Genomic DNA, 56,429 nt, shown 5'->3' with positions numbered 1-56,429 from the left:
TAGGGGCGCACCTCCGGGGTCTTGAAGTCGATCGCGTTGGAGTTGAGGTAGATCAGGCCCGAGGCCACGTCCTGCTGGATGATCTCCTTGACCCGGGGGTACATCTGGATCATCAGCTGGCGGTAGACCATCCCGTAGTCGAGCTTGGGCAGCGCCATGCCACCCGGGCCCCGGTCGGGGTTGGCCGCCATCGCGTCCGCGAGCGCCCGGAAGGTGTTGCGGTAGCCGATGACCTCACCGACCCGGGTCTGCACACCGCGGAAGTCCTTGGTGCCGGTGGCCTCGAGCGCCTTGAGCAGCAGCCCGGCGATGAACTCCAGCTTGGTGGCCAGCCGGATGCAGCCGTGGAAGGTGAACCGGTGGAAGAAGCCGGTCTGCATGGCGAAGCCGTTGATCTTGTCGGTGTCGCCGTAGACGAAGATGTTCTCCCACGGCACCAACACCTTGTCGAAGACGAAGATGGTGTCGTTCTCGTCCATCCGGCTCGAGAGCGGGTAGTCGAAGGGGCTGCCGAGCGTGTCTGCCTGCATGCCGTACGACGGCCGGCAGATCAGCTTCACACCGGGTGCGTCCATCGGGACCGTGCACACCAGGGCGTACTCCTTCTTCTTGATCGGGAGCCCGTAGTGCGCGATGAAGTTGTAGTTGGTGATCGCCGAGCCGGTCGCGACGACCTTGGCGCCGGAGACGATGACGCCGGCGTCGGTCTCCTTCTCCACCTTCATGAAGACGTCGCCGACCTCGTCCGGCGGCAGGTTGCGGTCGACCGGCGGGTTGATGATCGCGTGGTTCCAGTAGAGGACCTTCTCCTGGCTCTCCTTGTACCAGCGCTTCGCGTTCTCCTCGTACGGCGCGTAGAACTCGGGGTAGCCGCCGAGGGTGCCGAGGAAGCTGCCCTTGTAGTCGGGGGAACGACCCATCCAGCCCCAGGTCTTGCGTGCCCAGGTCTCGATCGCCTTGCGGTCGGCACCGAGGTCCTCGGAGGTCTTCGGGGTCTTGAAGAACGGGTGCGTCCAGCCGCCGTTGCCGGTGTCGGTCGGCACCCAGACGTCCTTCTTCAGCTGCTCGTCGTGCAGCGAGTCGTAGAGCCGGGCAGTCATCCGGATCGGGTTGCGGAAGGCCGGGTGCTCGGTGACGTCCTTGACCCGCTCGCCGTAGATCCAGATCTCACGATCGTCCTTGAGGCTGTCCATGTAGTCGTTGCCGGTCATCGGCGCCGACGTCGTGGGTGTCTCCGGTGCCGCGGTGGTTTCGGTGCTGTCGTCGATCTGCGTCATGCCGTTGTCTCCTCAGATGGTTGGGACGTGTGTCGATGGGGCTGAGAGCGGGGGTAGGGATGGAGCGTGGATCGAGCCGGGGCCTCTAGGCGTGTGCGGCCTCGGCGAGCGGACTGAAGCTCGCGCTCTCGAACCATCCCGAGGTCGGGCAGTCGATCGAGCCTCCCCAGTGGATGCCGGGTGCCCTGTCCTGCTGCGGGCTGAGGTAGCGGAACTCGCCCCCGAAGAAGAGCAGCGGCTGCTTCTCGGTGAGCTCGACGGCCTCGACCTCGCCGATGACGATGAGGTGGTCACCGCCGTCGTAGGTGCGCCAGGGGCGGCACGAGATCGTCGTGGCTGCCCCGGCGAGGATCGGCGCGGTCGGCCCGTCCGCCCACGCGGGCGGTTCATCGGCCGGGCGGCCGGCGAAGTGCCAGGCGACGTCGAGCTGGTCGGAGGCCAGCACGTTGATCGCGAAGGACTGACCGTCGAGGAACTGGCACGCCTTCGACGTGCGCCCCAGAGTCACCTGAGCGAGCGGCGGGTCCAGCGACACCGCCGTGAACGCGTTCACCGTCGCGCCGTGCGCCTGGCCTTCGTCGCTGTCGCAGGTGACCACGGTGACCCCGGTGGCGAAACCACCGAAGGCGTTGCGGAGCTCTCGCGAATCCATGCCTACCTCCTGTACGCTGTGCGTACGATCTGCACGCCTAGCGTACAACGACTGTGTCCGGCATCACACGAGAAGTCAACGGGTCGGACCACTTCCATTGGTACGCATGCGGTCTCGACTGAGTGGAGAAAGCGACACGATGGACAACGGCTCCGAGAGGGACATCATCCAGAGCATCGAGCGCGGCTTCGCCGTGCTGCTCGCCTTCGACGCCGACCTGCCGACGGCGTCGCTGGCCGAGGTCGCGCAGAAGACCGGGCTCTCCCGTCCCGCCGTCCGGCGGATCCTGCTGACCCTGGAGAAGCTCGGCTACGTGACCGGGGAGTCGGGCCGGTGGCAGCTGACCCCGCGCGTGCTCACCATCGGCCAGCACTACGGCGCCACCCATGGCGTCGTCGAGATCACCCAGGCACACCTGCTCCGGATCGTCGAGCTCACCGGCGAGTCCGCCTCGTTCGCGCAGCTCGACGGCATCAACGTGGTCTTCGCGGCACGGGTCAACGCACGCCGGGTGCTGACCAACGGCATCGACATCGGCACCCGGCTCCCGGCTCATGCCACCTCGGCCGGGCGCGTCCTGGCGGCGTTCGGGCGGGCCGAGGTCGTGGACCGGATCATCGACGAAGGCGGCCTCCCGGCCCTGACCGAGCGCACCGTGACCGACCCCGTCGCCTTCCGCGACGTCCTGCACGAGATCCGCACCCAGGGCTACGCGCTGGTCGACGGCGAGCTCGAGCAGGGCTTCTTGTCGATCGCGGTGCCGGTGCGCGACAGCGGGGGCACCGTGGTGGGTGCGCTCGCCTGCTCGACCTCCCGCGGACGCCACACTCCCGACGACATCGTCCGCGACGCGCTGCCCCACCTGCTGGAGAGCGCCGAGGCCGTCAGCGCCGACCTCCAGGCGATCAGCGTCAGCCCGCGAGTGCTGCCCGGCGGACCTCGCCCGGGCATGTTCTCGCCCTACGGCCCCTCATGACCCATCTGCTCCCCGCTCCCCCGTCGGCCCGGCGATCGCGGGCTCAGGTCGAGGCGATCTCCACGAGCCGAGCCAGGGCCCGGGCGAGCACCGGGTTCGCGTCGCCCTCTCGGGTCGCGGCGACGAGATCGACACCGGGCGTGCCGGCCAGGGGGACATAGACCACGCCCGGGACGTGCAGGACCGAGGTGGGCTCCGGCACCACCGCCACCCCCAGCCCCGCGGCGACGAACGTGACCAGCGTCGAGGTCTCCGCGACCTCGTGCACCACCGTGAGCTCGAGACCCGCCTCGGTGAAGAGATCCTGGATCAGCGAGTTCATCGCCGACCGGCCACCGCCGGCATGGATGATCACGCCCTCCTCGGCGAGGTCGGCGACCCGTAGCCGCTTGCGGGCGGCAAACCTGTGCTCCTGCGGCATCGCGACCAGCAGCCGCTCGCGGCGTACGTCTCGAACGCTCAGGCCGGCTGTGTCCGGGAGACGACGCAGCACGGCGAGGTCGAGCTTCTCCTCGTGCAGCGCCGTGACCTGCTCGGGCGAGAGCATCTCGCCGCGGAAGCCGAACTCCACCTCCGGCAGCTCGCTGCGCAGCGCCTTCGCGAGAGCCGGCAGCAACGAGTACGTCGCCGACCCGACGCACCCCACCATCAACCGGCCGGTGCGTCCGGCCGCGGTGCGCCGCGCGACCTCGCCGGCGTCGTCGACGGCGGCGAGGATCTCCCGCGCACGGTCCAGGTAGACGACTCCGGCCGGCGTGAGGTCGACCCGGCGGGTGGTGCGGGTCAGGAGCGTGACGCCCAGCTCCGCCTCGAGCTGGCGGATCTGCTGCGACAGGGGCGGCTGCGCCATATGCAGCCGCTCCGCCGCGCGGCCGAAGTGGCGCTGCTCGGCGACGGCGACGAAGTAGCGAAGGTGGCGCAGTTCCATAAACCCATACTTACAGAGTTTCAGTCATCGCGAAATAGATACTTCACAGTATCGAATGACAGGTCTAGGTTCGGGTCATGCCCGACATCGTCATCTGCGAACCCGTACGCACCCCGGTGGGTCGCTACGGCGGCGCCCTCTCCTCGCTCTCCGCCGTCGACCTCGCCTCCACGACCCTCACCGAGCTCGTCCGCCGCACCGGTCTGCAGGAGGGCGACGTCGACGACGTGATCCTCGGCAACTGCTATCCCAGCGGCGAGAATCCCGCCATCGGCCGCATCGCCGCGCTCGACGCCGGCCTCGGCACCGGCGTGCCCGGGCTCCAGCTCGACCGCCGCTGCGGGTCGGGTCTGCAGGCTGTTCTGTACGCCGCATCGCAGATCGCCAGCGGTGCAGGCAGCGTCATCGTGGCCGGTGGCGCCGAGTCGATGTCCAACGTCGAGCACTACGCGCTCGGGCTGCGTACCGGCGTCAAGGGTGGCTCCGTGGAGCTGATGGACCGCCTGGTCCGGGCTCGCGAGACCGCCGGCGGCAAGGACCACCCCGTGCCCGGAGGGATGCTGGAGACGGCCGAGAACCTGCGCCGTGAGTACAACATCTCCCGCGAGGAGCAGGACGAGCTCTCGCTCCGCTCTCAGCAGCGCGCCGGCGCCGCGCACGAGGCCGGCAAGTTCGCCGACGAGCTCGTGCCGGTGACCGTCCCGGGGCGCCGCGGCAAGCCCGACGTGGTGGTCGACCGTGACGAGCACCCGCGACCCGAGACCACCCTCGAGCAGCTCGCCGCCCTGCGCCCGGTTCGAGCCAAGCTCGACGAGGCATCGACGGTGACCGCCGGCAACGCCAGCGGCCAGAACGACGGCGCCGCGATGTGCATCGTCACCACGCGCGAGGAGGCCGAGCGCCGGGGCCTGCGGCCGCTGCTGGCCCTGAAGTCGTGGGCTGTGGCCGGTGTCGGACCCGAGGTGATGGGCATCGGGCCGGTGCCCTCCACCGCGGCCGCCCTCGAACGCGCCGGGCTCACCCTCGACGAGATCGACGTGCTGGAGGTCAACGAGGCCTTCGCCGCCCAGGTGCTCGCGTGCCTGCGCGAGTGGAAGATCGACCCGACCGACGAGCGGCTCAACCCCAACGGGTCGGGCATCTCCCTGGGCCATCCGGTGGGCGCCACCGGCGGTCGCATCCTGGCCACGCTGGCCCACGAGATGCGTCGTCGTGAGGCACGCTACGGCCTCGAGACCATGTGCATCGGCGGTGGCCAGGGCCTGGCCGCGATCTTCGAGCGGGTCGACTGATGAGCGCGAAGACACCGGCCGTGGCCGTGCACCACGTCGTCACCGGCCCCGCCGACGCCCCGGTCGTCGTGCTGTCCAACTCGCTCGGCTCCACGATGTCGATGTGGGACGCCCAGGTCGACGCCCTCACCGAGCACTTCCGCGTGGTCCGCTACGACACCCGCGGGCACGGCGGCTCGCCGGTGCCGCAGGGCCCCTACGACATCGACGACCTCGCCGACGACGTCGTGTCGCTGCTCGACTCCCTCGGCGTCGAGAAGGCCCACTTCGTGGGCCTCTCGCTCGGCGGCATGACCGGCATGCGCCTGGCCGCACGCAACCCCGAGCGTGTCGACCGGCTCGTGCTGCTGTGCACCGGCGCCAAGCTCGACCCCTCCAGCGCCTGGCACGACCGGGCTGCGACCGTACGTGAGAACGGCTCGGGCGCGGTTGCCGAGGCCGTCGTCGCCCGGTGGTTCACGCCGGGCTACCTCGCGACCAACGCCGAGGAGAAGGCCGCCGCCGAGGCGGTCGTCGCCTCCACGCCGGCCGAGGGCTACGCCTCCTGCTGCGAGGTCATCGCCACCATGGACCTACGCCCCGACCTGCCCCGCATCTCCGCGCCGACCCTCGCGATCGCCGGCGCCGACGACCCGGCCACTCCCCCGCCTCACCTGGAGGCGATCGCCGACAGCGTGCAGGACGGACGCGTCCTGGTGGTGCCCGAGTCGGCGCACCTCGCCAACGCCGAGCAGCCGCAGACCATCACCTCCGCGATCCTCGACCATCTGAGGGGCTGACCCGGATGAGCAGCGACCTCGCCACCCGCGTACGCCGCCTGGAGGATCTGCACGCGATCCAGCAGCTGCGCGCCCACTACTGCCAGGCGCTCGACGACGGCCGGTGGGACGACCTGGTCGACCTGTTCACCCCCGACGGTGCCTTCGTCGGGCTGTCCACGGCACGTGGTCACGACGAGCTGCGCACCTTCTTCGCCGACCTCCAAGAAGGCCCGCTCTCGGCGTGGTGGCACTTCTCGTCCAACGAGACGATCGACCTCGTGGGCACACCAGCCCACGTCGCGACCGGCGCGACCTGGCTCGACCAGCCCTGCGTCGTCGACGGGCGCGCCCACATCGCCGCCGGCCGCTACCAGGACCAGATGGTCCGCGGCGACGACGGCCGGTGGCGCTTCACCGAGCGCCGCGTGACGTTCTTCTACTGGGTGCCCGGTGACGAGGACTGGGCCCCTGCCCGCTACGGCTGGGCCCCGGCCCGCGCCGCCGCCGACGTACGCACTCTCGAACGGGCCGCACCGCAGCAGCCCTGACCTCATCCCCCGCACCCGGCACGGCGACGTGCCGGTGCCCCGCCGCGCTCCGCGCTTCCCACCCCACCGGGAGAGCCCATGTCCGAGACCACCACGACCCCCACGCCACCCACGCCACCCGCGTCTGCGACCGGCGCGCCTGCGACCGACCGCCGTACGCTCGCCCGGGTCTGCGCAGCGGTGCTCCTCGGCTCGGCCCTGGAGTGGTACGACTACTTCCTCTACGGCGCCGCCGCTGCCCTGGTCTTCGGCCAGGTGTTCTTCCCGAGCGCGTCCGCCTCGACCTCGCTGCTGCTGTCGCTGGCCACCTTCGGCGTCGGCTTCGTCGCCCGCCCAATCGGCGCGATGGTCTTCGGCCACATCGGTGACAGGTACGGCCGGCGCCCGGCTCTCATCGCCACCCTCATGCTGATGGGTCTGGCCACCACCGCCATGGCCCTCATCCCCTCGCACGCGGCCATCGGCATGGCCGCGCCGCTGCTCCTGGTGGTCATGCGACTGCTCCAGGGGATGGGCTCCGGCGCGGAGTACAGCGGCGCGTCGGTCTACGCCGTGGAGTACGCACCGCCCGGACGCCGCGGCCTGTTCGGCTCGTTCTCGGCAGCCGGTGTCTACCTCGGCCTGGTGCTGTCCTCGGGAGCGCTGCTGCTGACCACCTCGTTGACGAGCGAGGCCCAGTTCGCGTCGTGGGGCTGGCGGCTGCCGTTCCTCGCCAGCCTGCTGCTGGTCTTCCTCGGACTCTGGATCCGGCTGCGCCTGGAGGAGACGCCCGCTTTCGAGGAGGTCACCGACGACGCCGAGCCAGCCAAGGCTCCGTTGCTCACCCTGGTCCGCACCCAGTGGCGTAGCTTGCTGCTGGTGATGGGGCTGGTCGCCGCCCCGCTCTCCTTCAGCCACCTCTACCAGGTCTTCGCCCTGTCCTACATGGCCGATGCGGGCTACGACCGGCAGACCGGGTCGGCGGGTCTCCTGATCGCCGGCCTGGTCGTGATGGTCACCGCGCCGCTCGCCGGGATCGCCTCGGACCGCTTCGGGCGCCGTCCGGTGCTGATCGCGGGCGCGCTGTATGCCATCGCGTTCGCCTTCCCGTTCTTCTGGCTGGTCGACACGGGTCTCCCGGCCTTCGCGATGCTGGCGCTGGCACTAGCTCAGGGCGGAAGCGTGGGCATCATGTTCGGGGTGCAGGGCGTGATCCTCTCCGAGCTGTTCACCACGGCCAGCCGCTACAGCGGAGCCGCCGTCAGCCGAGAGTTCGCGGCGATCGTCTTCGGCGGGTTCGCGCCGCTCGTGGCGGTCAGCCTCGCCGCCGCTGGAGGCGGTGCCTCCTGGCCGGTGGGGATCTACGTCGTCGTGCTGGCAAGCATCACACTGGTCGCAGCCGTCCTGGCCCCCGAGACCTCGCGCGGCGACCTCGCCGACTGATCCCATCGAAGACACCATCCGCTCCGACCCAGAAAGCAGCTGAACACCGATGCTCTACCACGTACGCATGGACGTCCGGATCCCGCACGACATGGACCCCGAGGTCAAGGCCGACCTGGTCGCCCGCGAGAAGGCCTACGCACAGGAGGTGCAGCGCTCCGGGCGGTGGCCGCACCTGTGGCGGATCGTCGGCGAGTACGCCAACGTCTCGATCTTCGACGTCGAGTCCAACCAGGCGCTGCACGACCTCCTCTCCGGGCTGCCGCTGTTCCCCTACATGGACATCGCGGTGACGCCGCTGGCCACGCACCCGTCCTCGATCAGCTCCTGAGGCCTGAGGACACACCGCTGCCGGGCGGGCGGCCGGGCGCGTTCTCGTGCGCACGGTCGGCCTCCTCGTGGGCCTCGACCCGCACTCTGAGGTTCTTCATCAGCGGCTGGTCGCTCTGGATCGAGTAGTCGGCCCAGCCCACGAGCACGTTCATCTCCGGCATGTAGCCGGCGGCCGAACCGGCCGGGAGGTCGTAGGCGATGACCCGGTAGTTCTCCAGCGAGCGGACCGTGCCGTCCTTCGAGGTGGCGGTGATGTCGACGAGCTGCCCCTGCTCCAGCCCGCGCTCGCGCATGTCGACCTCGTTCATGAAGACCAGCGTGCGCAGGTTCTTCACGCCGCGATAGCGGTCGCTGTCGGAGTAGATGGTGGTGTTCCACTGGTCGTGCGAGCGCATGGTCTGCAAGATGAGCTCGCCCGGGCCCGGCACCACGTCGGGCAGGTCGACCAGGGAGAACTCCGCGGCCCCGGTCGGGGTCTTGAAGACCCGCTCCCGCGCCGGCTGGGCGATGCGGAAGCCGACCGGCTCCTGGCGTACGCGGCGGTTGAAGTCTTCGAACCCCACCAGCGCCCGGGACATCACGTCTCGGATCCGGTCGTAGTCCTCGACGTAGGACTCCCACGGCGTGGACGACTCCGGCAGCGTCGCCCGCGCCATCCCGGCGAGGATCGCGATCTCCGACCGCAGGTGCGGCGAGGCCGGCTTCTTCCGGCCATGGCTGATGTGCACCATGCTCATCGCGTCCTCGACGCTCACTCCCTGCTCGCTGCCCTTCTGCACGTCCTTCTCGGTGCGGCCCAGGCACGGCAGGATGAGCGCGCGGCGGCCGTGGACGAGGTGGCTGCGGTTGAGCTTGGTGCTGACCTGCACGGTGAGGTCGGTCTTGCGCATGCCCGCCTCGGTGTAGCGGGTGTCGGGCGCGGCGCGGACGAAGTTGCCGCCGAGCGAGACGAACACCTTGATGTCGCCGTTGTTCATCGCCCGGATCGTCTGCACCGTGTCGAGCCCGTGCTCGCGCGGCGAGGTGATGCCGGTGGCGGCGTCCATCGGCGCAAGGAACTCCTCCGTCGGGCGGTGGTCGATGCCGCAGGTGCGGTTGCCCTGCACGTTGCTGTGCCCGCGTACGGGAGAGGGCCCGGTGCCGTCTCGGCCGATGTTGCCCCGCATCAGCAGCAGGTTGACGATCTCGCGCACCGTGGAGACGCCGTGCTCGTGCTGGGTCACCCCCAGGCACCAGCTGATCACCGAGCGGTCTGCCTGCCAGTAGACGCTCGCCGCCTTGGTGATGGCGTGACGGGAGAGACCGGCCTGCGTCTCGAGATCCTCCCAGGGAGTCTCCTCCACGAGCCGCCGGTAGTCGTCGAACCCGCTGGTGTGCTCGGCCAGGAACTGCTCATCGATCACCGTCGCGTCGACGGCAGAGCGCTCGAGCAGCGCCTTGGCCATCCCGCGCATGAGGGCGAGATCGCCACCAGGACGCACCTGCAGGTCGAGCGAGGAGGTCTGGGTCTTGCGGTTGAGCCCCATGTCGAGGAAGTCGTGGGGCACGATGGTCGAGCGCGAGGCCGCCTCGACCATCGGGTTGACGTGGACGATCTGCGCTCCCCGCTTGTGGGCCTCGGCGAGGGAGGTCAGCATGCGCGGAGCGTTGGAGGCCGCGTTGACGCCCATGACGAACAGGGCGTCGGCCTTGCCCCAGTCGTCGAGGTCGGCGGTGCCCTTGCCGGTGCCGAGCGACTGCTTGAGGGCGCGCCCGGACGCCTCGTGGCACATGTTGGAGCAGTCGGGCAGGTTGTTGGTGCCGTACTCGCGCGCCCAGAGCTGGTAGAGGAACGTGGCCTCGTTGCTCAGCCGACCCGAGGTGTAGAACGACGCCTGGTCGGGCGAGTCGAGCGACCGCAGCGTGTCACCGACGAGCGCGAACGCTTCGGCCCAGGAGATCGGAACGTACGTGTCGGACTCCGGGTCGTAGCTCATCGGCTCGGTCAGCCGGCCCTGATCCTCCAGCGCGAAGTCGGTCCACGACTCGAGCTCGCTGACGGTGTGGGCGGCGAAGAAGTCTCGCAGCGTACGTTTGTGGGTCATCTCCCAGGTGACGTGCTTGACCCCGTTCTCGCACAGGTCGAGCTTGAGCCCGTGCTCGTCGTCGGGCCATGCGCAGCCGGGGCAGTCGAAGCCCTTCGGCGGCTGGTTCATCTGCAGCATCGCGATCGTGCCGCGGATGGGCTCACGCTCGCGGATCAGCACCTCGCCGACGGACTTCGCCGCGCCCCAGGCAGCCGCCGGGTGGTGGTAGTCCTGCTGCGACCACTGCTTGTCGTCGCCCTTGCCGTAACCGCCCTGGCCCTGCCCACCGTCGGCGTTGACCGGCGGCTGCGACGGCACGTCGCTGCGGTGCTCCGGAGCGGGCTCGACGCTCTCCCTCGCCTGGTGCGTCGGGTCGTGGGTGGCCTGCTCATGACGTTCCTGATCCATGGTGCGGAGTCCTTTCCGAGCCGAGGCGGGCGCTTGCCACCCATCCTGCCTCCGTTCTCATCGCTGCGCACCCTTCGGAGTGTCGGCGGCCCGGCCGGTTCGAAAAGCCCCCACCGCGCAAGGTCTGATTGCCCTAGGGTCGGGGGAATCCGCGGGCGACGCCACTGCTGGCAGGGCCCGACCTCGTGGCCCCACCCCTAGGAGGATCCGTGAGCGCACAGCGACGACACGGACAGCGCACCATCGCGACCGGCGCCACCGCCGTCGCCGTCACCCTGCTCGCGGCCGGCCTCGCCGGCTGTGGCAGCGGAGGCGGCAGCGCCGCCGATCCCAACGGCACGCTGGTCTTCGGGATCTCCGCCGACCCCGCGCAGATGGTGCCGTGGACCGCGACCTCGACCCAGTCGATCCAGGTGCTGTCCCAGATCTACAGCCCGCTGCTCAACACCGATGCCGAAGGCGTCCCGGAGGCGGGGCTCGCCGAGCTGCCGAAGATCTCCGACGACGGCAGGACCTACACCTTCACCCTCCGAGACGGCGTCACGTTCAGTGACGGCTCGGCGCTCGACTCGGCCGACGTGAAGAGCACCTACGAGCGGATCATGGACCCTGCCTCCAGCGCGAGCTCGGCGTCGTACTTCGCCTCGGTGGCGGAGATCAAGACACCCGACCCGCAGACGGTCGAGGTGATCCTGAAGCAGCCCGACGCCTCCTTCGACTCCGGTCTGACGGCGGTCAACACGGCGATCGTGCCCTCCGACGCCGACCCGAAGGCCCTGGAGACCGAGCCGATCGGCTCCGGGCCCTACCAGTTCAAGAGCCGCACCCCCAACGAGTCGATCACGCTGACGCGCAACGCCGACTACTACGCCGGCAAGCCGGGCTCGGCGAAGGTCGAGTTCCGCGTGATCCCCGACGAGCAGTCGATGGTGTCGTCGCTGAAGACGGGCTCGGTCGACGTGGCGATCTTCGACAACCCGGTGACCGCGAAGTCCGCGACCTCGGGCAAGACCGAGTCCACCACCGTCGACTCGCTCTCCTACCACGTGCTCCAGCTGCGGGCGACCTCACCGACCCTGAAGGACCGCAACGCCCGGCTCGCGATCCAGTGCGCCGTCTCCCGCGAGGACGTCATCGACTCCGCCGCGCTGGGGTCGGGCAAGCCGACCGGCCCGATCACCTCGCCCGAGTTCCGCTCCGACGCCGACGCGCAACCATGCCCCGAGCAGGATCTCGCCAAGGCGAAGGACTACCTGGCCAAGGCGGGCAAGCCCGACGGGTTCGAGCTGAACCTGATGACCTCCCAGGGTCTCTACTCGACCGCGGTCGACGAGGCGCAGAACATCCAGGCCCAGCTCGGCAAGGTCGGCATCAAGGTCAAGGTCGAGGCGCTCGACTCCAACGCCTACGTCGAGCGCTGGCTCGCCTCCGACTTCGACGCGGCGATCGCGATGAACGGCGGCAGCTCCGACCCGAACACGATGTACGGCCGCTACTTCACCAAGGCCGGCAGCTTCAACAAGGTCGCCGGCTACTCCAGCCCCGAGCTCGACAAGCTCTTCGCCGACGGCATCGCCACCACCGACGTCGCCGCCCGCAAGCCGATCTACCAGGAGATCTCCCAGCAGCTGGTCGACCAGGCGGCCTGGGTGTGGCTGTTCACCCCGGAGCTGTACGTCGTGGCAGACAAGGGCGTGGAGGGGTTGGAGAAGCGTACGGACGCCTCGATCTCGACGCTGTGGAAGGCGTCGGTCTCCTGAGCACGACGTCGACGCTCGCCCGGGTCGGCGCCGTCGGGCGCCACCCGGGTGCGCGCCGCGCCGGCGAGGCGGTCGTGACCCTTCTCGGGGTCTCGCTGTTCACCTTCGTGCTGCTGCGCGTGGTGCCCGGCGACCAGATCAGCGCGGCCTACGGCACCGCCGCGGGTGATCTCTCGCCTGCGCAGCTGCGCGCTCTGGAGTCCTACTACGGCATCAACGAGCCGCTCGTCTCCCAGTATCTGGGCTGGCTCGGCGGCGTGCTCACCGGCAACCTCGGGGTCTCGACGACCTCGCACCTCAGCGTGCTGTCGATGACCGCCCAGGCGTTGCCGATCACCATCGAGCTGGCCGTGCTGGCGATCGTGATCGGCGTCGTGCTCGGCGTGCCCGGCGGGATGCTGGCAGCGAGCCGCCCCGGACGGGCCCGTGACCAGGTCAGCCAGCTCACCAGCCTGGTCGCGCTCTCGGTGCCCTCGTTCCTGCTGGCCGCGGCGGTGTCGAGCTGGCTGGTCGACACGATCGGCTGGTATCCCAACGGGGAGGGCTTCCGCACGCTCGGGGAGGACCTCGGCCTCAACCTGCAGCAGATGCTCCTGCCGGCGCTCGTGCTCGGCATCAGCATCGCGCCGCCGATCCTGCAGACCACGCGCGCCGCGATCCTCACCGTCCGATCCGAGGACTACATCCGCACCGCCCGCGCCAAGGGCGTGGCCGGGCGGCGGCTGCAGGTGCGCCACATCCTGCGCAACGCACTGATCCCGGTGCTGACGATGAGTGGGCTCCAGTTCGGCTTCCTGCTCGGCGGGGCGCTGGTGGCCGAGCAGATCTTCGCGATCCCGGGCATCGGCCGCCAGGTGCTGCTCGGGCTGGAGCAGAAGGAGTACGCCGTGGTGCAGTCGACCGTGCTGGTGATCGCGGCGATGTTCGTGCTCGTCAACCTCCTCACCGACGTCCTCTACCGTCTGGTCGACCCGAGGGTGCGTGTCGAATGAGCGATCGGCAGCGAGCGAACATCGAACCTCTCATCGGGCTATGTCCGTATTCTCGCGCTCGCGCTACGGACGTGGCCCGATGAGCTCGGCTGCCGAGATGCATGAGGTGCCCGAAGTGCCCGCGACGCGAGCCTCGGGGCGCTGGCTCAACGCCTTTCGTACGCCGGGCGGGGTCGTCGGCGTGATCCTGATGGCGCTGGTGGGAGCGCTCGCGGTCTACGCCGCGGCCGGTTTCGGACCGGATCCGGCCGCCCAGGACGTCGGGGAGGCTCTGCAGGGGCCGAGCGGGAACCACTGGTTCGGCACCGACCAGTTCGGTCGCGACATCTTCGCCCGGGTCTGCTCCGGTCTGGCCAACTCGCTGCGTGTCGCGGCCGTCTCGGTGAGCGTGGCCGCGGTCGGCGGGGTACTGCTCGGCATCGTGGCCGGCTACTACCAGGGCGTCCTCGACCGGGTGGTCGGGGTGATCACCAACGTGCTGTTCGCGTTCCCGTCGCTGCTGCTCGCGCTGGCCCTGGCGGCCACCCTGCACCGCAGCTGGCTGACCGTGGCGGTCGCGATCGCGGTGGTCTACCTGCCGATCTTCGCCCGGGTGGCCCGCGGGCCCGTGCTGACGCTGCGCAGCGCCGACTACGTGCTCGCCGCGACCGCCATCGGCCGCAGCCGGCTCTCCACCCTCTTCGCGCACGTGCTGCCCAACATCCTCGGCATCCTGGTCGTGCAGGTCACCCTGTCGCTGTCGTGGGCGATCCTGACCGAGGCGGCGCTCAGCTTCCTCGGCTTCGGCACGCCTCCCCCGGCAGCCTCGCTCGGCGGCATGGTCTATGCGGCGCAGACGCTGGTCAGCGTCGCTCCGTGGATGCTCTACGCTCCCGGCGCCGCGCTGATCGTGGCCGTCGTCGGGCTCAATCTGCTCGGCGACGGCCTCCGTGCCGCGCTCGACCCACGAGGAGGAACCCCATGAGCGCAGATGACGCCACGAGCCTCGACGCACTCGCCACCGAGGCATCGAGCACCACACCGGGGCCGGCGATCGACGAGCTCTCGGTCACCGACCTGGTCGCGCTGATGAACGCCCGTGACGCGACGATCGCCGACGCCGTACGCCCCGCGCTCCCGGTCATCTCGGCGGCCGTCACCGCCGCGACCGAGCGGATGCGGGAGGGCGGCCGGCTCGTCTACGTGGGCGCCGGCACCTCGGGCCGGCTCGGGGTGCTCGACGCCTCCGAGGTGCCGCCGACGTTCGGTGTCGAAGACGTGGTCGTCGGAGTGATCGCCGGCGGTCCACGAGCGCTCGTCGACGCGGTCGAGGGCGCCGAGGACGACACCGCTGCCGGTGCCGCCGATCTGGCGGCGCTGGGCGTGGGCCGGCTCGACACCGTCGTCGGGATCGCCTCCAGCGGACGCACGCCCTACGTGCTCGGCGCGCTCGAGCACGCCGCCGGGGTCGGCGCGCTGACCGTCGGGCTCGCCTGCAATCTCGAGACTCCGTTGGGTCGCGCCGCCACCTACGGGATCGAGGTGGCGGTCGGCCCCGAGGTCGTCTCCGGGTCGACCCGGCTCGGCGCGGGCACGGCCACGAAGATGGTGCTCAACATCCTCTCCACGGCCACGATGGTGCAGCTGGGCAAGACCTACGGCTCGCTGATGGTCGACATGAGAGCCAGCAACGACAAGCTGCGACACCGCGCGGTCCGCATGGTCGCCGAGGCCACCGGAGCCGAGCGCACGACCGCGACCGCGGCCCTCGAGGCGGCGGGGTGGCACACCAAGCTGGCGATCGCGACGATCCTCACCGGGCTCTCCCCCGCCGAGGCGGCCGATGCCCTGGAGCGAGCCGGCGGCCGGCTGCGCACCGTCATCGAGGAGCGCGGCTGATGCGCGTGCTCGGCATGATCTCGGGCACCTCCCACGACGGCATCGACGTCGCGGTCGTCGATCTCGAGCCCCGTGGGCAGGCGCTGCACGCCACGATCATGCACCACACCTCGGTGCCCTATCCGAGCGATCTGCGGCGCCGCCTCATCGAGGCGATGCCTCCGGCACCGGTCGGGTTCGACGTCGTCTGCGAGCTCGACACCCGCATCGGGCAGGCTTTCGCGGCGGCAGCGGTCGAGGCCGTCGAGGCCGTCGGTGCGGTCGACGTCGTCTGCACCCACGGCCAGACCGTCTATCACTGGGTCGACGGCGACCGGGCTCTCGGCACCCTCCAGATCGGGCAGCCCGCGTGGATCGCCGAGGCGACCGGCGCGACGGTCGTCTCCGACGTACGCTCCGCCGACATCGCCGCAGGTGGCCAGGGGGCTCCGCTGGTGCCGCTGCTCGACGTGCGCCTGCTGGCGGCTCCGGCCACCGACCGGGTCGCGGCCGCGCTCAACCTCGGCGGCATCGCCAACATGACCGTGTGCGGCCCCGGCGCCGACCCGGTCGCCTGGGACATCGGCCCCGCCAACGCGCTCGTCGACGCGGTCGTCACCGACGCCCCGGGAGCCGCGACCTACGACCGCGACGGCGAGCTGGCCGCATCGGGCACCGTCGTGCCGTCGCTGCTCGACGCGCTGCTGGACTCCCCCTACTTCGCGCAGCCGGCGCCGAAGAGCACGGGCAAGGAGCTGTTCAACCTCGACTACGTGCGCGCCGCGCTCGCCCGCGCGGGCGTGGGGCCCTCGCTCCCCGACCTGGTCGCGACGCTGACCGAGCTCACCGCCATCTCCGTCTCGCAGGCGGTCGCCCGAGCCGGGGTCGAGGTGCTCGTGGCCTCCGGCGGCGGCGTACGCAACCCGGTGCTGATGCGGCGCATCGACGAGCAGCTCCCCGGAGTGCACGTCACCACCAGCGACGACCTCGGCGTGCCCTCCGACCACAAGGAGGCCGTCGCCTTCGCCCTCATCGGCTGGGCCAGCGTGCACGGGCTGGCCGGCAACATGCCCAGCTGCACCGGCGCGGCCGGCCCGCGCGTGCTCGGCACGATCAGCGCCGCGAGCCCGCTCCCCACCCCGCTCGCCGCCTGGCCCGAGAGGCTGGTGTTCGGATGAGCGACCGCGAGCCCCTCCAGGCCTACGCCGACCGTCTGCTGAGCATCGGCAACGACGGCAGCCACCCGGCCGGCGCCGTCCTCGGGCTGCGTACGCCGCACCGCTCCGAGGTCGCGCCGGCCGGCTGGGCAGACCTCCCCTCGGGCGAGCACCCCGGGGTGCCGATGCGGCCCGACCACATGCTCGACCTGGCCTCGGTCACCAAGGTGGTCGCGACCACTGCGATCACGATGCGGCTGGTCGCCTCGGGCGAGGTGCACCTCGACGACCCGGTGCACCGCCACCTGCCGGGCTTCGACCAGCACGGCAAGGACAGGATCACCCTCGAGATGCTGCTGACCCACACGGCCGGCCTGCGGCCGTGGTGGCCGGTCTACACCGCCGGCGTCGGCCGTCGCGACGAGGCGATCCGGGTCGTCGCGGACCTCCCGCTCGCCTACCCGCCGGGCACCGACCGGATCTACTCCGACCTCGGCCTGATCCTGGCCGGGGCGGTGCTCGAGCAGGTCACCACGCTCCGTCTGGACGAGGCGTACGACCAGCTCGTGGCCGCCCCGCTGGGCCTCTCCGCCCGCTTCGGCCCGCTCGCAGCCGACCGTGTCGCCACCAGCGCCGACAGCGACGGCTACGAGCGCGCGATGCTCGCCACCGACCAGCCGCGCCCGGTCGGCATCGACCCCGACCGCTTCACCGGCTGGCGCGACCGCCGGCTGCGAGGCGAGGTGAACGACGGCAACGCCGCGCACGCCCTCGACGGCGTCGCCGGGCACGCCGGGCTGTTCGCCACCGTCGACGACCTGCTGACCTACGGGGCCGCGCTCTGCGAGGGCAGCTTCGTGCCTCGCGAGGTGCTCGACCGCTTCGCCGCGCCGCACCCGGACCATCCCGACCAGGCCGTCGGCGCCTTTCTCGGCCGCGCCGGGGAGGTCACCTACCTGCAGCATCCCGGCTTTACCGGCACCTATCTCGCCATCGCTCCCGCGACCGGCGTCGTCGTCGCCGGGGGCGCGACCCGGTTGCACGGTCCGCTCGGTCCCCTCGGGCCGCTCGACCGCGTCCCCACCCGGCTCCCCGAGGTCGCCACCGGGCTCGAGGTCATCGAGGTGCTGCTCGACGCGGCGGGCCTGAAGGTGGCCCGATGAGCGAGCGTCAGCGAGCGACCAATCGACCCTTCATCGGGCCACCTCCGTATTCTGGCGCTCGCGCTACGGAGGTGGCCCGATGAGCGCCGTCCTGTCCGTGAGCGGTCTCTCGGTCACCTTCGACACCAGCCAGGGTCCGGTACAGGCGCTGCACGAGGTCTCGCTCGACCTCGCCGCCGGTGAGACCGTCGCTGTCGTGGGTGAGTCCGGCTCGGGCAAGTCCACGCTCGCGTCCTGCGTCAACCGGCTGCTCGCCGACAACGGCCGCATCACTGCCGGGACGATCCGGCTCGGCGACCACGACATCACGACGGCGCCGGAGACGGCTATGACCGCGATCCGGGGCCGGCGCATCGGCCTGGTGCCGCAGGACCCGATGACCAACCTCAACCCGGTGATGACGGTCGGTGCCCAGATCGCCGAGGCGCTCGAGGTGCACGGGCTCGCCTCTGGCCGCACCGCCCGCGAGCGGGCCACCGACCTGCTCGGCCAGGCCGGCATCGACCGGCCCGCGGCTCGCTACCCCCAGTATCCCCACGAGTTCTCCGGCGGGATGCGACAGCGCGTGCTCATCGCGATGGCGCTCGCCTGCCGCCCCGAGGTGCTCCTCGCCGACGAGCCCACCTCCGCGCTCGACGTCACCGTGCAGCGGCTCGTGCTCGACCAGATGACCGAGCTCACCACCGAGCTCGGCACCGGCGTGCTCCTCATCACCCACGACCTGGCCCTCGCCGCCGAGCGCGCCGACCGGGTCGTCGTGATGCATCGCGGCCGGGTGGTCGAGAGCGGCACGGCGGCCACGCTCATCGCCGACCCGCGCCACGACTACACCCAGCGGCTGCTCGCCGCCGCACCGGCGATGTCGGAGACCAAGGTCGCCCCGCCCGCCTCCGACGAGACACCCGAGACCCTGCTGGAGGTCACCGGGGCCGTACGCCGCTACCGGCTCCGCGGCCAGCGCGAGCAGCTCCGTGCGGTCGACGGGGTCGACCTGCGCATCCCGAAGGGGCGTACGGTCGCGATCGTCGGCGAGTCCGGGTCCGGCAAGTCCACCGCCGCTCGGCTCGCGCTCCGGCTCGAGCGGGCCGACGGCGGCACGATCCGCTACCGCGGCACCGACGTGTCCGGCCTGCGTGGCAAGGACCTCCTCGGCTACCGGCGCGCGGTGCAGCCCGTCTTCCAGAACCCCTACGCCTCCCTCGACCCGCGCTACACGATCGCCCAGGTCATCGCGGAGCCGCTCCGGGTGCACCGGATCGGCGACGCGGCCAGCCGCCGCAGCGCCGTGACCGAGCTGCTCGACCGGGTGGCCCTGCCCGCGGCGTACGCGACCCGGCGACCGCACGAGCTCTCCGGTGGCCAACGGCAACGGGTCGCCATCGCCCGTGCGCTGGCGCTCGACCCCGAGCTCGTGGTCATGGACGAGGCGGTCAGCGCCCTCGACGTGCTGGTGCAGGAGCAGATCCTCGACCTGATGGTCTCCCTCCAGCGCGACCAGGGCCTGTCCTACCTCTTCATCAGCCACGACCTCGCCGTCGTGCAGCTGGTCGCCCACCACGTCTACGTCATGCAGGCCGGCAAGATCGTCGAGGACGGCGACCCCACCACCGTCTTCCGCTCCGCGCAGCACCCCTACACCCAGCAGCTGGTCGCCGCCGTGCCGCAGCCCCGGCAGACGTCGTAGCCGATCCGGTGCGAGACGACGGCGCCACGACGCCTGGGCGGGGACGCCGCGCGACTCCCGTGACTTCAACCGGCTCGGGCTCGACCACGAGACCCTGCAGGTCGCCTCGCAGACGATCGCGCAACGGCCACCTCAGCCTCGCTAGCTCGCCTCGGAGACCTGACGCAGCGTCGCGACGACCTTGCACCCGGGCCAGTAGGTCGCATGCAGCTGGGCCATCTCCTGCTGCGCGGCGATCGCCTCCTGCTGGCTGTCGTAACGCAGGAGCGCCCAGCCGCCGACGACCTCCTTCGCCTCGGCGTAGGGCCCGTCGACCCGCGTGACCTCTCCGTCCGCGACCACGAAGTTGACCGCGTCCTCGGTGCCGTAGAGACCGCCGCCATCGAGGAAGTGACCCGCTGCTGCCAGCTTGCCGACGTAGTCGTCCATCGCCGTGAACAGCGCCTCCGGCGCCGGGGCGATTCCCTCTTCCATCCTCACAAGACCCATGAAACGGGGCATGGTGTGCTCCTCACATCGGGGCCACCGCTCGTCGGCGGCCGACACAGGTGCGTCGATCCGCATCCTGCCCCTTCGACACAGCCACCGGAAGAAATTCTCAGCGGTTCGGGTCAGAGGTTCGCGGGCTCGGTCTCCGGCTCAGAGGCAGCGGCATCCTTGCTCCGGACATTGCGCACCGCGACGACCACGACGACGGCAGCGATGGCGAAGAGAACGCCGTAAGCGGGCACGGACTCCGCGTCGAAGCTCTGCAGCAGCGTACGTCCGTTGGTGATCAAGATGATGCTGCCGACCAGGCCGCCGAGGAGGGGCAGCGAGAGGTGCTTGACCAGGTAGGCGGCGAGCGGCGCCGCGATCACCCCACCGGCGAGGAGGCCCGCGATCACTCGCCAGTCGAGCGCCTCACCGCCGAGGCCGAGGAGGAACCCGACGCTCGCCGCGACGGTCGTGACGAACTCGGCGGTGGAGACCGATCCGATCACCTTGCGCGGGTGCAGCGTGCCACTCGAGATCAGGGTGGGCGTGGTCACCGGACCCCAGCCCCCGCCGCCGGTGGCGTCGATGAAACCACCGAAGAGACCCAGCGGTGCCAGCAGCCCGAGCCCCGGCCGGCGGCCGGGGATGAAGACCGGCGGCTTACCGAAGACGAAGCGGGCGATGATGTAGAGACCCAGCAGGAGCAGGAGGCCCGCCACCCAGGGTGTGGCGCTCTCGGTGGAGAGCCCGGAAAGCACCGTCGCGCCGGCGAACGCGCCGATGCCGCCCGGGATCGCGATCTTGGCCACGACCTTCCAGTCGACGTTGCCGAGCTTCCAGTGCGAGAAACCCGAGGCGAGCGTGGTGCCGACCTCGGCGAGGTGCACCGACGCCGACGCGACGGCAGGCGCCACCCCGGTCGCCACGAGCAGAGTGCTCGAAGTGACCCCGTAGGCCATGCCGAGCGAGCCGTCGACCGCCTGCGCCGCGAGGCCGACGAGGGCGAAGATGAGGAGCCGCTCCATGCGTACCTCCTACGAATCGGGTATCAACACAGATTAGTTACTTAATTCAGTAGACTATATGTCGCTGCTGCCCGACAAATCTGCGACGGCCGCCCTCCGGACACGACCGGCGATCAGTCGAGCATCTCCCGCGGCAGGCAGACGTCACGGCCGTCACGGAGGGCCACGTCGCCCCGGGGTCGAGGCATGCCCTCGACCTCACCGCGTCGCGGGAACGAGAACCAGGCCCCGACCGCGCCGAGCGCGAGGAGGAAGAGGCAGACCACGGTGAAGGCCACGTTGACGACTCCGACGCCGTCGGCCGGCACGCTCGCGGCGAGCACCGCCTCACCGAGCCCTGACGGCACCAGCGCGGTCAGCAGCGTCAGGGCGATCGCCAGGCTGAGCACGTTGCCGGTGTTCTGCAGCATGAGGCGCGTGGCGTTGACGACACCGAGCGCCCCGTCGGGAGCCCGCTCGAGCAGCACGGTCGCGTTGGTCCCGATGAACAGCCCGGTCGCCAGCCCGACGATCGCGAGCGTCGCCATCACCAGCCAGGGCAGCTCGAGATGGATCGCGAGCACGACCAGGGCGACGCCGCAGGTGCCCACGATCGATCCACCGGACATGATCTGGTGGGGCGACCACCGGCTCGTGAGCCTGCCGAGGGTCAGCGAAGCCGTGATCATCCCGATCGGCATCGGCAGCAGCATCATTCCCGCGGTGCCGGGCGCGACGCCCACGACACCCTGGAAGTAGAGGCTGGCGAGCACGATCAGCGGGAACCTTCCGGCACCCGTGAAGAAGCCGGCGAGAAAGAGCCTGCCCACTCGACGCAGGACCTCCACATCGAGCACCGGAGCCGTTGCGCGCCGCTCGACGAGCAGCAGCAGCGGCACCAGCACCAGCGAACCCAGGATGCAGCCGACCACGAGCGGATGGAGCCAGCCCAGATCCGTCAGCGAGGTGATCCCGAGAGTCAGCAGCACCACCGCTGCCATGATCAGCAGGTTGCCGGGAAGGTCGAGGCCACCGGCACTCCCCTGGGCGCTGGGGCGCGGCAGCAGCAGATGCCCGGCCGCGAGCGCGAGCAGACAGATCGGCACGTTGAACCAGAACACCCACTGCCAGCCGACGTGGTCGACGATCAGGCCGCCGAGCGTCGGCCCGATCAGGTTCGCGGTGGGGAACGACGCGGCGTACAGGCCCATCGCACCGCCCAGCTCCGCGCGCGGGAACGCCTGGTGGATGAGGGTGGCGCCGTTGCCGATGAGCACGGCGCCACCGATCGCGGAGACCACGCGAAGCCCGATCAGCACCTCGACGTTCGGAGCGAAGCCGGCCAGCAGGCTCGCCATCGTGAAGACGACCAGCCCGCCCAGGTAGAGGCTCCGCTGCCCCCACACGTCGCTGAGCCGGCCAAAGAGGAGCAGGCAGGCGGTGTTGGCGACCATGTAGGAGAGCAGCAGCCAGCTCCCCTGTGCCGAGCTCGCGTCGAACTCCCGGGTCAGGGTCGGCAGTGCCACGTTGAGCGAGCTCATGTTGAGCGCCATCACCGCACTGACGAGACAGACCACGACGAGGGTGGAACGCGCCGCGGCGCCCACCTCGGTCGGCTCGACTGACCCGGACTTCCTCATGGCACCTCCCGCGCCGAGCGACCCGGCGCCACCTGGGCCGTGCGCACGGCACGACCTCAACCGAACGGGCGTCCGGGCAAGAAAGATCCGATATGCGGATTGTGACCCTTGACACACCAGTTCGGCGACCCAATGATGAATCTCATCCTAGAGCGTGATTCTAGATTGAGCCACCAACATCTGCGGCCGGCACGGGTCGCGAGGGACGAAACGGGAGGGTCCGACATGAGAGCACCAACCGGGTCCGCGGAGCCGCTGCTGCGCGTCGAGGACCTCCACGTGGAGTTTCGCACCGGCGACGGCACGGTCGAGGCGCTCAACGCCGTCGACCTGTGGATCGATGCGGGCGAGACCGTCGCCGTCGTCGGCGAGTCCGGCTCGGGCAAGAGTGTCACGGCGCTCGCCGTGCTGGGGCTGCTCGGCAACGGCCGGATCAGCGGCGGCACGATCACCTGGGACGGCACGGACATCACCGGCGCCAGCAACCGCGACATGCGCACCGTACGCGGCAACGACATCTCGGCGATCTTCCAGGACCCGATGACCTCTCTCGACCCGCTCTTCACGATCGGGCACCAGCTCGTCGAGGCCTACCGGATCCACCACGACGTCACCAAGCGGGAGGCCCGCGAGCGCGCTGTGGAGCTGCTCGACCTGGTCGGCATCCCCGAGCCCGAGGCGAAGGTCAAGGCCTACCCGCACCAGCTCTCGGGCGGTCAGCGGCAGCGCGTCATGATCGCCAGCGCGCTGGCGTGCGACCCTCGCCTGCTGATCGCCGACGAGCCGACCACGGCCCTCGACGTCACCGTCGAGGCCCAGGTGCTCTCCCTGATCCACGATCTCCAGGAGCGCACCGGTGTCGGGCTGATGCTGATCACCCACGACATGGGCGTGGTCGCCGAGATGGCCGACCGGGTGGTCGTCTTCTACGCGGGTCAGGTCGTCGAGACCGGCACCGCCGACGAGATCCTCGACGACCCGCAGCACCCCTACACCGAGGCGCTGCTCGACGCGATCCCTCGCCGTGACACCCCGCGGGACCGGCCGATGCCGGCCATCCCGGGCGCCGTACCGCCCCTCGACGAGATGCCGAGCGGCTGCCGGTTCTCCACCCGATGCTCGGTGGCCGGGCCCGAGTGCGAGTCACCCCAACCGCTCCGCGAGATCGCCGGGCGCCAGGTGCGCTGCTGGCGGCCCGACGAGGCGCACGGGTCCGACATGGCGATGGCGGAGGTGGCCCGATGATCGTCCCCGACGCAGCACCCCTCGTCGAGGCACGCGACCTCGTCAAGCACTTCGGCGGCGGCAAGGGCCTCTTCACCCCCAACAGCCCGCCCGTACGCGCCGTCGACGGTGTCTCCCTGACCATCAGGCGTGGTGAGACCCTCGGCCTGGTCGGCGAGTCCGGATCGGGAAAGTCGACGCTCGGGCGTCTGATCCTGCGCCTGATCGAGCCGACCAGCGGCTCGGTCACCTTCGACGGAGAAGACATCGCCCAGCTCTCGAAGAGCAGGCTGACCCAGCTCCGCAAGCGGATGCAGCTCGTCTTCCAGGATCCGGTGAGCTCGTTCAACCCCCGGATGACGATCGAGCAGATCCTGACCGAGCCCATGGTGGTGCACGGCATCGGTGAGCGGGAGAGCCGCACGAAGCGCGCCAAGGAGCTGCTCGACCTGGTCGGCCTGCCCTCCTACGCCCTGGAGCGCTACCCGCACCAGTTCTCGGGCGGCCAGGCGCAGCGGATCGGGATCGCGCGATCGCTCGCCACCGACCCCGACCTCATCGTCTGCGACGAGGCGGTCAGCGCCCTCGACGTCTCCGTGCAGGCACAGGTGCTCAACCTGCTCAAGGAGGTCCAGCGCGAGCTCGGGCTCTCCTACCTCTTCATCGCCCACGACCTCAACGTGGTGCGCTACATCTCCGACCGCGTCTGCGTGATGTACCTCGGCAAGCTCGCGGAGGTCGCCCACGCCGACGACATCAGCGAACGGCCGAAGCACCCCTACTCACAGGCGCTGATGGAGTCGATCCCCTCCCCCGACGCCCACCACCAGCTGCGTACGCCGCTGGCCGGTGAGATCCCCAGCCCGCGCCGGCCACCGTCGGGCTGCCGGTTCCACCCACGCTGCGGCCAGAGCATCGACGGCTGCGACCGCGACGAGCCGCAGCTGCTGTCCATCGGCAGCGCGGCGGACGCGCACAGCGTCGCCTGCCACCTCTTCGACCCCACTCCCGCGAGGTGATCGCATGCTTCTCTACGCAGGACGACGCCTGACCTACGGCCTCCTCGTGCTGGCACTCGTCGCGGTCCTGGTCTTCCTCATCGTCCGTCTGATCCCCGGCGACGCGGTGCGGCTCCAGCTGGCCGACGCTCCAGGTGTCACCCAGGCGCAGATCGACCAGCGCACCGCCGAGCTCGGCCTCGACAAACCGATCCTGACCCAGTTCGGCCACTTCGTGGGCGGGCTGGTCCAGGGCGACCTGGGCACCTCCTTCGACGACGAGCGCCCGGTCACCACGAAGATCCTCGAACGGCTGCCGGCCACCCTCGAGCTCGGGCTGCTGGCCATCCTCTTCGGGGCCCTGCTGGGTGTGCCGTTCGGGATGCTCTCGGCGATCCGTCACCACAGCGTCGTCGACAACGTGATGCGCTTCCTCGCGGTGATCGGGATGTCGCTGCCCAACTTCTTCCTGGCGCTGCTCCTGATCACCTTCCTGGCGATCTGGCTGGGCTGGTCGCCACCGCTGGTCTACCAGAGCCCCACCGAGAACCTCGGGCAGAACCTCGTCCACATGATGCTCCCGGCGATCGCCCTGGGCGCCGCGACGATGGCGAGCATCGCCCGGATGCTGCGCTCCTCGCTGCTGGAGGTGCTCGGCTCCAACTTCATCCGCACCATCCGTTCCCGTGGGGCCTCCGAAGGGGTGGTCGTGCTCAAGCACGCCGGCCGCAACTCGCTGATCCCGGTCTTCACCGTGCTCGGCCTGCAGGTCGGCCACATCCTCGGCGGCACCGTGATCCTCGAGCGGATCTTCGCCATCCCGGGGATGGGCTCCCTCATCTTCGAGGCCGTCGGGCAACGCGACTATCCCGTCATCCTCGGCTGCGTCATCTTCTACGGCGCCATCGTCATCCTCGTCAACGTCGCGGTCGACCTGCTCTACGCGGTCATCGACCCGCGGATCCGCTACGAAGGAGCCTCCGCATGAGCATCGCGATCCCCGGGGCGGCAGGGGCCGCCCGTCGCCCCACGACCCGCACCGGCCTGCGCCGCTTCGCCAAGGAGCAACCGCTCGGAGCGATCGCCCTCTTCCTGATCACGCTCTTCGTCGCGGTGGCGGCGCTGGCACCCTGGATCGCCCCCTACGACCCGCTCGCGCAGGACCGCGTCAACTTCCTGACCGCACCGGGGGTCGGCGGCCACATCGCCGGCACCGACGAGCTCGGCCGAGACGTGCTGAGCCGCTCGCTCTACGGTGCCCGCACCTCGCTGCTGATCGCGGTGGCCACGCTGGCTCTCGGCGGGGCGATCGGGCTCGTCATCGGCGTCGTCTCGGGCTATTTCGGCGGCACCTGGGTCGACTCCATCCTGCAGCGCGTCATGGACGCGCTGATGGCGGTGCCCTCGATCGTGCTGCTGCTGTTCGTCGCCGCCCTGCTCGGTCCGAGCGTACGCAACACCGTGATCGCCCTGAGCCTGCTGGTGATCCCGTCGATCAACCGCGTGGCACGCGGCGAGATGCTCCGCATCCGCGAGGAGCCGTACGTCGAGGCCGCCCGCTCCGTCGGGTGCAGCACCCCGCGGATCCTGATCCGCTACGGGCTGCCCAACCTGATGGCACCGCTGTTCGTGATGGGCTCGCTGCTCTTCGCGGTCATCCTGATCGCCGAGTCCGCCCTCAGCTTCCTGGGCATCGGCACCCCGCCGCCCACACCCTCGTGGGGCCGGATGCTGAGCGAGGGCCGCAGCCAGCTCGAGATCGCCCCGTGGATGACCGTCATCCCGGGTCTGATCCTCTCCATGTCCGTCCTGGCGTTCAACCTGCTCGGTGACGCCATGCGTGACTTCCTCGATCCCAAGCAACGTCGCTAGGTCAACTCAATCAAGGAGTCCGTGATGTCACATCCCAACCGTCGCCTCAGACGACCCCGGACACGCGCCGCCGGCGCAGCCGTCGCCGCCGCCTGCCTCGCCCTGACCGCAGCCTGCTCCAGCGCGGGTGAGGCAAGCTCCGAGAAAGGCAAGATCATCGAAGATGCCGGCCCACCTCAGGACGGCGGCATCCTGCACACGGCGGCCACCGCCGACGCTCCTTCGCTGGACATCCAGAAGGAGGCGTCCTACATGACCCACGTCGCGGTCGGAACCGTCTACAGCCGCCTGGTCGCCCCCAAGACCGGGAAGGACATCGCCTACGGTTCGAGCGAGCTCGAGGGCGACCTGGCCGAGAAGTGGTCGAAGTCGGAGGATCTGAAGACCTGGACCTTCAACCTCCGCAAGGGCGTGAAGTTCCACAACAAGCCGCCGGTCAACGGCCGCGAGCTCACCTCGGCCGACGTCAAGTGCACCGTCGACCGGATCAAGACCCTCCCCGGGCACCAGCTCGGCCTGGTCTCCGGCGTGACCAAGCTGGAGACGCCCGACCCCTACACCGTGGTCTTCACGCTCAGGTCGGCGAACACGGCCTTCGACCAGACGATGGCCAACCCGTTCATGGCGATCCTGCCCTGCGAGGGCACCAAGGGCGAGTTCAACCTGGCCGAGGACGCGATCGGCACCGGTCCGTTCATGCTGAAGAGCTGGAAGCGCGACCAGGAGCGCGTGATGGAGAAGAACCCCGACTACTTCGTCGAGGGGCTCCCCCACCTCGACGGCATCCAGACCACCGTGCTCCCCGACGCGCAGGCACAGATCGCCGCCCTGCGCAGCGGCAAGCTCGACATGATCTCCTCGCTCTCCACCGAGAAGCGCCAGGTCGATCAGCTCCTCAGCCAGATCAAGGGCCTCCAGCTGCGTACGGAGAAGGGCATCACCCAGACCCGTGTCTTCATGAACGCCCAGAAGGGCCCGTTCAGCAAGCTGGAGGTGCGCCGCGCGGTCGCGCACGCGATCGACAAGGAGGGGATGATCAAGGCGCTCCGCTCGGGCGGGTCTCTCACCGGCCCGATCAGCCCGACCCTGTTCGGCGCGCTGCCCGAGGACGAGGTCGACGAGCTGCTGGCCTACGACCCGGAGAAGGCCAAGAAGCTCCTGGCCGAGGCCGGCTATCCGAACGGCTTCTCGGCCGAGCTGGTCGCGACCGACGGCTATGGCGAGACCATCCTGCGCGAGGCCCAGTGGGTCCAGGAGGACCTCGCCAAGATCGGCATCAAGCTGACCATCGACCAGCAGGACTACGCGACCTACGTCAGCTCGACCTGGCCGGAGACCAACTACGACATCATGTACGGCCTGCAGACCCCGATGCTGACCGCCGACGAGTATCTGACCTCGGAGTACACCAGCACCGGCACCCGCAACTGGTCGCTGGTCGACGACCCCGAGCTCGACAAGATGGTCGCCGCCCAGCGCGTCATCACCGACGAGGCGGAGCGCGAGAAGGCGCTGCAGGACATCGAGCGCTACGTCATGGAGAAGGTCTCGACACCGCTGCCTCTCTACGCCTACGACACCCAGACGCTCTACTCCGGCACCGTGCACGACTACTACCCGCACCCGGACTACTCCTCGCGCGAGCTCCAGGACGTCTGGATGGAGCAGGAGTGAGCGGCCGCCCTCCCGTCCACAACGAGTACCGCCAGGAGGACTCGTGCCGGATCGACGCGATGTGGGACGTCGGCGAGGCCCCGCCACGCCCGGAAGAGCCGGTGGAGGTCACCGGCGGCGTCCACCTCCTGCTCGCGCCGAACGCCAACCACTGGACGTACGAGGGCACCAACACCTGGATCGTCGTCGCGGACGGTCGGGCCGTGGTCATCGACCCCGGCCCGGCCGACCCCGGCCACCTGGACCGCATCGACGAGGTGGTGCGCGGAGCCGGCGCCCGCCTCGAGACGGTCCTGCTCACCCACCACCACGGCGACCACTCACAGGCCGCCCATGCGGTCGCCGAACGCTGGCAGGCCACCATCAGGCCACGGGTGCAGCAGGGGAAGATCCCGGACGGGACCCGCTTCGACCTCGGCCGCCGCATGCAGATCCGCGCCGTCACCACACCCGGGCACACCTCCGACGGGGTCAGCTTCACCCTCGACGAGCGTCGGGTGATGCTCACCGGCGACACCGTGCTGGCCCGCTTCAACCCCTACATCTCGCACCCCGACGGCACCATCGCCGACATGCTCGGATCGATGAGCCGGATCGCCGACATGGTCGACGACGACTGGGCCCTCCTCCCGGGGCACGGGCCGACGGTGCGCGAGCCCACCACCTACCTGAAGGCACGGGTGGCTGACCGGCAACGCCGGATCGACCAGGTCGAGAGGCTGCTCTCCGACGGTGTGGCTCGCGAGCAGGTGACCGACCACGTCTACGCCAAGGTCGGCGACGAACGTCGTCCGGCCGCTCGGGCCTCGGTCGAGGCCATCCTCCATTACCTCGACACTCGTGCCCTCCGGGCGCGGGAGAAAGGCAGCACCGGATGACGACGACACCTGAGGTGTCCCCCGAGGCGCGGTTCGCGCCACGGGCGACCCCGGAGACCCAGCCGTACTGGGACGCCACCGCCGCCGGCAGGCTCGACCTGCCGAGGTGCAGACCCTGCGACCAGGTCTTCTTCTATCCACGCTCCTCCTGCCCCCGGTGCGGCTCGACCGACCTCGAGTGGGTGACCTGCTCGGGCCGCGGTCTGCTGCACACCTACGTCGTCTCCCACCGACCGGCACCGGGCTTCCCCGTGCCCACCGTGATCGCCGTCGTCGAGCTCGAGGAGGGCCCGCGGATGATGACCAACCTGGTCGATGTCGAGCCCGAAGCGCTCGAGCTCGACATGCCGGTGGAGGTGCGTTTCGAGCAGCGTACGGGCGTCGCCGTGCCTGTCTTCACTCCTACGAAGGCGGATTCATGAGCCGCGACGTCGTCATCATGGGCGCCGCCGAGACCGACATCGGCAAGCTGCCCACCACCTCGACGCTCGAGCTGCATGTGGAGGGAGCCCGGCGCGCGCTCGCCGACGCGAACCTGACCAAGGACCAGGTCGACGGCATCGCCTCGGTCTCGATCCCCGGGCCGATCCAGGTCTCGCACGCCCTCGGGATCACCCCGACCTACGTCGACGGCACCGGTGTCGGCGGTGCCTCCTTCCTCTTCCACGTACGCCACGCGACAGCCGCGATCAAGGCGGGCTACGCCGACGTCGTGCTGGTGACCCACGGTGAGTCAGGTCGGTCCCGGGTGGGCGCGTCGACGCACCCACGCGGCAACGACTCGGTCCTGGCGCAGTTCGAGCTGCCGTACGGCGTCGTCGGACCGCCGACGAGCTTCACCGTGCCGGCCCGCCGGTTCCTCCACGAGACCGACAACACCCTCGAGCAGCTCGCCGAGGTCGCCGTGGCTCAGCGTCGCTGGTCCTCCCGCAACCCCCGGGCGATGTTCCGCGATGAGATCAGCGTCGAGGAGGTGCTCGGCGCCAAGATGATCGCCGACCCGTTCACCCTGCTGATGTGCTGCCTGGTCACCGACGGCGGCGGCGCGCTGGTCATCGCCTCCCGCGAGTTCGCCGAGGCGCACGGCAGCGACAAGCCCCTGGTCCACGTGCTCGGCACGGGCGAGGCGGCCACCTCGCCGCTGATCTCGCAGATGGAGGACATGACCCGTTGCCGGCAGTTCACCCTCTCGAGCCAGGCGGCGTTCAAGGAGTCGGGCACCTCCCATGCCGACATCGACCACCTGATGATCTACGACGCCTTCGCCCACGTGCCTCTCTACGGGCTCGAGGACATGGGCTTCGTCGGGCGCGGCGAGTCCGGCGCGTTCGTCGCGGACGGCCACACCTCCCCCGGTGGCCGTCTGCCGATGAACACCAACGGCGGCGGCATGTCCTACACGCACACCGGCATGTACGGGATGTTCGCGATCCAGGAGTCCGTACGCCAGCTGCGCGGCGAGGCCGCGGCCCAGGTCGACGGCGTCGAGACGAGCCTGGTGCTCGGCAACGGCGGCATGTTCATGAGCGCGGCGACCCTGATCCTCACCAACCAGCGCTGACCCACCACCCGAAGGAGCAGAATCATGGCAATCACCGACCGGCAGGTCGTCATCATCACCGGCGCCGGCCGAGGACTCGGCCGGGCCCACGCCCTCGAGTTCGCCCGCCGCGGCGCGGCGGTCGTGGTCAACGACCTCGGCGCCGGCCTCGACGGCACCGGCAAGGCCGACGACCCCGCCCAGCAGGTCGTCGAGGAGGTGCGCGCGCTGGGCGGCGAGGCGATCGCCAACGGCAGCGACATCAGCGACCCCGAGGGTGCGCAGAAGCTGTTCCAGGACGCGCTCAACGAGTGGGGCAAGGTCGACGTGCTGGTCAACAACGCCGGCATCCTGCGCGACCGGATGCTGGTCAACATGTCGATCGACGAGTGGGACGCCGTGATCAAGGTGCACCTGCGGGGCACGTTCGCCCCGATGAGCGTGGCCGCCCAGCACTGGCGTGAGCTCTCCAAGAAGGGCGAGGACGTCGACGCCCGGATCATCAACACCACCTCCTCCTCGGGCATCTACGGCAACCCGGGCCAGATCAACTATGGCGCCGCCAAGGCCGGCATCGCCTCGATGACCGTCATCGCCGCCCGCGAGCTGCGCCGCTACGGCATCACCGTCAACGCGATCGCCCCCGCCGCGCTGACCCGGATGACCGAGAATCTCAACCCCGACCGTCCCGAGGTGGCCGAGGGCGAGTGGAACCCCGGCGCCCCGGAGAACGTCTCCCCGGTGGTGGTCTGGCTGGCCGGCGCGTCCGCGCGCGAGGTGACCGGCCGCGTCTTCAACGTACGCGGTGGGCACGTGAGCGTGGCCGAGGGCTGGGTCGCCGGCCCGACGGAGGAGAAGGACGGTCCGTGGACCGTCGACGAGCTCGACGTGGTGCTCCCGAGCATGATCGCCGAGGCCCGGGCGAACTCGCTCACCAGCGGAAGGACGCCGGAAGCATGAGCGAGCCTCAGCGAGCGACCATCGGCCTCAGGCCGCCGGTTCCGTATCCTTGCTTCACCTCGACGGAGGCGGCGGCATGAGCCTCGACCGGTCCGTCATCGGCGTACGCTCCGAGCCCACGTCGCGGTCGTGGACCAGCGCCGACACGCTGCTCTACGCCCTCGGCGTGGGTGCCGGTCACGACGACCCGCTCAGCGATCTGCGCTACACCACCGAGCACGGCGACGACACCTGCCAGGAGCAGAAGGTGCTGCCGACCTTCGGGGTGATGGCCACCTGGGGCACCCGGCGCGGCGGCAGGCCGATGGGCGACTTCGACCCGGCGATGCTGGTCCACGCCGAGCAGGAGGTCGTGCTGCACCGACCGCTGAGACCGGACGGCACCGTCTCGGTCACCTCACAGGTCACCGGCATGTACGACAAGGGCAAGGGAGCCTTGGTCACCAGCGAGTCCGAGGCGGTCGACCCGGGCACGGGCGAGGCCGTCGTGACCACCCGCAGCTCGGTGTTCATCCGAGGCGAAGGAGGCTTCGGCGGCGACCCCGGGCCACGCAGCGTCTCCCCCATCCCCGAGCGTGATCCCGACGAGCTGGTGAGCATGCCGACCTGGCCCGGCCAGGCGCTTCTCTACCGCCTCAGCGGCGATCGCAACCCGTTGCACTCGGACCCTCGCTTCTCGGCCAGAGGCGGCTTCGAGCGACCGATCCTGCACGGCCTGTGCACCTACGGTGTCACCGGCCGGGCACTGGTCACCGCCATCGCCGGAGGCGACGGCGACGCGATGTCATCGATGTCCGGGCGGTTCTCCTCACCGGTCCTGCCCGGCGAGGTGCTCCAGGTCGCGATGTGGCACGTCGACGAGGGCACGACCGCCTTCCAGACTCGGAAGGAGGACGGCACCGTGGTGCTCGACCGCGGACTGGCCACGTGGCGCTGAGACTCCGGCTGCCGCGGCGGCGGGCGCGCCCTAGACCGCCTTCTGGGGCGCGTCCGCGGGGATGTCTGCGACGAAGAGCCGTTGGGCCAGCGCGATCGCGTGCTTCGCCACCGCCCGCGCCTGGCGCTTGGTCTCGCACGCGGCCGTCATCCGCGCCGCCTCACCGATGAGCGCGGTCAGGATGGCACCGAGCAGCTGGTCCTCGTCGGTGCCACCGAGCCCGAGGACCTGGAGGTTGCGCCGGATCCACTCGATGTTGCGCCGGCGGCGCATCACCTCGAACCCTGGCGGGCCGTCGCCGGCGTAGAAGACCGGCAGCAGCTCACGGTCTTCCCAGACCGCGTCGAGGTAGGCCAGAGCACCCGCCTCGAACTGGTCCAGGGGCGCCTCGACCCCGCGCTTGCGCGCCTTCGCGACGCTGGCGGCGGCAGCAGCGGCCAGCCGGCCGACGTACTCCTCCCACAGGGCGAGGTAGAGCTGCTCCTTGCCACCGAAGTGGTGATAGACGCTCCCGACGCTGGACTCGGCGCGGGCGACGACGTCGGACACGCTCGCCACCGTGTAGCCCTTCTCGGCGAAGACCTCGCTCGATGCGTCCAGGAGCTGCCTGCGCGTCTCCTCGGTCTTGGCCCAGCGGCGCCCTGCGGAACGCTGCGGATCGACCTCTAGCGACATCGTTGACTCCTCGTCGTCTTGCCCCGGATCTTCTCACAATATGCGCATTTGCTCTTGACGACGAACCGTGACTGCGTGACTCTACTCATAGTTCCATTCTAGAAATTCATTCTAGAAACTCACTCTACAGAAGGAGCGGGCAATGATCGACTTCGCGCTGGGGGAAGAGCATCGAGCGGTCAAGGAGGCGGTGCGCCAGTTCGTCACCAAGGAGGTGATGCCACTGGAGGACCAGGTCCTCCTCAACGAGCGCAACGGCCGGCCCGCGCTCGAGCCCGGACAGCTCAAGGACCTCCAGGCCAAGGCCCGCAGGTACGGCTACTGGGGCATCAACACCCCGGAGGAGTACGGCGGCATGGCCGCGGGCGCCCTGATGTCGGCGATCATCGCCGGCGAGACCGGACGCACCTATGTGCCGTTCGGCTTCGGTGGCGGCGCGGACAACATCCTCTACGGGGCCAACGAGGAGCAGAAGAAAGAATATCTCATACCCACCATCGAGGGTGAGCGCCGCAGCTGCTTCGCCATCACCGAGCCCGGGGCCGGCTCCGACGCCCGCAACATCAAGACCCGCGCCGTCCGCGACGGCGACGACTGGGTGATCAACGGCGAGAAGATCTTCATCACCAACGGCAACGAGGCCGACTTCGTGATGGTCTTCGCGGTCACCGACCCCGCGAAGGGAGCCGACGGCGGCGTCACCTGCTTCCTCGTCGACCGGGCCATGGGCTGGGACTCCAACCCCATCCCCACCATGGGCGAGTGGGGCCCGGCAGCGCTCAGCTTCCAGGACGTACGCGTGCCGCACCGCAACATCCTCGGCGAGGAGGGCAAGGGCTTCGAGCTGGCCATGTCATGGATCGGCAACGGCCGCTTCATGATCCCGGCGCGCGCCATCGGCGCCGCGGAGCGGATGCTCGAGATGGCGATCGAGCACGCCAACAACCGGCACTCGATGGGCCAGCCGATCGCCAACTACCAGTTCATCCAGGGCCACATCGCCGACAGCGCCGTGGAGCTGGAGGCCGCCCGCTGGCTGACCCTCCACGCCGCCTGGCAGGTCGAGAACAAGATGGACGCGCGCCACACCTCGTCGATCGCCAAGCTGTACGGCACCAACATGGCCAACCGCGTCGTCGACCGTGTCCTGCAGATCCACGGCGGGATGGGCTACACCAAGGAGCTCCCGCTCGAGCGCTGGTATCGCGAGCTGCGGCTGCTGCGCATCTTCGAGGGCACCGACGAGATCCAGCGACGCACGATCGCCCGAAACCTCCTCAAGGGCCACGTCAAGGTGGGAGCGTCGGTGGCATGAGCGAGCGCGAGCGAGCGAACATCAGGGATCTCATGGCGCCGCGTCCGTATCCTGGCGCCTGCGCTACGGAGGTGGCGCCATGACGACTCTCGACGCCGACCGGCTGCAGGAGTTCTTCCGCCCGAAGTCGGTCGCCCTCGTCGGGGCGACCGACAAGTCGGGCTGGTCGACGAGCACCTACAACAATCTTCTCCAGCACGGCTTCGCCGGTGACGTTCACCTGGTGAACCCCAAGACGTCGGTCGTCCACGGCGTCGAGACCCACCGCAGCCTCTCCGACATCCCGGGGCCGGTCGACCTGGCGTACGTGATGACGCCGATCGAGGTCGTGCCACGGGTCCTCGAGGAGGGCGCGGCCCGCGGCGTACGCAACTACGTCATCCTCACCGCCGGGTACGGCGAGGTCGGCGGCGAGGGCCTGGTTCGCGAGCAGGAGATCTCCGATATCGCCCGCCGGCACGACCTGACGGTGCTGGGCCCCAACGGCAACGGGTTCATCAACGCGGCCGACTCGGTCACGCCGTACGGGCTGCCGATCCCGCCGCCGCTCATCGGCGGTTCGGTCGGCGTGGTGCTGCAGAGCGGTGCGCTGGCCAGCAACGTGCTCGCCTTCGCCCAGGCCCGCAACATCGGCATCTCGCTGCTCGTCTCGATGGGCAACGAGACCGCGATGGCGGTGACCGACGTGATGAACGCGCTGGTCGACTCCCCCACGACCAAGGTGATCGCGCTCTTCCTGGAGAGCATCCGGCACCCGGAGGAGTTCGCCGAGATCGCCAGGCGCGCGCTGGCGGCGGGCAAGCCGATCGTGGCCCTCAAGATCGGCCGCAGTGTCAAGGCCTCGCGCACGGCGCAGGCACACACCGGAGCCCTGGTCGGCGACGACAAGACGGTCGACGCCGCCTTCCGCCAGCTCGGCGTGATCCGGGTCGGGTCGCTGGAGGACCTGATGGTCACCGCCGGCATGCTCGCCGAGACCGGTCCGCTGCCCGGCAACCGGATCGGCGTCGTCACCCCCTCGGGCGGCGCCTCCGAGATCATCTCCGACCGCGCCGAGGACGAGGGTCTCGAGCTGCCGGAGTTCTCCGAGGCGACCACGGCCGCGCTCCGCGAGGTGCTCCCGCCGTTCGCCACACCCAACAACCCGCTCGACGTCACCGGCTACGTGCTCCTCGATCGCCAGCTGATGTCCAAGTCGCTCGAGGTCGTCGCCGCCGACCCGGGGGTGGACGCGATCATGCTGCTGCAGGACATGCCGCGCGTGACCCCCGACTTCGACCTGGCGGTGGAGAACTACCGGCACACCGGCGAGGTCGTACGCTCCTCGGCGAAGCCGGTGGTGATCGTCGGCAACGTGCTGGTCGACGTCAACGAGACCGGCCGCGCGCTGCGCGAGGCCACGAGCTATCCGCAGATCGCCGGCGGCATCGAGCACGGGATGACGGCGCTGGGTCATGCGGTCCGGTGGTCGCAGACCTACCGGCGCCATCTGGCCGGTCCCGACGCACCGGTCTCGGTGGAGCTGACGCTGCCCGACGGGCTGCCGCCGCGCACCGGGAGCTGGACCGAACGGCACGCCGCCGCGTTCCTGAGCGCCAACGGCATCCCGATGGTGCCCTCCCGGGTCGCCACCTCCCCCGACGAGGCTGCCCGGCTCGCCGAGGAGGTCGGCTTCCCCGTGGTGCTAAAGGCTGCGGCCGACGACCTGGAGCACAAGAGCGACCTCGGCGGTGTGGAGCTCGGCCTCGGCGACGCCGAGTCGGTCCGCAGCGCCGCACAGCGCATCGCCGACGCCCTCGCGAAGGCGGGCCACGACGGCAGCACCACGGTCGTGCAGCCGATGCGGTCGGGCGGCACGGAGCTGCTCGTCGGCGTCGTCCGCGACCCGTCGTGGGGGCTGACGCTGGCGGTGGCCACGGGTGGGGTCTGGGTCGAGATCCTCGGCGACTCCCAGCTGCGTCTGCTCCCGGTCTCGGACGCCGAGGCACGGCGAGCGGTCGAGTCGCTGCGCAGCATCGAGATCCTGCGGGGCGCCCGCGGTCAGGCTCCGGCCGACGTGGATGCTCTGGCCGCCGTGGTCGCCAGGGTGGGCGCCGTCGCCGTCGCGCTCGGCGACGAGCTCGAGTCGCTCGAGGTCAACCCGCTGCTGGTCTCCGGCGACCGGATCGAGGCGCTCGACGCACTCATCACCTGGCGCAGCTGACCCGGCGGCCCGCGCAGGGCTCAGGACGCCGCGTGGTGCAGCAGCAGCTCGGCTGTTGCGACTGCCCGCTCGACGTCTTGGGCCCGGATCGCGTCGAAGAGCGCGTGGTGGTCCTCGGTGAGGTGGTCGTGCCCGGCGTCGGGGAAGCTCAACGCAGACCTCAGCTCGGTCTGGAACCCGTCGTAGAGCTGGGACATCAGCGGGTTGCCGGCAGCAGCGACCACGCTGGAGTGGAACTCGGCGTCGGCATCGACGAAGCCGGCCTCGTCGGCGGCGGCCACCGCCTCGGCCCGACGACGCAGCGAGGCGGTCAGGCGGTCGAGGTCGGCCGGAGTGCGGCGGGCCGCCGCGAGCCCGGCGGCGCGCACCTCGAACGCCATCCGGACCTCGAAGACGTGACGCTGCTCGACCAGGCCGAGCTGGCGCTCGACCAGAGCCGCCACCTCGCTCGGTGCGGCCACGTAGGTGCCGTCACCTCGGCGTACGACCAGCACGCCGGCGTGGGCGAGGGCGCGGACGGCCTCGCGGACCGTGTTGCGACTGACGCCGAGCTGCTCGGCCAACGTCGGCTCCGGCGGGATCTTGTGCCCGACCGGCCACTCGCCGGACTCGAGCATGCCGCGAAGCCCGGCGATCGCCTGTTCCACCAGCGACGCCGGCGCAACGGACTGCAGGGGCATGGCCGTCCTTTCATCCAATCATCCTATGTCTGCAATACTAGCGTGGTGCCCGCCGACGTCCAGACCGACCCGCAGAACCCGACCTCACGACTGGGCGCGCGCCTCCCCCGACCCGCGCTGATGCTGGCAGCCGTGCTGCTGGTGGCTTTCAACCTGCGGGTGGCGGTCACCAGCCTGGGCACCTTGTTCGAGCTCGCCGGCCTCCACCCGGCCACTCAGGCCGTGCTGACCTCGCTCCCGGTGATCTGCTTCGCCGTGGTCGGCGGGCTCGGGAAGACGCTGATCAGCCGGGTCGGCCTCTATCACTGCCAGACCATCGCCGTCGGCATGCTGACCGCCGGCCTCGTGGTCCGCGTGCTCGACGGGCCGGCGATCCTGATCCTGGGCACCGTGCTGGCCTGCTCCGGGATCGCGCTGAGCAACGTGCTCCTCCCCTCGCTGGTGAAGGCCCACTTCCCCTCGCGGGTCGGCACCGTCACCGGCGCGTACAGCGCCATCCTCTCGGCCGGGGCCGCGATCGGGGCGATGACCACCGTCCCCATCGCCGAGACGAGCGGCAGCTGGCGCGCCGGCCTGCTCGTGTGGGCGTCCACGGCGGCGCTCGCGCTGGTCGTCTGGCTGACGGCCAGCCGTGGGATGCGCCGCACGATCGACAGCGGCAGCCATCGCTCCCTGCTGCGGAGCCCGCTCGCCTGGGCGGTGACCGTGGTCTTCGCCCTCCAGTCGGCCTCGGCGTACGTCACGATGAGCTGGCTGCCCAGCATCTATGCGGCCGCGGGGCTGAGCCCGCAGCAGGCCGGGTTCCTGCTCGCCGCCTCGATCCTGGTCGGCGTCCCGGTCTACTTCGCGGCTCCCGTCATCGCGATGCGGATGAGGTCTCAGGGGCTGCTGATCGCCTTCTTCAGCCTGTGCCTGGTCTGCGGCTATCTCGGCCTCTGCCTCGCTCCCGCGGCCGGCGGTCTGGCCTGGGCGGTGCTGATCGGGGTGGGCGGCAGCGTCTTCCCGGTCACCCTCTCGCTGTTCGCTCTGCGCACCTCGAACGCCGCCGACACCGCCTCGCTGTCCGCGATGGGTCAGGGCTTCGGCTACCTGATCGCCGCGCCGATGCCGTTCGCGGTCGGGCTGCTGCAGGAGTGGACCGGCTCGTGGGCGCTCCCCTGCCTGGTCATGGCCACCCTCTGCCTGATCCAGACGATCGTCGGCTTCAGCGCCGGCCGGCAGCGCGTCATCGCGCCGGCTCGCTGACAGCGCGTGCGCGCTCCGCTAGATTCCGTGCCTCAGACCACCGACCTCGAAGGACCCCTGATGAGCACACCCTCTCCACTGGCGCGCACGGCACAGACCCTGGCGCTCACCTTCATGTCCGTGGTGGTGGGTCTGGGCGTCGTCATTGCGCTCACCGTGCCCGAGGCCGACCTGAGCCTGCCGCCGGCGTACGTGATCGGCGGGCAGCTGGTGGCCGGGGTGGCCGTCGCCCTGCTGTGCACCTCGATCGGCTTCCGGGCCGCGCCGATCACGCCCGGCACCCCGTCCGAGAAGGCAACGGTCGAGGGGCTGCAGAAGCACCAGACGTCGATGTTCCTGCGGCTGGCGCTCAGCGAGGTGGTGGCCCTCGTCTCCCTCGCGCTGGCGTTCGCCCTCAGCGAGGGGCAGCTGATGACCTACGTGATCGGCGGCGCCGTCTCGCTGGCCCTGATGGGCTTCTTCGCCTACCCCTCGGCCCGCAACGTACGCCGCATCGAGGCCGCGCTCGACAGCTCCGGCGCCCGGTCGGGGCTCTCGGCTGCCTTCGGTCTCGGCAACGGACCGGCGGGCACACACCAGACTCTCTAGTGGTGCCCGCCGGCCGCTGGGTCGTGCTCGAGCTGCTCAGACGTCGAGGTCGACACCCTCGGCGGCGAGCGCCTCGCGGTAGGCGGTGACGTTGCGCATCTTCACGTTCTCGTAGCCCCGGACCATGTCCGGGAGCTCCGCGAGGCGGACCGCGCGGGCGTACGTCTCCTCGGTGAGGTCCGCGGCCAGGCCGGTGACCAGCGCCGAGTAGTGCGCTGCGAGGGCGCGCTCGGTGCGGCGTACGTGCGCGTGGCCGAAGGGGTCGAGCAACGTGCCGCGAAGGAACTTCAGCGTCGCCAGGAGGCGGAGGATGAAGTGGGATCGCGGGCCGAAGGTCATCTTGCCGCCCTTCAGGATCGCCCCGAAGATCGGCGGGGAGAGCTTGAAGCTGATCTTGCCCTGCACCTCGGAGCGGACACCGTCGAGCGCTGCCGGCGCGGTGAGCAGCCGGGCGACCTCGTACTCGTCCTTGTAGGCGGTGAGCTTGAACAGGTAGCGGGCGACGGCCTCGGAGAAGCGGGTCTCGTCGGTGACGGCACGCTCGGCGCTCCAGATCCGGTCGACGAGCTCGACGTAGGTGCGCGCGGTGCGCTGGTTCTGGAAGCCGACGAGCTTCGGGGCGCGCACCTCGGCGAGGCGACGCACCTCGCCGTCGAACCGGGCCTGGTCGAGGGCCGGAACTGCGATCTCCTCGACCGGCGCGGTGGCCGTGCCGGTGACCTTGGCGAACTCCTCCGGCGCTGCGACCGAGGCACGGCCCCAGCGGAACGCGGCGACGTTTGCCTTGACCGCGACACCGTTGATGCCGATGGCCTCCTCGACCGCCTCGGCGGGGATCGGGAGCGCCCCGGCCTGGTAGGCGGCGCCGACCAGCAGGAAGTTGGCCGCCGCCGTGTTGCCGAAGAGGGTCTCGGCCGCGGAGAGGGCGTCGAAGGCACGCAGCGAGGCCGAGGATCCGTTGACGCGGGCGAGCAGCTCGTCGTCGGCCGGGTAGGCGACATCCTTGTCGTAGACCATCGGGCCGGTCGGCGTCTTGCTGGTGGAGACCACCGCGCGGGTGTGCGACGGGTCGCCGTAGGCGAGGTTCTTGCCCTCGGCCAGGGTGAGCAGGTCGAAGCCGAGCAGGGCGTCGGCCGAGCCCGGGGTGACCCGGTTGGACGGCTCGATCGCGCCCGGACCGAACCGCAGGTGAGCGGTCACCGGGCCGGCCTTCTGGCTCATCCCGACCTGGTCGAGCGACTCCACGCCGAACCCGGCACGCAGCGCCGCAGTGGCGAGCACCTGGTTGACGGTGACGATGCCGGTGCCGCCGATGCCGGCCATGAAGACACCGAAGGTGCGGTCGAGCTCGGCGTAGCCGGGGTCGGCCACCTCGGGCGGGGCCGGGGTCTCCTTCTTGGCGGTCTTCACCGTCGGGTCGGTCTCCACGGCCATGAACGAGGGGCACTCGCCCTCGACACAGGTGTAGTCGGTGTTGCACGAGGTCTGGTCGATGCGGGTCTTGCGGCCCAGCTCGGTCTCGACCGGCTGCACGGAGAGGCAGTTGGACTTCACGCCGCAGTCGCCGCAGCCCTCGCAGACGGCCTCGTTGATCACGATGCGGGTGTTGCGGGCCTCGATCGTGCCCCGCTTGCGCTGGCGACGGGCGTCGGCAGCGCAGTGCTGGTCGTAGATGAGCACGGTGACGCCGGGGATCTCGCGCAGCTCGCGTTGGGCCTCGTCGAGGCGATCGCGGTGCCAGAGACGTACGCCGGCGGCGAAGTGGCTGCGACGGTAGCGCTTCGGCTCGTCGGCGACCACGATGATCGCCTTGACGCCCTCGTTCATCAGCTTGTGGGTCAGCTGCGCCATCTGCACCTCACCCTGGCGCTTCTGCGCACCGGTCATCGCGACGACGTCGTTGTGCAGCAGCTTGTAGGTGATGTTGACGCCGGAGGCGACACAGGCCTGGATGGCCAGCTGGGCGGAGTGGAAGAAGGTGCCGTCGCCGACGTTCTGGAACATGTGCTCGGCATGGCTGTAGGGCGCCTGCCCGATCCACTGCGAACCCTCACCACCCATCTGGGTGATGCCGACGACGGCGCTGTCGTCGCGCTGGGAGGCCGTGACCAGGGTGTGGCAGCCGATACCGCCACCACCCAGGCTCCCCTCCGGGAGCGCGGTCGAGCGGTTATGGGGGCAGCCGCTGCAGAAGTAGGGCGTGCGCGAGGTCGAGAGCAGCGGGAGGTCGATCCGCGACGGGCCGGCGGACTTCAGCTCGACGCGGCCCTTCAGCGCACGGCGCAGCGGCGCGAGCAGCCGGCCGGCGGTCAGCTCACCGTCGAGCGGCACCAGCGGCACGCCGGCGCGGTCCTTCTTGCCCAGGATCATCGGAGCGTCGGGGCGGCCGTAGAGGATCTCCCGGACGCCCTGCTCGATGAAGGAGGTCTTGTCTTCCACCACCACGATCTCCTCGAGGCCCTCGGCGAAGGTCTCGACGATGGTCGGCTCGACCGGCCACATCATCCCGAGCCGCAGCACCCGGATGCCGGCTGCCATCAGGTCGTCGTGGTCGAGGCCGAGATCCTTGAGGCCCTGGCGCATCGAGTCGTAGCACGAGCCCGAGGCGACGATGCCGACCTTGGCGTTGGGCGCCTTGACCTCGATGCGGTTGAGCTTGTTCTCCGCCGCGTAGGACTTCACCGAGGCCATCCGGGGGCCGTAGAGCTTCGCCTCGGCACCGACGATGCGGTCGGGGAAGAGCTCGATCTTCGTCGGCTCGTAGGTGTAGGGCACGCCGTCCCACTCGATCTGCGGCGCGACCGGGTCGAGCACACCGATCTCCGGGTTGACCACCCAGGCGCCGTCGGCGACGTCGGCGACGATCTTGAGCGCGACCACGCAGCCGGTGGCACGGGAGAGGGCGATGCCCTCCATCCCGTACTCGACGATCTCGGAGGCGTTGCGCGGGAACAGCACGGGGATGCCGAGCGAGGACAGGGTGCGCTCGCTGACCGCGGGCACGGTGGACGACTTCGCGGCCGGGTCGTCGCCGACCAGCATCAGCATGCCGCCCTTGGGGTGGGCTCCGTACATGTTGGCGTGGCGCATCGCGTCGAGCGCGCGGTCGACGCCGGGGCCCTTGCCGTACCAGACGCCGGTGACGCCGTCGAAGCGCTCGGTGTCGAGGGTGACCGAGGACTGGCTGCCCCAGACCGCGGTGGCCGCGAGCTCCTCGTTGAGGCCGGGGACGACGGTGATGTCGTTGTCGGCCATCTCCTTCGGGAGCCCCAGCAGGAGCTGGTCGAGGCCGCCCAGCGGGCTGCCCGGGTAGCCGGAGATGAACGTGCCGGTGCGCAAGCCTCGGCGGCGATCCAGCTCGCGCTGCTCGACGAGCATCCGCGCGATCGCCTGGATCCCGGTGAGCAGGACCGGTCCGGCGCCGACGCGGTAACGGTCGGCCAGGTCATAGGCCTCGAAGGCAGTTCCGGGCTCGAAGACGGCGGTCATCGGACGACCTCCAGGGGCATGACAACAGGCATGGGTGACTCCTTCATCTGCCGGACCTTGCTGGTGGTGGGGTCCGGAAGGTTTGCCGGGACCGCCCGGGTGAGGGCGACCCTGAGGAACCACTCGTGGGGTGCACGGGTGGCATGGGTCACATCATGCTGGACGTGACCCATGCCACGCCAATCACCGCAGGGCTACCAGGCGAGGCTCAGATACTGCGTCTCGAGATACTCCTCGAGTCCTGCGCGCGCACCCTCGCGCCCGATGCCGCTCTGCTTCACGCCACCGAACGGCGCGGACGGGTCCGAGACCAGACCACGGTTGATCCCGACCATGCCGGCATCGATCCGCTCGGCCAGCCGCAGCGCCTCCCCCAGCTCCCCGAAGACGTACGCCGCCAGCCCGAGCTCGGTGTCGTTGACCGAGCCCACGAGCTCGTCGGTGTGCTCCCAGACCACGATCGGAGCCACCGGGCCGAAGATCTCCTCGCGGAGCAACGGCGACCCGGGAGCGACCCCGGTGAGGACGGTCGGCGGGTAGAAGTAGCCCTCCGAGGCGGGAGCCTCGGCACGGTGGGCGATCTCGGCTCCCGCCGCCACCGCGTCCTCGACGAGGCCGGACACCGTGGCGTGGGCCTTCGCGGAGATGAGCGGGCCGATGTCGCTGCCCGTCTCGGCCGGACCGACCCGGAGCGCCTCCACCGCGGCACCGAGGCGGGCGGTGAACTCCGCCGCCACGTCGGCGTGGACGTAGAACCGGTTGGCCGCGGTGCAGGCCTGTCCCCCGTTGCGAAACTTCGCCACCATCGCGCCCTCCACCGCCGCGGCAACGTCGGCCGACGAGGTCACCACGAACGGCGCGTTGCCACCGAGCTCCATCGAGGTGTTGACGATCCGGTCGGCGGCCTGCCGCAGCAGCACCCGGCCGACGCCGGTGGAGCCGGTGAAAGAGATCTTGCGCACCCGGTCGTCGGCGAGCCAGGCGCCGACGATGCCGGGCGCGTCCAGGCCGGTCACCACGTTGACCACACCGTCGGGGACGCCCGCCTCGCTGATCAGCCGGGCCAGCGCGAGCGCAGTCAGGGGCGTCTCCGCGGCCGGCTTGAGCACGACCGTGCACCCCGCGGCGAGGGCCGGAGCGATCTTGCGGGTGGCCATCGCGGCCGGGAAGTTCCACGGCGTGACGAGCGCGGCCACGCCCACCGGCCTGTGGGTGACGATGGTGCGGGTGCCGCCTGCCGGTGACGGTCCGAAGTCGCCGTGGGGCCGCACGGCCTCCTCGGCATACCAGCGGAAGAACTCCGCCGCGTAGGTGACCTCGCCACGCGCATCGGCGAGCGACTTGCCGTTCTCGCGCGCGATCAGGCCGGCGAGCTCGTCGGCGTCGCGGAGCATCAGGTCGCGCACCCGCACGAGCAGGTCGGCGCGCGCCCGTGGCGGCAGGGCCGACCACTGCGCGAGCGCCCCCGCGGCTGCGTCGACCGCGGCGATCGCGTGCTGCGCGGTGCCGTCGGCGACCTCGGCGACGACCTCGCGGGTCGCGGGGTTCTCGACGGCGAAGGTCTGCCCGGTCACGACGGACCCGGTCATGACACCTGCTCCAGCCCGGCCGCGACGATGTCGAGGGCCTCGTCGAGCAGCTCGTCGGAGATGCTCAGCGGAGGCAGGAACCGGATGACGTTGCCCCAGGTGCCGCAGGTCAGGGCGATGACTCCCTGGCTGTGGGCATGGGCCGCGACGGCCTTGGCGAGCGCACCGTCGGGGTTGCCGGTCGCCGGGTCGACGAACTCGGCGGCGATCATCGCGCCCCGGCCGCGTACGTCGCCGATGCGCGAGTCACGCTGCCGCAGGTCTCCGAGACGGCCCAGCAGGCGAGCCTCGATCTCGCGTGCCCGGGCGAGCAGGCCCTCGGTCTCGAGGATCTCGATCACCGCCAGCGCGGCGGCGCAGGCGAGCGGGTTGCCGCCGTAGGTGCCGCCCAGCCCGCCGGGATGCACGGCGTCCATCACCTCTGCGCGACCGGTGACCGCGGCGAGCGGCAGGCCGCCGGCGATGCCCTTCGCGCTGACCACGATGTCGGGCACGACGTCGTCGTGCTCGACGGCGAACCAGGTGCCGGTGCGGCCGAAGCCCGACTGCACCTCGTCGGCGACGAAGAGCACGTCGTTGGCGCGGCACCACTCCGCCAGCGCGGCGAGGAACCCGGGCGCCGGCACGATGAACCCGCCCTCGCCCTGCACCGGCTCGATCACGATCGCGGCGAGGTTGTCGGCTCCGACCTGGGTCTCGATCTGGCCGATCGCCCGGGCCGCGGCCAGCTTGCCGTCGACCTCGGCGGCGTCGCGGAAGGGGTAGGACATCGGCGCCCGGTAGACCTCGCCCGCGAACGGTCCGAAGCCGTGCTTGTAGGGCATGTTCTTCGCCGTCATCGCCATGGTCAGGTTGGTGCGCCCGTGGTAGGCGTGGTCGAAGACCACGACGGCGTCCTTGCCGGTGGACGAGCGGGCGATCTTGACGGCGTTCTCGACCGCCTCGGAGCCGGAGTTGAACAGGGCGGTGCGCTTCTCGTGGTCACCGGGGGTGAGCCGGGCGAGCTGCTCGGCGACCGCGACGTAGCCCTCGTAGGGGGTCACCATGAAGCAGGTGTGGGTGAAGGCCGCGACCTGGTCGGTGACCGCGTCGACGACCCGGCCGGCGCTGGACCCGACGGTGGTCACCGCGATCCCCGAGCCGAGGTCGATGAAGCGGTTGCCGTCGACGTCCTCGACGATGCCACCGGCGGCGCGGACGGCGAAGACGGGCATGGTGGCGGCGACGCCCTGGCTCACGGCCGCGGTCTTGCGACGCATGAGCTCCTGCGAGCGGGGGCCGGGAAGCGGCGTACGCAGGAGTCGGGTCTGTTCGAGGCTGGCAGTCATGGCTTCATCGTGAGCGTCGACAGCACTTGTCGTCCAAGACCTATTTTCTCCTAGACTCATGCTCTGTGAGCATGGATCTGCGGCTGTTGCGCTACTTCGTCGCCACCGCCGACGCGGGCTCGGCGACCCGGGCCGCCGACCTGCTGCACGTGACCCAGCCGGTGCTCTCGCGTCAGCTGCGCCAGCTGGAGGCGAGCCTGGGAGTGCCGCTCTTCGCCCGGGAGGGGCGGCGCTTGCGGCTCACCCGCGCGGCCGAGGCGTTCCTCCCCCGCGCCCGCGACCTGCTCAGTCACGCCGACGACCTCGAACGCGCCGTCGGCGTGCTCGGGGCCGGCCGGCTCGAGGAGCTGCACCTGGCCGTGCCCACCACCACGCTCACCGACGTGCTCGCACCGTTCCTGGCGACGCTGCGGGCCGACGACCCGGTCGCCAAGGTGCGCGAGCTCGACCCGCGCGGTGCGGTCGCCGCCGTGCGGGCCGGCGCCGACCTGGCCATCGTCACCAGGCCGCCTGGCCGGGCCCTGGCCTCCCGAGCCCTCGCCGTGCTGCCGGTCTGGGCCTACGTGCGCGCCGACGACCCCTGGGCGGATCGTGGGTCGGCCGACGTACGCGACCTCGTCACGCGTCCGCTGGTGCTGCTCACCGACGACCTGCGGCCGCGCCCGCTCCTGGACACGGCGGCGGAGGAGGCCGACGTGGGCTACGGCGACGTGCTCGAGGTCTCCAACGCCCAGGTCGCGCAGGCGCTCGCGGCGTCGGGCCGCGGGATCGCGGTGGTCTCCGACGACCCGCGCTTCGGCCTGGTGCCCCTGCACATCGAGGCTCCGTCGGGCCCGGTCCGGATCAGGCTGTACGCCGCATGGGACCCCCACCACCACGCCGCCGCTGCACTCGCGGGCCTGGCCGAGCGGCTCGCGGCCTTCTGCGTCGAGCGCTACGGGGTCGAGGTCGCCGCCCGCTGACCGACGGGCCTGGGGTCAGCCGTCGGGTGGACACGCTCCTGGCCTTCGCCGACGTCTAGCTCGCCGCCGCGCAGCGCGCGATGGACGACGAGTGGCACGCCGACCTGGTGCGAGTGCTCGCGACGTGGGACCGGTTCAGCATCAGCATCGTCACCGGCACCGCGCTGCGCGAGCGCGCCCTCGAGCACAGCCGCGCGGCGGCCTCCGGCTGAGGTGTACCCGCCGAAAACAGCGAAGGTCGTGCCGGATCGCGCGGACGGCGGGATCGGGCACGACCTTCACGCTCACCAGTCTCAGCCAAGCTCCTTCTCGAACTGGGCGAGGATCTGCTGGGCGGCCTGGATGCCGATGCCGGTGAGGAGGTCGTCGTTGATCTCGTCGACCTGGCCGGCCTCGACCGCGGGGATCCGCTTCCACAGCGGCCCGCCGAGCACCTTGGCCTTGTCGGTGTCGTTCTCCGGACCGTAGGTGCTCACGTAGAGGTGGTCGGCCTGGGCCGTGGTGACCTGCTCCGGCGAGAGCTCCAGGAAGGTGTCCTCCCCCACCGCCTTCTCAGGGACGGTCATGCCCATGTCGTCGAGGATCACGCCGGTGAAGGACTTGTCGGAGTAGAGCCGGATCTGGCCCGGGAGGAACCGCACGATCGAGAGCGTCTTGCCCTCTCCGACGGACTTGCCGACCTCGGCGGCGTCGCCCTCGAACTCGGAGAGCATCTTCTTCGCCTCGTCGGTCTTGTTGAGCGCATCGGCGTACAACAGGAAGTTGTCCTTCCAGGTGTCGCCGACGTCGGGGGCGAGGACGGTCGGGGCGATCTCGCTGAGCTGATCGTAGATCGCCTCGTGGCGCACGGTGCTGGACAGGATGAGGTCCGGGTCGAGGGCGGCGATCTTCTCGAGGTTCGGCTCGGAGATCGTACCGACCTCCTTGATCCCCTCGGTCTGGTCCCCGAGGTAGCTGAGGAAGTCGGTGGCCACATCGACACGCACGGCGCCGACCGGCTTCACGCCGAGCGCGAGCGCGTCGTCCAGCTCACCGGTGTCCAGCACGACGACCCGCTTCGGGTCGACAGGAACCTCGGCCACTCCCTTGGCGTGCTTGACCTCGCGTGTCTCTACGTCGGAGTCCTCTCCGGTGGAGGTGCCGCCACAGGCGGCGAGGACGATGGCGGCAGTGGCCGTGGCGATCACGCCTGTCAGGTGCTTGCGCACGTCGTTTCCTTTCCTGGGGATGGTCCGCTGGGTGCGGAGTGCGTTCAGTACTGAACGGTGGGTGCGGCGCGCCGAACGCCGATCGGGACGATCATGGGACGGCCGGAGACCGGATCGACCAGCACGTGGCTGTCGAGCCCGAAGACGTCACGGAGGAGCTCTGCGGTGATCAACTCGTCGGGCGGACCGGCGGCGACGATTCTCCCCTCGCGCATGACGATCAGGTGATCGCTGTAGCGCACCGCGAGGTTGAGGTCGTGGAGCACCATCACGACTGTGCGCTCGAGGTCGACATGCAACTTGTCGACGAGGTCGAGCACCTCCACCTGATGAGCCAGGTCGAGGTACGTGGTCGGCTCGTCGAGCAGCAGGATGTCCGTCTCCTGCGCCAGCGCCATGGAGATCCAGGCACGCTGCCGCTGACCGCCCGAGAGCTCGTCCACGGGCCGGGAGGCGAGCTCGTGCATGCCTGTCAGCCGCAGAGCCGCGTCGACCTCGGCCTCGTCGTCGCTGGACCACTGGCGCAGCCACGACTGATGCGGGTGACGCCCCTTCGCGACCAGGTCGGCGACGGTGAGGCCCTCCGGCGCGGTGGGCGACTGCGGCAGCAGACCGAGCACCTTCGCCACCTCACGCGTACGCATCGAGCTGATCGACCGGCCGTCGAGCAGAACCTGTCCCGACCTGGGCTTCAGCAGACGCGTGACCGCCCGCAGGAACGTGGACTTGCCGCAGCCGTTGGGACCGATGATCGTGGTGACCTTGCCGGACGGGATCTCGGTGGTCAGGCCCTCGGCGACGACCCGGTCACCGTAGGCGAGCACCAGCTCCTCGGCGGTGATCTGATGGTTGCTCATCGGGACAGCCTCCGGTTGGTGCGGACGATCAGGTACATCAGGAAAGGGCCACCGACGGCGGTGGTGACGATGCCGACGGGGAGCTCGACGGGCAGGAGCACACGCGCGACGTAGTCGCTGCCGACGACGAGGGCGGCGCCCGTCAGCGCCGAGGCGAGCAGCGGCGGCCCTGGGGTCCGGGCGATCCGCAGCGTGACCTGCGGCGCGACGAAGGCGACGAACCCGATGGGGCCGGCGGCGGTGACACACATCGCGGCGAGCAGGACCGAGGCGACCAGCAGAACCGCCTGGCTGAGCTGCACCCGCACGCCGAGCGCCCGAGCGGTGTCATCGCCCAGCTTGAGCGCGGAGAGCTGGAAGGTGGAGACGAGAGCGACCGCGCCGATGATCCCGAGCGCGATGGCGGCGGGGAGTGCGTCGCCCCAGTCGCGGCCGTTGAGCGACCCGTTGAGCCAGACCGTCGCCTCCTGCGCGTCCCAGATCTCGCCGACGACGAGCATCCAGTTGGTCAGCGCGAGCAGGATCCCGTTGACGGCGACGCCGATCAGGACCAGCCGGAAGCCTTCGATGCCCCGGCGCCAGGCGAGCAGGTAGATCATCGCCCCGGTCAGCAGGCCGCCCACCATCGCGGCTACGGGCACTCCCACCGCGCCACCCACGAAGGCGGTCCCGCCCAGGATGATCACGGCGACCGCACCCGCACCGGCCCCGGCGGTGATGCCGAGCAGGTCCGGGCTCGCCAGCGGGTTGCGGGTGATCGACTGCCAGATCGCGCCCGACATGCCGAAGCCGGCACCGACGACCAGGCCCACCACCGAACGCGGGAGCCGCAGCTCCCAGACGATGAAGTGCTCAGCGTCCGTCCCACCACCGAGAATCACCTTGGCGACCTCGGGGACGCTGATCGGGTAATCGCCCTGGCCGACGTTGAGGCACACCAGCAGGAAGACCAGCACGAGCAGACCGACTCCGACGGTGACCAGGCGCGGCCGCCAGACCATGGTCAGCAGTCCCCACCCGACGCGCGGGCGTCCGGGAACGAGCGTCGTCACAGGGTCACCAGCTTCCGGCGGCGTACGAGAGCGATGAAGAACGGCGCCCCCACGAGAGCGAGCACGATGCCGACCTGCAGCTCCCCAGGACGGGCGGCGACCCGGCCGATGATGTCGCAGGTGATGAGCATGACGGCGCCGATCAGGGCGGAGCACGGCAGCAGCCAGCGATAATCCGGCCCCGTGAACGCCCGCGCGACGTGGGGAACCGCGAGCCCGATGAAGGCGATCGGCCCACAGGCCGCGGTGGCAGCACCGGCGAGCAGTGTGATCGCCGTGATCCCGAGGATCCGGTTCAGGGCGATGTTCGTGCCGAGCGAGCGAGCGACCTCCTCCCCCAGACTCAAGACGTTGAGTCCAGGGCCGTTGGCGACGGCCAGCACGATGCCGACCGCGAAGAAGGGCAGCAGAGGAGTCAGGACCTCGATCCCACGGCCGGAGACAGATCCGACGACCCAGAACCGGTAGGCGTCAAGGGTCGCCTGATCCAGGAGCACCACCGCCGAGGTGATGGCGGACAGGAATGCGGCGACGGCGGCCCCGCCGAGGACGAGGGAGACCGGCGACGGGTTGCCACCTCCGATGGTCGAGAGACCGAAGACGACAGAGCTGGCGATCAGGGCCCCGGCGAGCGCGAACCAGATGTAGCCGCCCGCGGACGTCACGTCGAGGAACATGATCGCCACGACCACCGCGCAGGCGGCGCCCGCGCTGACGCCGAGGATGCCCGGGTCGGCGAGCGGGTTGCGGGTGTGTCCCTGGATCAGTCCGCCGGCGAGGCCGAGCGCGATCCCGGTGACGAGCCCGAGCAGCGTCCGGGGCATACGCAGGTCGCGGACGATCAGGTCGGCCTCGGTGGGGTTCGCGTCATAAGGCGGGAGGAGGCCGTGCCAGATCTCACCGAAGGCCAGCGGTCGCGATCCCACGGCGACGCTCGCGAGCAGCAGGACCGCGAGGACGATCAGCAGGGCGAGGACGCCGACGGCTCGACGTAGCCGGAGCCGGGCCGGCGTGAGGTCGACCACGACCTCGGTGAAGCCCTCGTCCACGGCGGTGATCCGTCGCACCACCTGACGTGGCGTGGCGACCAGGAGGCTGTTGCGTACGCCGAGCGGGCGGCCGTCCGGCCCGCGGGCGATCAGGCCGAGCCAGGCCTTCCCGGTCGACGCCCCGCGACGGCCCTGGCCGAAACCGTGGTTCCACACGTGGACTGCCGTCGCGACGGCGATCGCAAAGCCACCGAAGACGACCCGGTCCACGACGCCCCCGCCGTTCGCGTCGCGGAGCGAGTGGACGATCAGGGCGCCGACGGTCAGAGGCAGGGCCACGAGCGCGAGGTCCACGGCGGCTGCCGCGAGCCGGAGACCCACCGGAGCGGTTCCTCGGGGAACCTGCACCCGGGTGTGGTCCGAGCGCACTGCGACGGCCTCGCCCGTGGCGAGGTCACTGAGACGCATGTCGTACTCCGTCAGCTCCGCTGGAGAACCCGAGCGGACTCGAGCTGGTCGGCGTACCCACTGAAGATCTTCGCGTAGGCCTCGTAGCTGTAGGGCGCGGCCGGATACCAGAGATCCTGCTGGCCTTCGGCGACGGCGGGCAGACGCTTGAAGATGTCCTTCGTCTCGAGATCCTTGAGGCCGCTCGGGTCACGAGCGTCGACCAGGAGGACGTCGGCCCGGTACTTGCCGATGTTCTCGAGACTGACCGGCTCGAAGATCCCCTGCTCGTCGGGCTTCACCGTCGGGAACTTCACACCGAGCTCGGCGAGATAGGCCAGGTCAGGGTGCTCCGGGGCGTTGGCGAAGTGGGCCTGACCGCCATAGGTCGACATAGCGAGCACGGTGAGGTCGGGGTTCTTCCTCACAACCGCCTTGATCCGCCCGACGGCGTCCTCGAAGTCCGCCTTCGCGTCGGCGACATCGGGCGTGGCACCCAGCTTCTTCGCCAGCTCCTGGAACGCCTCGATCTGCTCGATCACCGAGAGGCCGGTCAGCGGCATCCCGATGGTGGGCGCGAGCTTCTCGACCTGGTCCTCGACCTCGGCTGCATACCAGAGAGTCTTCTTGTCCGCGGTCATGTCGACCAGGAGGTCGGGGTTCATCGCCGCGTACTCCTCGAGATTGAAGTCGCCCCAGACCTTCCCCACGACCTTGGTCTCGGCGACGTCGAGGTTGCCGATCAGATAGTTCGGCGTCTCGGGCAGGTCGCCATAGACACCATCGACCTTGAAGCCGTTGTCCCACAAGGCCGCGGCCGCGCTGGCCTGGGCAACCACTGTCTTCGGGGTCCCGTCGATCTCGACCGTCTTTCCCCGGGCGTCCTCGTGGACGAAGCTCCCGTCGGGGCCTCGCCCGTCGTCGGAGTCGGTGCTGGAGGTCCCGCACGCGGCGAGGGTCATGGTGGCGGCGGCCACGGCGGCTGCGATCGTGCCCATGCGAAGGCGACGGTTCACGGTTGTCCTTTGGGATATGCGCTCGGTCACGGTCGGCGCCGAGCCACCAACCTAAAGTTAGGGTAACCTAACCCGATGCGGCGGCCGAGCGCCATCCCAACCGCCGATCTTTAACCGGGCTTCGAGTCGGGCGGGCGCATCGCACCGGCCGGGTCAAGGCGGGCGAGCAGGCGGTCGGCGATCGCCGCCAGCTGATCCACCTGCTCAGGGCTGAGCACGTCGAAGACATACTCACGCACGGCATCGACATGACCCGGAGCGGAGGCGGTCATCTTCGCGCGGCCGGCCTCGGTGAGACGTACGTTGGACGCCCGACGATCCTCCAGGCAGGCGAGACGCTCGACGAGGTCACGGCCGACGAGGCGCTTGACGACGTTGGAGAGCCGCGGCAACGTCGAGTTGGTGGAGGCCGCCAGCTCAGTCATCCGCAGGGTCTGCTCGGATGCGTCGGAGAGCCGAGCAAGCACTGCATAGTCGAAGTGGGTCAGCCCGGCATCCCTGCGTAGCTGGGAGTCCAGGGCGCCCGGGAGCAGCTCGAGCACGCCAATGAGGCGAAGCCATGCTGCGCGCTCCGGCGGCGACAACCAGTTCCCCTCCATCTCAGGAAGTTTGCCGTAGATGGTTGGCCGGAACAAACAATGGGTACGTACAGTTACTTCAAGCAACAACCATTGCATCAGGAGTCGCCATGCTCAGCGCGCCCCAGACCACGACCGCCACCGCGGACGCCCGCCTCCCCCGGACCCATCCGTTCGCCGAGCACCTGCGTGCTGTGCAAGCACGCGAGACCGACGACCCGCATCGTCTCTGGACCCCGGAGGACGGAGCCCTGCCGAGCCTCTATCTGTCCCACGGGGGCGGCCCGCTGCCGCTGCAGAGCCCGGAATGGCTCGAGCCGCTGCACGCCTGGGCCCGAGCGCTGCCCAAGCCGAAGGCGATCCTTGTCGTCTCGGCCCACTGGGAGTCGGCGCCGCTCTCGATCAGCGCCACCCGCCCCGACGAGCTGGTCTACGACTTCGGCGGCTTCGACCCGATCTACCACACCCTGCGCTACGACACCCCCGACGCCGGCGACCTCGCCCGCGCCACCGCGGCACTGATGCCCGACACCGAGTCGGCCCACCAGCACGCGCGCCGCGGTCTCGACCACGGCGCCTGGGTGCCGTTGAAGATCATGTACCCCGCCGCCGACATCCCCGTGGTGCAGCTCTCCCTCCCGACCGAGGACCCCGACAAGCTGCTCGCCCTCGGTGAACGTCTGCGACCGCTGCGCGAGCAGGGCGTGCTCGTGATCGGTTCGGGCCACATGACCCACGGCCTGCCCTACCTCACCCGCGAGTCGATGACCGAGAACAAGCCCGCCGGGTGGTCGTCCGACTTCGACGCCTGGGCCGCCGAGGCCCTGGACCGAGGCGACGTCGCCGAGCTCGCCCGCTTCCGCAGCGCCGCTCCCGGCATGCCGTACGCCCATCCGACCGTCGAGCACTTCACGCCGCTCTTCGTCACCCTGGGTGCGGCCACCGACCCGACGGCACCGGTCACCACGACGCTCGACGGCTACGGGCTCGGGCTCTCCCGGCGCTCCTTCCAGGCAGCCTGAGCGCGGCCTATCGCAGCTGGACCGACAGCACCGGCGCCAACGGCATCCGGGCGAGCAGCAGCGCCTGGTAGGCGTGGTAGACGTCGGGCTTGCCGTGCCAGATCACGTGCGAGGGACCGTTCTGCTCGTCGAGCTCGTGGTGCCAGCTGCCGAGGTCACGATCGAGCAGATGGGTCTCGGCGTACGCCTCGAAGCGCTGCCGCCACTGGTCGTAGACCGCTTCGCCGGTGCGGGTGTGCAGGGCCCCGGCGGCAGCCAGCGCCTCGGCCACGACCCAGTGCAGCCGGAGCCGGGTGACGGGAGCGCCGGACCAGTCGGTGGTGTAGACGAAGCCGTCCTGACCGTCGGCGGACCAGCCGACGGCGACGGCACGCTCGAAGAGCGCTCGAGCGTCCTCGACGAGCCATGCGGGTGGCTCGCTCACCGAAGCGTCGAGGTGCAGCAGCAGCCGCGACCACTCCAGCAGGTGCCCCGGCGTACAGCCGTAGGGGCGGAAGGGGTCGCCGGGGCGATCGGCGTTGTAGTCGAGCAGGGGCGACCACTCCGTGTCGAAGTGCTCGGGAAGGTCGTAGCCGTGCGAGCGCGCGACGCCGTGGATCAGGTGCTCGGCGATCGCGAGCGCACGCTGGTGCCAGACCGTGTCGCCGGTGACGTCACCGGCGGCCAGGAACGCCTCGACCGTGTGCATGCTCGAGTTGGCGCCCCGGTAGGCCTCCCCCGAGCGGAGATCGCGCTCGAGGCTGTCGACCACGCGGCCGGAGTCGTCGAGGAAGTGCTCGAGCACGACCTCGAGCGCCTCCTCGAGGAGCTCGCCGGATCCGGGCACACCGGCCGCGACACCGCTGGTCGCGGCGAGCACGACGAACGCGTGGGCGTAGGCCTCCTTGAGGGTGCCGACCGGCTCGCCCTCACCCGAGACCGAGGCGAACCAGCCGCCGAGCTCGTCGTCGCGCAAGGCGCCCCGCAGGGCGCGGATGCCGTGGGCCGCGAGCGAGGCCGCCTCGTCGCCCTCGAGATCGCCGCGCAGGTGCGCGAGCGCGAACACATGCGTCATCCGGGCGGTGATCCAGGTGTGCACCGGTTCGGCCGGATCGGGGCGTCCGGACTCGTCCAGCCACCAGAACCCGGCCGGTGAGGCCGCCGCCGGCCGGGCGAACCCGGCCAGCCGGCGACACTCCGCATCTGGGTCGATCATCCCTTGACCGACCCGGCCATCAGCCCGCCGACGAAGTAGCGGCCGAGCAGGATGTAGATGATCAGGGTCGGTACGGACGCGATCAGGGCGCCCGCCATGCTGGCCGAGTAGTCCTGCATCTGACCGCTCGCCAGGAAGTTGAGCGCGATCGTCACCGGTCCGTTGCGCGAGGTCGAGAAGAACAGCGCGAACAGGTAGTCGTTCCAGGCCGAGGTGAACTGCCACATCAGCACCACCACGAACGCCGGCGCCGAGATCGGCAGGATGATCGAGGCGTACGTCCGGAGCATGCCGGCGCCGTCGACCCGGGCCGCCTCGACGAGCTCGACCGGCACCCCCGCGTAGTAGTTGCGGAAGATCAGGGTCGTGATCGGCAGGCCGTAGACGACGTGCAGCACGATGAGGCTCGGCACGCCCGAGGGCACACCGAGGTTGCCCATCAGCTGCACCAGCGGGACCATCACGGCCTGGTAGGGGATGAACATCCCGAACAGGATCAGCGTGAAGACCACGTCAGCCCCGGGGAAGCGCCACTTGGAGAGCACGAACCCGTTCATCGAGCCGAGCACCGAGGAGAGGACCGAGGCGGGGATGACCATGGCGAACGTACGCCCCAGGGCGGGCCCGAGCTGCTCCCAGGCGCGCGACCAGCCGGCCGTCTCCCACGCCTCCGGAAGCTTCCAGGCGTTGGCGGGGGTGGCGTCACCGACCCCCTTGAAGCTGGTCACGAACAAGACGTACGCCGGCAGCAGGATGACCAGGGCGAACCCGATCAGCAGGATGTACTTGATCGTGCGGGTGACGGCGCGCGAGCGCTCGCCGGGAATCCGGGCCGCGACGGCTGCCGGGATCGCGTCCGTGCTCATCGGCGACGCTCCTGACGGTAGGTGGAGACGAGGTAGGGGACGATCAGGATGGCCACGATGAGCAGCAGGATCGTGCCGATCGCGGCCGACTTCGCGTAGTCACCGCGGGTGAACTCGACCCACATCTGGGTGGCGGGCACCTGGGTGGTGTAGTTCGTCTGACCCGCGATCGCCATGATCAGGTCGAAGACCTTCAGCGACATGTGGCCGATGATGATGATCGCCGAGAGCGCGACCGGGCTCAGCTGCGGGAAGATCACGTGGCGGTAGAGCTGCCACTCCGAGGCGCCGTCCATCCTGGCGGCCTCGCGCAGCTCCTCGGGGATGCCGCGGAAGCCCGCCAGGAACAGCGCCATCACGTAGCCGCTGAGCTGCCAGATCGCCGGCACCGCGATCGCCAGGATGCCCCACCGCTCGTCGGTCCACCACGGGTTCTGCAGGAAGTCGAGGTGGAGCGAGCCGAAGAGCCGGTTCAGGCCGGAGGCGCGGTCGCCCTCGGCGTTGTTGAGCAGCCAGCGCCACACGACACCCGAAGCGACGAAGGAGACCGCCATCGGGAAGAGGTAGATCGCGCGGAACAGCGACTCGCCGCGGGCCTTGCGCTCGAGCAGCCAGGCCCACAGGAACCCCAGGCACAGGGTGCCG

The 56,429-nt window shown here is 70.3% G+C and carries 51 protein-coding genes (2 of these 51 running past the window's edge); 30 read left to right on the top strand and 21 right to left on the bottom strand.

Features of this window, described 5'->3' with window-relative positions; translation table 11 throughout:
• Both FB381_RS09430 and FB381_RS09425 read right to left on the bottom strand, forming a co-directional pair.
• Positions 1 to 1,277, bottom strand: the 5' portion of a protein-coding gene (locus FB381_RS09430; RefSeq protein WP_141780049.1) for a 4-hydroxyphenylacetate 3-hydroxylase family protein. Its footprint begins 304 nt before the window's first position; the window shows 1,277 of its 1,581 coding nt (coding positions 1-1,277); its start codon is at positions 1,275 to 1,277; the stop codon falls past the left edge of the window.
• Positions 1,278 to 1,362: 85 nt separating this feature from the next.
• A complete protein-coding gene (locus FB381_RS09425) occupies positions 1,363 to 1,929 on the bottom strand; it encodes a flavin reductase family protein (RefSeq protein WP_141780048.1) in 567 nt (188 codons plus the stop codon).
• A 139-nt stretch (positions 1,930 to 2,068) separates the two neighbouring features.
• Here FB381_RS09425 and FB381_RS09420 point away from each other — a divergent pair, with 139 nt between their 5' ends.
• Positions 2,069 to 2,905: an IclR family transcriptional regulator domain-containing protein gene (locus tag FB381_RS09420; RefSeq protein WP_141780047.1), complete on the top strand. Its 837-nt coding sequence runs from the start codon at positions 2,069 to 2,071 to the stop codon at positions 2,903 to 2,905.
• Between the two features lie 43 nt (positions 2,906 to 2,948).
• Here the strand turns inward: FB381_RS09420 and FB381_RS09415 are convergent, their stop codons facing one another.
• The gene (locus FB381_RS09415) at positions 2,949 to 3,833 is read right to left on the bottom strand and encodes a LysR substrate-binding domain-containing protein (RefSeq protein ID WP_141780046.1); all 885 of its coding nucleotides are present in this window, start codon (positions 3,831 to 3,833) and stop codon (positions 2,949 to 2,951) included.
• Between the two features lie 77 nt (positions 3,834 to 3,910).
• On the opposite strand from FB381_RS09415, the gene FB381_RS09410 reads away from it, so the two are divergent.
• The 5 genes from FB381_RS09410 to catC all read left to right on the top strand — a co-directional run bounded on the left by FB381_RS09410 (position 3,911) and on the right by catC (position 8,187).
• Positions 3,911 to 5,125: an acetyl-CoA C-acetyltransferase gene (locus FB381_RS09410; RefSeq protein ID WP_141780045.1), complete on the top strand. Its 1,215-nt coding sequence runs from the start codon at positions 3,911 to 3,913 to the stop codon at positions 5,123 to 5,125.
• Positions 5,125 to 5,904, top strand: a complete 780-nt coding sequence (gene pcaD, locus FB381_RS09405) for a 3-oxoadipate enol-lactonase (protein ID WP_141780044.1) — start codon at positions 5,125 to 5,127, stop codon at positions 5,902 to 5,904. Before FB381_RS09410 ends, pcaD begins: the two co-directional genes overlap by 1 nt.
• 5 nt (positions 5,905 to 5,909) lie before the next feature.
• The gene (locus FB381_RS09400; RefSeq protein ID WP_141780043.1) at positions 5,910 to 6,434 is read left to right on the top strand and encodes a nuclear transport factor 2 family protein; all 525 of its coding nucleotides are present in this window, start codon (positions 5,910 to 5,912) and stop codon (positions 6,432 to 6,434) included.
• Positions 6,435 to 6,512: 78 nt separating this feature from the next.
• Positions 6,513 to 7,856: an MFS transporter gene (locus FB381_RS09395; RefSeq protein WP_141780042.1), complete on the top strand. Its 1,344-nt coding sequence runs from the start codon at positions 6,513 to 6,515 to the stop codon at positions 7,854 to 7,856.
• Positions 7,857 to 7,905: 49 nt separating this feature from the next.
• Complete coding sequence (gene catC / locus FB381_RS09390; RefSeq protein WP_141780041.1) at positions 7,906 to 8,187, top strand: muconolactone Delta-isomerase; 282 nt, start codon at positions 7,906 to 7,908, stop codon at positions 8,185 to 8,187.
• Here the strand turns inward: catC and FB381_RS09385 are convergent.
• On the bottom strand, positions 8,177 to 10,663 hold the full coding sequence (locus tag FB381_RS09385) for an FdhF/YdeP family oxidoreductase (RefSeq protein WP_141780040.1): 2,487 nt from the start codon (positions 10,661 to 10,663) through the stop codon (positions 8,177 to 8,179). The genes catC and FB381_RS09385 overlap by 11 nt on opposite strands.
• Positions 10,664 to 10,872: 209 nt before the next feature.
• Between FB381_RS09385 and FB381_RS09380 the strand changes: the two genes are divergently transcribed.
• From FB381_RS09380 to FB381_RS09350, 7 genes are all read left to right on the top strand, one after another.
• Complete coding sequence (locus FB381_RS09380; RefSeq protein ID WP_141780039.1) at positions 10,873 to 12,423, top strand: ABC transporter substrate-binding protein; 1,551 nt, start codon at positions 10,873 to 10,875, stop codon at positions 12,421 to 12,423.
• Positions 12,402 to 13,415, top strand: a complete 1,014-nt coding sequence (locus tag FB381_RS09375; protein ID WP_211352376.1) for an ABC transporter permease — start codon at positions 12,402 to 12,404, stop codon at positions 13,413 to 13,415. The genes FB381_RS09380 and FB381_RS09375 overlap by 22 nt, the downstream gene beginning before the upstream one ends.
• Positions 13,416 to 13,530: 115 nt before the next feature.
• Entirely contained in the window at positions 13,531 to 14,379 is an 849-nt protein-coding gene (locus tag FB381_RS09370) for an ABC transporter permease (protein ID WP_211352375.1), read from the top strand.
• Positions 14,376 to 15,293, top strand: a complete 918-nt coding sequence (murQ, locus tag FB381_RS09365; RefSeq protein ID WP_141780038.1) for an N-acetylmuramic acid 6-phosphate etherase — start codon at positions 14,376 to 14,378, stop codon at positions 15,291 to 15,293. The genes FB381_RS09370 and murQ overlap by 4 nt, the downstream gene beginning before the upstream one ends.
• Complete coding sequence (locus tag FB381_RS09360; protein ID WP_141780037.1) at positions 15,293 to 16,450, top strand: anhydro-N-acetylmuramic acid kinase; 1,158 nt, start codon at positions 15,293 to 15,295, stop codon at positions 16,448 to 16,450. Before murQ ends, FB381_RS09360 begins: the two co-directional genes overlap by 1 nt.
• Positions 16,447 to 17,592: a serine hydrolase domain-containing protein gene (locus FB381_RS09355; RefSeq protein WP_141780036.1), complete on the top strand. Its 1,146-nt coding sequence runs from the start codon at positions 16,447 to 16,449 to the stop codon at positions 17,590 to 17,592. Before FB381_RS09360 ends, FB381_RS09355 begins: the two co-directional genes overlap by 4 nt.
• A 79-nt stretch (positions 17,593 to 17,671) precedes the next feature.
• Positions 17,672 to 19,276: a dipeptide ABC transporter ATP-binding protein gene (locus tag FB381_RS09350; protein WP_141780035.1), complete on the top strand. Its 1,605-nt coding sequence runs from the start codon at positions 17,672 to 17,674 to the stop codon at positions 19,274 to 19,276.
• Between the two features lie 141 nt (positions 19,277 to 19,417).
• Here FB381_RS09350 and FB381_RS09345 read toward each other — a convergent pair whose 3' ends face one another.
• From FB381_RS09345 to FB381_RS09335, 3 genes are all read right to left on the bottom strand, one after another.
• A complete protein-coding gene (locus FB381_RS09345; protein ID WP_141780034.1) occupies positions 19,418 to 19,777 on the bottom strand; it encodes a YciI family protein in 360 nt (119 codons plus the stop codon).
• 110 nt (positions 19,778 to 19,887) lie between these two features.
• A complete protein-coding gene (locus FB381_RS09340; RefSeq protein ID WP_141780033.1) occupies positions 19,888 to 20,778 on the bottom strand; it encodes a sulfite exporter TauE/SafE family protein in 891 nt (296 codons plus the stop codon).
• A 113-nt stretch (positions 20,779 to 20,891) separates the two neighbouring features.
• Entirely contained in the window at positions 20,892 to 22,397 is a 1,506-nt protein-coding gene (locus tag FB381_RS09335) for an MFS transporter (RefSeq protein ID WP_141780032.1), read from the bottom strand.
• A gap of 225 nt (positions 22,398 to 22,622) precedes the next feature.
• Between FB381_RS09335 and FB381_RS09330 the strand changes: the two genes are divergently transcribed.
• The 10 genes from FB381_RS09330 to FB381_RS09285 all read left to right on the top strand — a co-directional run bounded on the left by FB381_RS09330 (position 22,623) and on the right by FB381_RS09285 (position 32,480).
• Positions 22,623 to 23,642 (top strand): ABC transporter ATP-binding protein, encoded by a 1,020-nt coding sequence (locus FB381_RS09330; protein ID WP_141780031.1) that lies wholly within the window; start codon positions 22,623 to 22,625, stop codon positions 23,640 to 23,642.
• Positions 23,639 to 24,640, top strand: coding sequence for an ABC transporter ATP-binding protein (locus FB381_RS09325; protein ID WP_141780030.1), 1,002 nt, complete (start codon positions 23,639 to 23,641; stop codon positions 24,638 to 24,640). The genes FB381_RS09330 and FB381_RS09325 overlap by 4 nt, the downstream gene beginning before the upstream one ends.
• Before the next feature lie 4 nt (positions 24,641 to 24,644).
• Complete coding sequence (locus FB381_RS09320; RefSeq protein ID WP_141780029.1) at positions 24,645 to 25,607, top strand: ABC transporter permease; 963 nt, start codon at positions 24,645 to 24,647, stop codon at positions 25,605 to 25,607.
• Positions 25,604 to 26,491, top strand: a complete 888-nt coding sequence (locus FB381_RS09315; protein ID WP_141780028.1) for an ABC transporter permease — start codon at positions 25,604 to 25,606, stop codon at positions 26,489 to 26,491. Before FB381_RS09320 ends, FB381_RS09315 begins: the two co-directional genes overlap by 4 nt.
• 24 nt (positions 26,492 to 26,515) lie before the next feature.
• Positions 26,516 to 28,165, top strand: a complete 1,650-nt coding sequence (locus tag FB381_RS09310; RefSeq protein WP_141780027.1) for an ABC transporter substrate-binding protein — start codon at positions 26,516 to 26,518, stop codon at positions 28,163 to 28,165.
• Positions 28,162 to 29,043: an MBL fold metallo-hydrolase gene (locus tag FB381_RS09305; RefSeq protein ID WP_141780026.1), complete on the top strand. Its 882-nt coding sequence runs from the start codon at positions 28,162 to 28,164 to the stop codon at positions 29,041 to 29,043. Before FB381_RS09310 ends, FB381_RS09305 begins: the two co-directional genes overlap by 4 nt.
• A complete protein-coding gene (locus FB381_RS09300; RefSeq protein WP_141780025.1) occupies positions 29,040 to 29,465 on the top strand; it encodes a Zn-ribbon domain-containing OB-fold protein in 426 nt (141 codons plus the stop codon). Before FB381_RS09305 ends, FB381_RS09300 begins: the two co-directional genes overlap by 4 nt.
• Complete coding sequence (locus tag FB381_RS09295; protein WP_141780024.1) at positions 29,462 to 30,604, top strand: thiolase C-terminal domain-containing protein; 1,143 nt, start codon at positions 29,462 to 29,464, stop codon at positions 30,602 to 30,604. Before FB381_RS09300 ends, FB381_RS09295 begins: the two co-directional genes overlap by 4 nt.
• A 24-nt stretch (positions 30,605 to 30,628) precedes the next feature.
• The gene (locus FB381_RS09290) at positions 30,629 to 31,543 is read left to right on the top strand and encodes an SDR family oxidoreductase (protein WP_246088033.1); all 915 of its coding nucleotides are present in this window, start codon (positions 30,629 to 30,631) and stop codon (positions 31,541 to 31,543) included.
• Positions 31,544 to 31,619: 76 nt separating this feature from the next.
• Positions 31,620 to 32,480 carry a MaoC/PaaZ C-terminal domain-containing protein gene (locus FB381_RS09285; protein WP_141780022.1) on the top strand — a complete coding sequence of 287 codons (861 nt, stop codon included), beginning with the start codon at positions 31,620 to 31,622 and terminating at the stop codon, positions 32,478 to 32,480.
• 30 nt (positions 32,481 to 32,510) lie between these two features.
• Here the strand turns inward: FB381_RS09285 and FB381_RS09280 are convergent, their stop codons facing one another.
• Positions 32,511 to 33,155 carry a TetR/AcrR family transcriptional regulator gene (locus FB381_RS09280; protein WP_141780021.1) on the bottom strand — a complete coding sequence of 215 codons (645 nt, stop codon included), beginning with the start codon at positions 33,153 to 33,155 and terminating at the stop codon, positions 32,511 to 32,513.
• Positions 33,156 to 33,297: 142 nt separating this feature from the next.
• Here FB381_RS09280 and FB381_RS09275 point away from each other — a divergent pair, with 142 nt between their 5' ends.
• Entirely contained in the window at positions 33,298 to 34,470 is a 1,173-nt protein-coding gene (locus tag FB381_RS09275) for an acyl-CoA dehydrogenase family protein (RefSeq protein ID WP_141780020.1), read from the top strand.
• A 79-nt stretch (positions 34,471 to 34,549) separates the two neighbouring features.
• Positions 34,550 to 36,673: an acetate--CoA ligase family protein gene (locus tag FB381_RS09270; RefSeq protein ID WP_141780019.1), complete on the top strand. Its 2,124-nt coding sequence runs from the start codon at positions 34,550 to 34,552 to the stop codon at positions 36,671 to 36,673.
• 20 nt (positions 36,674 to 36,693) lie between these two features.
• Here the strand turns inward: FB381_RS09270 and FB381_RS09265 are convergent, their stop codons facing one another.
• Complete coding sequence (locus tag FB381_RS09265; RefSeq protein ID WP_141780018.1) at positions 36,694 to 37,353, bottom strand: FadR/GntR family transcriptional regulator; 660 nt, start codon at positions 37,351 to 37,353, stop codon at positions 36,694 to 36,696.
• A 45-nt stretch (positions 37,354 to 37,398) separates the two neighbouring features.
• Here FB381_RS09265 and FB381_RS09260 point away from each other — a divergent pair, with 45 nt between their 5' ends.
• Both FB381_RS09260 and FB381_RS09255 read left to right on the top strand, forming a co-directional pair.
• Entirely contained in the window at positions 37,399 to 38,598 is a 1,200-nt protein-coding gene (locus FB381_RS09260) for an MFS transporter (RefSeq protein ID WP_141780017.1), read from the top strand.
• Positions 38,599 to 38,658: 60 nt separating this feature from the next.
• Complete coding sequence (locus FB381_RS09255) at positions 38,659 to 39,186, top strand: hypothetical protein (protein ID WP_141780016.1); 528 nt, start codon at positions 38,659 to 38,661, stop codon at positions 39,184 to 39,186.
• 36 nt (positions 39,187 to 39,222) lie between these two features.
• On the opposite strand, the gene FB381_RS09250 is transcribed toward FB381_RS09255, so the two are convergent.
• The 3 genes from FB381_RS09250 to gabT all read right to left on the bottom strand — a co-directional run bounded on the left by FB381_RS09250 (position 39,223) and on the right by gabT (position 45,592).
• Complete coding sequence (locus FB381_RS09250; RefSeq protein WP_141780015.1) at positions 39,223 to 42,675, bottom strand: indolepyruvate ferredoxin oxidoreductase family protein; 3,453 nt, start codon at positions 42,673 to 42,675, stop codon at positions 39,223 to 39,225.
• A gap of 194 nt (positions 42,676 to 42,869) precedes the next feature.
• Entirely contained in the window at positions 42,870 to 44,264 is a 1,395-nt protein-coding gene (locus tag FB381_RS09245; protein ID WP_141780014.1) for an NAD-dependent succinate-semialdehyde dehydrogenase, read from the bottom strand.
• Positions 44,261 to 45,592 carry a 4-aminobutyrate--2-oxoglutarate transaminase gene (gene gabT / locus FB381_RS09240; RefSeq protein ID WP_141780013.1) on the bottom strand — a complete coding sequence of 444 codons (1,332 nt, stop codon included), beginning with the start codon at positions 45,590 to 45,592 and terminating at the stop codon, positions 44,261 to 44,263. The genes FB381_RS09245 and gabT overlap by 4 nt, the downstream gene beginning before the upstream one ends.
• 71 nt (positions 45,593 to 45,663) lie before the next feature.
• Here gabT and FB381_RS09235 point away from each other — a divergent pair, with 71 nt between their 5' ends.
• Both FB381_RS09235 and FB381_RS24460 read left to right on the top strand, forming a co-directional pair.
• The gene (locus FB381_RS09235; RefSeq protein WP_141782678.1) at positions 45,664 to 46,554 is read left to right on the top strand and encodes a LysR family transcriptional regulator; all 891 of its coding nucleotides are present in this window, start codon (positions 45,664 to 45,666) and stop codon (positions 46,552 to 46,554) included.
• Between the two features lie 80 nt (positions 46,555 to 46,634).
• Positions 46,635 to 46,766, top strand: a complete 132-nt coding sequence (locus tag FB381_RS24460) for a hypothetical protein (RefSeq protein ID WP_281285038.1) — start codon at positions 46,635 to 46,637, stop codon at positions 46,764 to 46,766.
• An 81-nt stretch (positions 46,767 to 46,847) separates the two neighbouring features.
• Here the strand turns inward: FB381_RS24460 and FB381_RS09225 are convergent, their stop codons facing one another.
• From FB381_RS09225 to FB381_RS09200, 6 genes are all read right to left on the bottom strand, one after another.
• Positions 46,848 to 47,762: an ABC transporter substrate-binding protein gene (locus tag FB381_RS09225; RefSeq protein ID WP_211352374.1), complete on the bottom strand. Its 915-nt coding sequence runs from the start codon at positions 47,760 to 47,762 to the stop codon at positions 46,848 to 46,850.
• Positions 47,763 to 47,806: 44 nt separating this feature from the next.
• The gene (locus FB381_RS09220) at positions 47,807 to 48,619 is read right to left on the bottom strand and encodes an ABC transporter ATP-binding protein (RefSeq protein ID WP_141780012.1); all 813 of its coding nucleotides are present in this window, start codon (positions 48,617 to 48,619) and stop codon (positions 47,807 to 47,809) included.
• Entirely contained in the window at positions 48,616 to 49,671 is a 1,056-nt protein-coding gene (locus tag FB381_RS09215; RefSeq protein WP_211352373.1) for a FecCD family ABC transporter permease, read from the bottom strand. Before FB381_RS09215 ends, FB381_RS09220 begins: the two co-directional genes overlap by 4 nt.
• Positions 49,668 to 51,128 (bottom strand): FecCD family ABC transporter permease, encoded by a 1,461-nt coding sequence (locus FB381_RS09210; RefSeq protein WP_141780011.1) that lies wholly within the window; start codon positions 51,126 to 51,128, stop codon positions 49,668 to 49,670. Before FB381_RS09210 ends, FB381_RS09215 begins: the two co-directional genes overlap by 4 nt.
• 11 nt (positions 51,129 to 51,139) lie before the next feature.
• A complete protein-coding gene (locus tag FB381_RS09205; RefSeq protein WP_141780010.1) occupies positions 51,140 to 52,105 on the bottom strand; it encodes an ABC transporter substrate-binding protein in 966 nt (321 codons plus the stop codon).
• Positions 52,106 to 52,233: 128 nt separating this feature from the next.
• Positions 52,234 to 52,665, bottom strand: coding sequence for a MarR family winged helix-turn-helix transcriptional regulator (locus FB381_RS09200; protein WP_246088032.1), 432 nt, complete (start codon positions 52,663 to 52,665; stop codon positions 52,234 to 52,236).
• Positions 52,666 to 52,811: 146 nt separating this feature from the next.
• Here FB381_RS09200 and FB381_RS09195 point away from each other — a divergent pair, with 146 nt between their 5' ends.
• Entirely contained in the window at positions 52,812 to 53,723 is a 912-nt protein-coding gene (locus tag FB381_RS09195) for a dioxygenase family protein (protein ID WP_141780008.1), read from the top strand.
• Between the two features lie 7 nt (positions 53,724 to 53,730).
• On the opposite strand, the gene FB381_RS09190 is transcribed toward FB381_RS09195, so the two are convergent.
• The 3 genes in view from FB381_RS09190 to FB381_RS09180 are tightly spaced (each overlapping or abutting the next) and all read right to left on the bottom strand, a layout consistent with a single transcriptional unit that may run on beyond the window.
• Complete coding sequence (locus FB381_RS09190; RefSeq protein WP_141780007.1) at positions 53,731 to 54,918, bottom strand: AGE family epimerase/isomerase; 1,188 nt, start codon at positions 54,916 to 54,918, stop codon at positions 53,731 to 53,733.
• Positions 54,915 to 55,784 (bottom strand): carbohydrate ABC transporter permease, encoded by an 870-nt coding sequence (locus tag FB381_RS09185; RefSeq protein WP_141780006.1) that lies wholly within the window; start codon positions 55,782 to 55,784, stop codon positions 54,915 to 54,917. Before FB381_RS09185 ends, FB381_RS09190 begins: the two co-directional genes overlap by 4 nt.
• On the bottom strand, positions 55,781 to 56,429 hold the 3' portion of the coding sequence (locus FB381_RS09180; protein WP_246088031.1) for a carbohydrate ABC transporter permease. Its footprint extends 299 nt past the window's final position; 649 of the gene's 948 nt are visible here — the last part of the coding sequence; its start codon lies off the right edge, out of view; the stop codon is at positions 55,781 to 55,783. The genes FB381_RS09185 and FB381_RS09180 overlap by 4 nt, the downstream gene beginning before the upstream one ends.

This window comes from Nocardioides albertanoniae, from assembly GCF_006716315.1.
GTDB classification, from domain to species: Bacteria; Actinomycetota; Actinomycetes; order Propionibacteriales; family Nocardioidaceae; genus Nocardioides; species Nocardioides albertanoniae.
The sequence above is the reverse complement of the archived record's forward strand: the minus strand, read 5'-3'. Positions and strand labels throughout refer to the sequence as shown.

Coding starts and splice junctions, on each gene's coding strand:
- FB381_RS09425 (WP_141780048.1), bottom strand. CDS start 1,929: ATGGATTCGCGAGAGCTCCGCAACGCCTTCGGTGGTTTCGCCACCGGG.
- FB381_RS09420 (WP_141780047.1), top strand. CDS start 2,069: ATGGACAACGGCTCCGAGAGGGACATCATCCAGAGCATCGAGCGCGGC.
- FB381_RS09415 (WP_141780046.1), bottom strand. CDS start 3,833: ATGGAACTGCGCCACCTTCGCTACTTCGTCGCCGTCGCCGAGCAGCGC.
- FB381_RS09410 (WP_141780045.1), top strand. CDS start 3,911: ATGCCCGACATCGTCATCTGCGAACCCGTACGCACCCCGGTGGGTCGC.
- pcaD (WP_141780044.1), top strand. CDS start 5,125: ATGAGCGCGAAGACACCGGCCGTGGCCGTGCACCACGTCGTCACCGGC.
- FB381_RS09400 (WP_141780043.1), top strand. CDS start 5,910: ATGAGCAGCGACCTCGCCACCCGCGTACGCCGCCTGGAGGATCTGCAC.
- FB381_RS09395 (WP_141780042.1), top strand. CDS start 6,513: ATGTCCGAGACCACCACGACCCCCACGCCACCCACGCCACCCGCGTCT.
- catC (WP_141780041.1), top strand. CDS start 7,906: ATGCTCTACCACGTACGCATGGACGTCCGGATCCCGCACGACATGGAC.
- FB381_RS09385 (WP_141780040.1), bottom strand. CDS start 10,663: ATGGATCAGGAACGTCATGAGCAGGCCACCCACGACCCGACGCACCAG.
- murQ (WP_141780038.1), top strand. CDS start 14,376: ATGAGCGCAGATGACGCCACGAGCCTCGACGCACTCGCCACCGAGGCA.
- FB381_RS09360 (WP_141780037.1), top strand. CDS start 15,293: ATGCGCGTGCTCGGCATGATCTCGGGCACCTCCCACGACGGCATCGAC.
- FB381_RS09355 (WP_141780036.1), top strand. CDS start 16,447: ATGAGCGACCGCGAGCCCCTCCAGGCCTACGCCGACCGTCTGCTGAGC.
- FB381_RS09350 (WP_141780035.1), top strand. CDS start 17,672: ATGAGCGCCGTCCTGTCCGTGAGCGGTCTCTCGGTCACCTTCGACACC.
- FB381_RS09345 (WP_141780034.1), bottom strand. CDS start 19,777: ATGCCCCGTTTCATGGGTCTTGTGAGGATGGAAGAGGGAATCGCCCCG.
- FB381_RS09340 (WP_141780033.1), bottom strand. CDS start 20,778: ATGGAGCGGCTCCTCATCTTCGCCCTCGTCGGCCTCGCGGCGCAGGCG.
- FB381_RS09335 (WP_141780032.1), bottom strand. CDS start 22,397: ATGAGGAAGTCCGGGTCAGTCGAGCCGACCGAGGTGGGCGCCGCGGCG.
- FB381_RS09330 (WP_141780031.1), top strand. CDS start 22,623: ATGAGAGCACCAACCGGGTCCGCGGAGCCGCTGCTGCGCGTCGAGGAC.
- FB381_RS09325 (WP_141780030.1), top strand. CDS start 23,639: ATGATCGTCCCCGACGCAGCACCCCTCGTCGAGGCACGCGACCTCGTC.
- FB381_RS09320 (WP_141780029.1), top strand. CDS start 24,645: ATGCTTCTCTACGCAGGACGACGCCTGACCTACGGCCTCCTCGTGCTG.
- FB381_RS09315 (WP_141780028.1), top strand. CDS start 25,604: ATGAGCATCGCGATCCCCGGGGCGGCAGGGGCCGCCCGTCGCCCCACG.
- FB381_RS09310 (WP_141780027.1), top strand. CDS start 26,516: ATGTCACATCCCAACCGTCGCCTCAGACGACCCCGGACACGCGCCGCC.
- FB381_RS09300 (WP_141780025.1), top strand. CDS start 29,040: ATGACGACGACACCTGAGGTGTCCCCCGAGGCGCGGTTCGCGCCACGG.
- FB381_RS09295 (WP_141780024.1), top strand. CDS start 29,462: ATGAGCCGCGACGTCGTCATCATGGGCGCCGCCGAGACCGACATCGGC.
- FB381_RS09290 (WP_246088033.1), top strand. CDS start 30,629: ATGGCAATCACCGACCGGCAGGTCGTCATCATCACCGGCGCCGGCCGA.
- FB381_RS09285 (WP_141780022.1), top strand. CDS start 31,620: ATGAGCCTCGACCGGTCCGTCATCGGCGTACGCTCCGAGCCCACGTCG.
- FB381_RS09280 (WP_141780021.1), bottom strand. CDS start 33,155: ATGTCGCTAGAGGTCGATCCGCAGCGTTCCGCAGGGCGCCGCTGGGCC.
- FB381_RS09275 (WP_141780020.1), top strand. CDS start 33,298: ATGATCGACTTCGCGCTGGGGGAAGAGCATCGAGCGGTCAAGGAGGCG.
- FB381_RS09270 (WP_141780019.1), top strand. CDS start 34,550: ATGACGACTCTCGACGCCGACCGGCTGCAGGAGTTCTTCCGCCCGAAG.
- FB381_RS09265 (WP_141780018.1), bottom strand. CDS start 37,353: ATGCCCCTGCAGTCCGTTGCGCCGGCGTCGCTGGTGGAACAGGCGATC.
- FB381_RS09255 (WP_141780016.1), top strand. CDS start 38,659: ATGAGCACACCCTCTCCACTGGCGCGCACGGCACAGACCCTGGCGCTC.
- FB381_RS09250 (WP_141780015.1), bottom strand. CDS start 42,675: ATGACCGCCGTCTTCGAGCCCGGAACTGCCTTCGAGGCCTATGACCTG.
- FB381_RS09245 (WP_141780014.1), bottom strand. CDS start 44,264: ATGACCGGGTCCGTCGTGACCGGGCAGACCTTCGCCGTCGAGAACCCC.
- gabT (WP_141780013.1), bottom strand. CDS start 45,592: ATGACTGCCAGCCTCGAACAGACCCGACTCCTGCGTACGCCGCTTCCC.
- FB381_RS09235 (WP_141782678.1), top strand. CDS start 45,664: ATGGATCTGCGGCTGTTGCGCTACTTCGTCGCCACCGCCGACGCGGGC.
- FB381_RS24460 (WP_281285038.1), top strand. CDS start 46,635: ATGGACGACGAGTGGCACGCCGACCTGGTGCGAGTGCTCGCGACGTGG.
- FB381_RS09220 (WP_141780012.1), bottom strand. CDS start 48,619: ATGAGCAACCATCAGATCACCGCCGAGGAGCTGGTGCTCGCCTACGGT.
- FB381_RS09210 (WP_141780011.1), bottom strand. CDS start 51,128: ATGCGTCTCAGTGACCTCGCCACGGGCGAGGCCGTCGCAGTGCGCTCG.
- FB381_RS09205 (WP_141780010.1), bottom strand. CDS start 52,105: ATGGGCACGATCGCAGCCGCCGTGGCCGCCGCCACCATGACCCTCGCC.
- FB381_RS09195 (WP_141780008.1), top strand. CDS start 52,812: ATGCTCAGCGCGCCCCAGACCACGACCGCCACCGCGGACGCCCGCCTC.
- FB381_RS09190 (WP_141780007.1), bottom strand. CDS start 54,918: ATGATCGACCCAGATGCGGAGTGTCGCCGGCTGGCCGGGTTCGCCCGG.
- FB381_RS09185 (WP_141780006.1), bottom strand. CDS start 55,784: ATGAGCACGGACGCGATCCCGGCAGCCGTCGCGGCCCGGATTCCCGGC.